This is a genomic window from Paenibacillus sp. J31R122 (assembly GCF_056269185.1).
In genome coordinates this window covers 1-57,671 of record NZ_JBWDNM010000014.1, presented here as the reverse complement: position 1 = coordinate 57,671, position 57,671 = coordinate 1, and the positions used below count along the sequence as shown (strand labels likewise).

The 57,671-nt window shown below is 44.0% G+C and carries 55 protein-coding genes and 3 pseudogenes; 47 read left to right on the top strand and 11 right to left on the bottom strand.

Annotation, left to right across the window (positions count from 1 at the left end):
- Window positions 1-64: 64 nt before the first annotated feature.
- The 4 genes and pseudogenes from AC0YN7_RS21765 (at window position 65) to AC0YN7_RS21750 (ending at window position 4,734) form a co-directional block, all read left to right on the top strand.
- A complete protein-coding gene (locus tag AC0YN7_RS21765) occupies window positions 65-229 on the top strand; it encodes a hypothetical protein (protein ID WP_475812135.1) in 165 nt (54 codons plus the stop codon).
- Window positions 230-383: 154 nt separating this feature from the next.
- Complete coding sequence (locus tag AC0YN7_RS21760; RefSeq protein ID WP_475812134.1) at window positions 384-1,358, top strand: CobW family GTP-binding protein; 975 nt, start codon at window positions 384-386, stop codon at window positions 1,356-1,358.
- Between the two features lie 135 nt (window positions 1,359-1,493).
- Window positions 1,494-2,030, top strand: a complete 537-nt coding sequence (locus AC0YN7_RS21755; protein WP_475812133.1) for a hypothetical protein — start codon at window positions 1,494-1,496, stop codon at window positions 2,028-2,030.
- A 134-nt stretch (window positions 2,031-2,164) separates the two neighbouring features.
- Window positions 2,165-4,734, top strand: a pseudogene (locus AC0YN7_RS21750) (bifunctional diguanylate cyclase/phosphodiesterase).
- 67 nt (window positions 4,735-4,801) lie between these two features.
- Here the strand turns inward: AC0YN7_RS21750 and AC0YN7_RS21745 are convergent.
- Entirely contained in the window at window positions 4,802-5,092 is a 291-nt protein-coding gene (locus AC0YN7_RS21745; protein WP_475812132.1) for a hypothetical protein, read from the bottom strand.
- A 296-nt stretch (window positions 5,093-5,388) separates the two neighbouring features.
- On the opposite strand from AC0YN7_RS21745, the gene AC0YN7_RS21740 reads away from it, so the two are divergent.
- The 8 genes and pseudogenes from AC0YN7_RS21740 to AC0YN7_RS21705 all read left to right on the top strand — a co-directional run bounded on the left by AC0YN7_RS21740 (window position 5,389) and on the right by AC0YN7_RS21705 (window position 17,641).
- On the top strand, window positions 5,389-6,213 hold the full coding sequence (locus tag AC0YN7_RS21740; protein WP_475812131.1) for a MerR family transcriptional regulator: 825 nt from the start codon (window positions 5,389-5,391) through the stop codon (window positions 6,211-6,213).
- Entirely contained in the window at window positions 6,197-8,020 is a 1,824-nt protein-coding gene (locus tag AC0YN7_RS21735) for an ABC transporter ATP-binding protein (RefSeq protein ID WP_475812130.1), read from the top strand. Before AC0YN7_RS21740 ends, AC0YN7_RS21735 begins: the two co-directional genes overlap by 17 nt.
- Window positions 8,021-8,247: 227 nt before the next feature.
- Window positions 8,248-9,759, top strand: a complete 1,512-nt coding sequence (locus tag AC0YN7_RS21730) for a copper amine oxidase N-terminal domain-containing protein (protein ID WP_475812129.1) — start codon at window positions 8,248-8,250, stop codon at window positions 9,757-9,759.
- A 130-nt stretch (window positions 9,760-9,889) separates the two neighbouring features.
- Complete coding sequence (locus AC0YN7_RS21725; RefSeq protein WP_475812275.1) at window positions 9,890-10,411, top strand: type 1 glutamine amidotransferase domain-containing protein; 522 nt, start codon at window positions 9,890-9,892, stop codon at window positions 10,409-10,411.
- Window positions 10,412-10,577: 166 nt separating this feature from the next.
- Window positions 10,578-11,009 carry a polyphosphate kinase 2 family protein gene (locus AC0YN7_RS21720; protein WP_475812128.1) on the top strand — a complete coding sequence of 144 codons (432 nt, stop codon included), beginning with the start codon at window positions 10,578-10,580 and terminating at the stop codon, window positions 11,007-11,009.
- 160 nt (window positions 11,010-11,169) lie between these two features.
- Window positions 11,170-11,601 (top strand): GreA/GreB family elongation factor, encoded by a 432-nt coding sequence (locus AC0YN7_RS21715; RefSeq protein ID WP_475812127.1) that lies wholly within the window; start codon window positions 11,170-11,172, stop codon window positions 11,599-11,601.
- A gap of 140 nt (window positions 11,602-11,741) precedes the next feature.
- Window positions 11,742-11,915 (top strand): annotated as a pseudogene (locus AC0YN7_RS21710) (amidase family protein); the annotation flags it as partial.
- A 533-nt stretch (window positions 11,916-12,448) separates the two neighbouring features.
- Entirely contained in the window at window positions 12,449-17,641 is a 5,193-nt protein-coding gene (locus AC0YN7_RS21705) for an S-layer homology domain-containing protein (protein WP_475812126.1), read from the top strand.
- 224 nt (window positions 17,642-17,865) lie between these two features.
- Here AC0YN7_RS21705 and AC0YN7_RS21700 read toward each other — a convergent pair whose 3' ends face one another.
- Both AC0YN7_RS21700 and AC0YN7_RS21695 read right to left on the bottom strand, forming a co-directional pair.
- Window positions 17,866-18,363: a transposase gene (locus AC0YN7_RS21700; protein WP_475812125.1), complete on the bottom strand. Its 498-nt coding sequence runs from the start codon at window positions 18,361-18,363 to the stop codon at window positions 17,866-17,868.
- A complete protein-coding gene (locus tag AC0YN7_RS21695; protein ID WP_475812124.1) occupies window positions 18,317-19,189 on the bottom strand; it encodes a transposase in 873 nt (290 codons plus the stop codon). The genes AC0YN7_RS21700 and AC0YN7_RS21695 overlap by 47 nt, the downstream gene beginning before the upstream one ends.
- Window positions 19,190-19,465: 276 nt before the next feature.
- On the opposite strand from AC0YN7_RS21695, the gene AC0YN7_RS21690 reads away from it, so the two are divergent.
- Entirely contained in the window at window positions 19,466-19,882 is a 417-nt protein-coding gene (locus AC0YN7_RS21690; protein ID WP_475812123.1) for a hypothetical protein, read from the top strand.
- The gene (locus AC0YN7_RS21685; RefSeq protein WP_475812122.1) at window positions 19,845-20,096 is read left to right on the top strand and encodes a type II toxin-antitoxin system HicA family toxin; all 252 of its coding nucleotides are present in this window, start codon (window positions 19,845-19,847) and stop codon (window positions 20,094-20,096) included. Before AC0YN7_RS21690 ends, AC0YN7_RS21685 begins: the two co-directional genes overlap by 38 nt.
- Window positions 20,097-20,428: 332 nt before the next feature.
- Here AC0YN7_RS21685 and AC0YN7_RS21680 read toward each other — a convergent pair whose 3' ends face one another.
- The 7 genes and pseudogenes from AC0YN7_RS21680 to AC0YN7_RS21650 all read right to left on the bottom strand — a co-directional run bounded on the left by AC0YN7_RS21680 (window position 20,429) and on the right by AC0YN7_RS21650 (window position 26,671).
- Window positions 20,429-21,037, bottom strand: coding sequence for a dihydrofolate reductase family protein (locus AC0YN7_RS21680; RefSeq protein WP_475812121.1), 609 nt, complete (start codon window positions 21,035-21,037; stop codon window positions 20,429-20,431).
- 75 nt (window positions 21,038-21,112) lie between these two features.
- Window positions 21,113-22,072: pseudogene (locus AC0YN7_RS21675) on the bottom strand (sigma-70 family RNA polymerase sigma factor); the annotation flags it as partial.
- Between the two features lie 450 nt (window positions 22,073-22,522).
- The gene (locus AC0YN7_RS21670; protein ID WP_475812120.1) at window positions 22,523-22,912 is read right to left on the bottom strand and encodes an ankyrin repeat domain-containing protein; all 390 of its coding nucleotides are present in this window, start codon (window positions 22,910-22,912) and stop codon (window positions 22,523-22,525) included.
- 24 nt (window positions 22,913-22,936) lie between these two features.
- The gene (locus AC0YN7_RS21665; RefSeq protein ID WP_475812119.1) at window positions 22,937-23,791 is read right to left on the bottom strand and encodes an ankyrin repeat domain-containing protein; all 855 of its coding nucleotides are present in this window, start codon (window positions 23,789-23,791) and stop codon (window positions 22,937-22,939) included.
- Between the two features lie 216 nt (window positions 23,792-24,007).
- Window positions 24,008-25,345 (bottom strand): FAD-dependent oxidoreductase, encoded by a 1,338-nt coding sequence (locus AC0YN7_RS21660; protein ID WP_475812118.1) that lies wholly within the window; start codon window positions 25,343-25,345, stop codon window positions 24,008-24,010.
- A gap of 377 nt (window positions 25,346-25,722) precedes the next feature.
- Entirely contained in the window at window positions 25,723-26,391 is a 669-nt protein-coding gene (locus AC0YN7_RS21655; protein ID WP_475812117.1) for a PspA/IM30 family protein, read from the bottom strand.
- A 64-nt stretch (window positions 26,392-26,455) separates the two neighbouring features.
- Window positions 26,456-26,671, bottom strand: a complete 216-nt coding sequence (locus AC0YN7_RS21650; RefSeq protein ID WP_475812116.1) for a PspC domain-containing protein — start codon at window positions 26,669-26,671, stop codon at window positions 26,456-26,458.
- A 363-nt stretch (window positions 26,672-27,034) separates the two neighbouring features.
- On the opposite strand from AC0YN7_RS21650, the gene AC0YN7_RS21645 reads away from it, so the two are divergent.
- The 32 genes from AC0YN7_RS21645 (at window position 27,035) to AC0YN7_RS21490 (ending at window position 55,730) form a co-directional block, all read left to right on the top strand.
- A complete protein-coding gene (locus AC0YN7_RS21645; RefSeq protein ID WP_475812115.1) occupies window positions 27,035-28,339 on the top strand; it encodes an MFS transporter in 1,305 nt (434 codons plus the stop codon).
- Between the two features lie 736 nt (window positions 28,340-29,075).
- A complete protein-coding gene (locus AC0YN7_RS21640; RefSeq protein WP_475812114.1) occupies window positions 29,076-29,738 on the top strand; it encodes a hypothetical protein in 663 nt (220 codons plus the stop codon).
- A gap of 372 nt (window positions 29,739-30,110) precedes the next feature.
- Entirely contained in the window at window positions 30,111-31,316 is a 1,206-nt protein-coding gene (locus tag AC0YN7_RS21635) for a LolA family protein (RefSeq protein ID WP_475812113.1), read from the top strand.
- Between the two features lie 149 nt (window positions 31,317-31,465).
- Window positions 31,466-32,653, top strand: a complete 1,188-nt coding sequence (gene alr / locus AC0YN7_RS21630) for an alanine racemase (protein ID WP_475812112.1) — start codon at window positions 31,466-31,468, stop codon at window positions 32,651-32,653.
- A gap of 225 nt (window positions 32,654-32,878) precedes the next feature.
- Window positions 32,879-33,160, top strand: a complete 282-nt coding sequence (locus AC0YN7_RS21625) for a CopG family ribbon-helix-helix protein (protein ID WP_475812111.1) — start codon at window positions 32,879-32,881, stop codon at window positions 33,158-33,160.
- 3 nt (window positions 33,161-33,163) lie between these two features.
- Window positions 33,164-33,514, top strand: coding sequence for a type II toxin-antitoxin system PemK/MazF family toxin (locus tag AC0YN7_RS21620; RefSeq protein ID WP_028609438.1), 351 nt, complete (start codon window positions 33,164-33,166; stop codon window positions 33,512-33,514).
- A gap of 255 nt (window positions 33,515-33,769) precedes the next feature.
- On the top strand, window positions 33,770-34,495 hold the full coding sequence (locus AC0YN7_RS21615; RefSeq protein WP_475812110.1) for an SAF domain-containing protein: 726 nt from the start codon (window positions 33,770-33,772) through the stop codon (window positions 34,493-34,495).
- Window positions 34,492-35,340, top strand: coding sequence for a hypothetical protein (locus AC0YN7_RS21610; protein ID WP_475812109.1), 849 nt, complete (start codon window positions 34,492-34,494; stop codon window positions 35,338-35,340). The genes AC0YN7_RS21615 and AC0YN7_RS21610 overlap by 4 nt, the downstream gene beginning before the upstream one ends.
- 44 nt (window positions 35,341-35,384) lie before the next feature.
- A complete protein-coding gene (locus AC0YN7_RS21605) occupies window positions 35,385-36,710 on the top strand; it encodes an ATPase, T2SS/T4P/T4SS family (RefSeq protein WP_475812108.1) in 1,326 nt (441 codons plus the stop codon).
- Window positions 36,703-37,638, top strand: a complete 936-nt coding sequence (locus AC0YN7_RS21600; protein WP_475812107.1) for a type II secretion system F family protein — start codon at window positions 36,703-36,705, stop codon at window positions 37,636-37,638. Before AC0YN7_RS21605 ends, AC0YN7_RS21600 begins: the two co-directional genes overlap by 8 nt.
- A gap of 13 nt (window positions 37,639-37,651) precedes the next feature.
- Window positions 37,652-38,545, top strand: coding sequence for a hypothetical protein (locus tag AC0YN7_RS21595; protein WP_475812106.1), 894 nt, complete (start codon window positions 37,652-37,654; stop codon window positions 38,543-38,545).
- 31 nt (window positions 38,546-38,576) lie between these two features.
- Entirely contained in the window at window positions 38,577-38,726 is a 150-nt protein-coding gene (locus tag AC0YN7_RS21590; protein ID WP_475812105.1) for a hypothetical protein, read from the top strand.
- Between the two features lie 52 nt (window positions 38,727-38,778).
- A complete protein-coding gene (locus AC0YN7_RS21585; protein WP_475812104.1) occupies window positions 38,779-38,925 on the top strand; it encodes a hypothetical protein in 147 nt (48 codons plus the stop codon).
- Window positions 38,922-39,347, top strand: coding sequence for a hypothetical protein (locus AC0YN7_RS21580; RefSeq protein WP_475812103.1), 426 nt, complete (start codon window positions 38,922-38,924; stop codon window positions 39,345-39,347). Before AC0YN7_RS21585 ends, AC0YN7_RS21580 begins: the two co-directional genes overlap by 4 nt.
- Before the next feature lie 21 nt (window positions 39,348-39,368).
- Window positions 39,369-39,854, top strand: coding sequence for a hypothetical protein (locus tag AC0YN7_RS21575; RefSeq protein ID WP_475812102.1), 486 nt, complete (start codon window positions 39,369-39,371; stop codon window positions 39,852-39,854).
- A gap of 65 nt (window positions 39,855-39,919) precedes the next feature.
- Entirely contained in the window at window positions 39,920-41,140 is a 1,221-nt protein-coding gene (locus AC0YN7_RS21570; RefSeq protein WP_475812101.1) for a M24 family metallopeptidase, read from the top strand.
- A gap of 21 nt (window positions 41,141-41,161) precedes the next feature.
- Window positions 41,162-41,641 (top strand): PH domain-containing protein, encoded by a 480-nt coding sequence (locus AC0YN7_RS21565; protein WP_475812100.1) that lies wholly within the window; start codon window positions 41,162-41,164, stop codon window positions 41,639-41,641.
- Complete coding sequence (locus tag AC0YN7_RS21560) at window positions 41,634-43,187, top strand: PH domain-containing protein (RefSeq protein WP_475812099.1); 1,554 nt, start codon at window positions 41,634-41,636, stop codon at window positions 43,185-43,187. The genes AC0YN7_RS21565 and AC0YN7_RS21560 overlap by 8 nt, the downstream gene beginning before the upstream one ends.
- A 165-nt stretch (window positions 43,188-43,352) precedes the next feature.
- Window positions 43,353-43,892 (top strand): RNA polymerase sigma factor SigY, encoded by a 540-nt coding sequence (gene sigY / locus AC0YN7_RS21555; protein ID WP_475812098.1) that lies wholly within the window; start codon window positions 43,353-43,355, stop codon window positions 43,890-43,892.
- On the top strand, window positions 43,879-44,217 hold the full coding sequence (locus tag AC0YN7_RS21550) for a YxlC family protein (protein ID WP_475812097.1): 339 nt from the start codon (window positions 43,879-43,881) through the stop codon (window positions 44,215-44,217). The genes sigY and AC0YN7_RS21550 overlap by 14 nt, the downstream gene beginning before the upstream one ends.
- Window positions 44,205-44,465 carry a sigmaY antisigma factor component gene (locus AC0YN7_RS21545; RefSeq protein WP_475812096.1) on the top strand — a complete coding sequence of 87 codons (261 nt, stop codon included), beginning with the start codon at window positions 44,205-44,207 and terminating at the stop codon, window positions 44,463-44,465. The genes AC0YN7_RS21550 and AC0YN7_RS21545 overlap by 13 nt, the downstream gene beginning before the upstream one ends.
- Before the next feature lie 28 nt (window positions 44,466-44,493).
- Window positions 44,494-44,700, top strand: coding sequence for a PLD nuclease N-terminal domain-containing protein (locus AC0YN7_RS21540; protein ID WP_475812095.1), 207 nt, complete (start codon window positions 44,494-44,496; stop codon window positions 44,698-44,700).
- On the top strand, window positions 44,700-45,650 hold the full coding sequence (locus AC0YN7_RS21535; RefSeq protein WP_475812094.1) for an ABC transporter ATP-binding protein: 951 nt from the start codon (window positions 44,700-44,702) through the stop codon (window positions 45,648-45,650). Before AC0YN7_RS21540 ends, AC0YN7_RS21535 begins: the two co-directional genes overlap by 1 nt.
- Window positions 45,647-46,495 (top strand): ABC transporter permease, encoded by an 849-nt coding sequence (locus tag AC0YN7_RS21530; protein WP_475812093.1) that lies wholly within the window; start codon window positions 45,647-45,649, stop codon window positions 46,493-46,495. Before AC0YN7_RS21535 ends, AC0YN7_RS21530 begins: the two co-directional genes overlap by 4 nt.
- 106 nt (window positions 46,496-46,601) lie before the next feature.
- Window positions 46,602-46,982 (top strand): ATPase, encoded by a 381-nt coding sequence (locus AC0YN7_RS21525; RefSeq protein WP_475812092.1) that lies wholly within the window; start codon window positions 46,602-46,604, stop codon window positions 46,980-46,982.
- Between the two features lie 305 nt (window positions 46,983-47,287).
- Window positions 47,288-47,575, top strand: coding sequence for an Asp-tRNA(Asn)/Glu-tRNA(Gln) amidotransferase subunit GatC (gatC, locus tag AC0YN7_RS21520; RefSeq protein ID WP_475812091.1), 288 nt, complete (start codon window positions 47,288-47,290; stop codon window positions 47,573-47,575).
- Window positions 47,576-47,610: 35 nt separating this feature from the next.
- Window positions 47,611-49,068: an Asp-tRNA(Asn)/Glu-tRNA(Gln) amidotransferase subunit GatA gene (gene gatA, locus AC0YN7_RS21515; protein WP_475812090.1), complete on the top strand. Its 1,458-nt coding sequence runs from the start codon at window positions 47,611-47,613 to the stop codon at window positions 49,066-49,068.
- A 34-nt stretch (window positions 49,069-49,102) separates the two neighbouring features.
- A complete protein-coding gene (gene gatB / locus AC0YN7_RS21510; protein WP_475812089.1) occupies window positions 49,103-50,542 on the top strand; it encodes an Asp-tRNA(Asn)/Glu-tRNA(Gln) amidotransferase subunit GatB in 1,440 nt (479 codons plus the stop codon).
- 139 nt (window positions 50,543-50,681) lie between these two features.
- On the top strand, window positions 50,682-51,386 hold the full coding sequence (locus tag AC0YN7_RS21505; RefSeq protein WP_475812088.1) for an MgtC/SapB family protein: 705 nt from the start codon (window positions 50,682-50,684) through the stop codon (window positions 51,384-51,386).
- Window positions 51,368-53,281, top strand: coding sequence for a DUF4097 family beta strand repeat-containing protein (locus tag AC0YN7_RS21500; RefSeq protein WP_475812087.1), 1,914 nt, complete (start codon window positions 51,368-51,370; stop codon window positions 53,279-53,281). Before AC0YN7_RS21505 ends, AC0YN7_RS21500 begins: the two co-directional genes overlap by 19 nt.
- 73 nt (window positions 53,282-53,354) lie before the next feature.
- Window positions 53,355-53,786, top strand: a complete 432-nt coding sequence (gene perR, locus AC0YN7_RS21495) for a peroxide-responsive transcriptional repressor PerR (protein WP_475812086.1) — start codon at window positions 53,355-53,357, stop codon at window positions 53,784-53,786.
- 216 nt (window positions 53,787-54,002) lie between these two features.
- On the top strand, window positions 54,003-55,730 hold the full coding sequence (locus tag AC0YN7_RS21490) for a glycosyl hydrolase family 18 protein (RefSeq protein WP_475812274.1): 1,728 nt from the start codon (window positions 54,003-54,005) through the stop codon (window positions 55,728-55,730).
- 168 nt (window positions 55,731-55,898) lie between these two features.
- On the opposite strand, the gene AC0YN7_RS21485 is transcribed toward AC0YN7_RS21490, so the two are convergent.
- Window positions 55,899-56,246: a YgzB family protein gene (locus tag AC0YN7_RS21485; RefSeq protein ID WP_475812273.1), complete on the bottom strand. Its 348-nt coding sequence runs from the start codon at window positions 56,244-56,246 to the stop codon at window positions 55,899-55,901.
- Between the two features lie 163 nt (window positions 56,247-56,409).
- On the opposite strand from AC0YN7_RS21485, the gene AC0YN7_RS21480 reads away from it, so the two are divergent.
- Window positions 56,410-57,285, top strand: coding sequence for a nucleotidyltransferase-like protein (locus AC0YN7_RS21480; protein WP_475812085.1), 876 nt, complete (start codon window positions 56,410-56,412; stop codon window positions 57,283-57,285).
- Window positions 57,286-57,671 lie beyond the last annotated feature (386 nt).

Below are 57,671 nucleotides of genomic sequence, written 5' to 3'. Positions count from 1 at the left end.
TCGCCTATACGCTTTTGTTCCTCCTACATAGGATACTGTACCTTAAGAAAAAGGAGATGAACAAATGAGCTATGGAGTAGCAGGAGTAGGCGCAGGAAACTGCGGTCCTTCTTATCCGGTTGCAGGCGCAAGCTGTGGTCCCGCAGTTGGCGGAGCATTTACAAGTCTAGGTATTATTTTGGTTCTTTTCATTCTGCTTGTAATTATATCCCGTTCGATTTGTTGGTAGTCGACGGAGCTTACTTGTAAATCAGCATTCATGCGTATCCACTAACTGAAAATTGATAAAACCTCCAGATGCCTGAGCTCTGGAGGTTTTGCACATTTACGATATAATAAATGGACTACTATTTATAAAATAAAATGTACAAGCAGGAGAATCCATGACGAACATTAGAGAACGAGGTATACCTATACATCTGCTGTCAGGCTTTCTAGGCAGCGGGAAGACAACACTGTTGACAAGAATGCTTGATTACTACAAAGCGCAAGGATTGAAGCCGGCAGTTATTATGAACGAGATCGGCGACATTAATTTGGACGGGCAGCTTGTTGGTGAAGAGGTGCCTATGGCAGAAATGCTGAGTGGTTGTATCTGCTGCACGATGCGCGGAGATCTGGGGATGGAGATTAATAATCTCATTGTAGAGCATAAGCCTGATGTCATTTTTATCGAGTCCACGGGTGCGGCAAATCCAATGGAAACGTTAGAAGGTGTAACGGAAGCGGCGATGTATAAATCCATTGATCTACGCTCCGTAATAACGGTAGTGGATGGACCAGAGTTGCTGGAGCGAAGCCGCAATGGCAAAGGACGTACCTTTAAGCTGATGCAGGAGCAAATTCGCTGCGGCACAATACTGCTTCTGAACAAGGCAGATAAACTGGATCCAGAGCAGCTCGTAGAAGCACAGCAACAGCTTCGGGAGTTGAATGAGCATGCAACGGTAATCGCGACGGTGCGCTGCGTCATCGACGACTGGAGCTGGCTAGATGGGGTGGGAAAGGCAGATCACCTTCCGAGCGATCATACAGAGCACAGTCATACGGCTTCTCATCACCATTCGCATGACCATGTTATGGTTGTTACCCACTATTTGAAGAAGGCTGTAAACAGCGAAGCTTTCGAGGCATTGCTGCAACGGCTGCCAAGCAATATTTACCGCGCGAAGGGGATCATAACCTTCGAGGATACAGCTAGCCGTTTTCTGTTTCAATATGCGTATAAGGAATCTGATTTTATTCGAATCGATCCACAGGGTCATGTGAATGATGTAGCTGTATTCATAGGGGAGCACTTCTCGAAGGAATGGCTGCTGCATGAGCTGGAGCTGCTGGAGAAAGCTGATGTTGTATAAGATGGAAGCCAATGGCAGTAGAATGTCGAAATTTGCTGCATCCATGTCTATTCGCGCATACGCATGGGCAAAATAATCCAGATGGGGTTATTTAAGCCTCGACATCACGATAGCGATAGAAGGGTGTGGAAGTTCATGATTAGAAAATGGTTTATCCCAGCTTTAGCGCTGGTTGTATTGTTCTCGGTAGCCCCGGTATGGGCGGCGAAATCTGTTGCTATGTTGCCTGATGATAAGCAGGATCAACAATTGAAGCAAGCAGATGGTGACGGCACACATGAGCATCAGCATCATAAGGGTCAAATGACACATAAGGATTTCGAAGCGTATCGTTTAAACAAGCTGAAGGAGCTGGCTGCTTATTTCGGTATTAGTACTGACGGTAAGTCCGCTGAGCAGCTGAAAAAGGAAGTTGAGGCCGCGAAAACGGCGAATAAGGATAAATGGGAAGCTTTTAAGGCAGAGCATCAAGCTAAGCGGCTTGAGCATTTGCGTAGGGTTGCCGAGAAGCATGGCATTAAGACGGAAGGTAAAACCTCCGAGCAATTGCGCGAGGATCTCTATAAGGTGCACGGAGGCAAAGGCAAGCGTCCGCAGCGTTTAGAGGATTCCAATCGACATGGGGAAGACAACGGCGGTAAGCAGCAGAAGGACAAGAAAAACCAAGTATAGACATATTATAATAGCAAGACCGTCCTAAGGTCATGACCAGGACGGTTTTTTTCGTAAGTTAAATGCATCAAAAGTAGTATTTTGTCGAATTAAATAGTTTTATTTACCTATTTTATGATTGTATTCAACTCAAAATGTCAAGTATACTAGAACAATATCATATAATGGAAAAAAACGTCGTTTTTCTGGTGTGTACATCTGCGAGGAGTGTTGATAGTGAAATGAGGAAGCTAAAGCTAAGCATTGCAAAGAAGTTAATAGGCTCACTTGGCCTGCTCATCATTCTATCATATGGCATCCTAGCATCAACTCAGTTAGTCAAACTCTACCATGCAAAACTGCGAGAAGTAGAGCTCTTCGTACAAACGCTGTCGATGGAATATAGCAACACTTTTTCGAAAGAGATGAATAACACGGTTGCTATGATCGATATGCTAGAGGCGACACTTGTTCAGATGAGAGAAGATAATATGCAGGATCGTGAGCAAGTAGTTGGCATACTGCAACGAGTGCTTAGTGACCATCCGGAGCTGTTAGGTGTATACACGTTATGGGAGCCCGACGCGTTTGACGGAAAAGACGCTTTATTCCGAAATAAAAATAGCTATAACGATGAGACCGGAAGGTTTATTCCCTATGTGGTACGTAAGAAAGGTACGATTCAAACGCTTGCGCTGGAGCATTATGAGGATGAGCGAGCAGGCAGCTATTATCAAATTCCAAAACGAACAAAAAAATTTTCATTAATCGAGCCCTATATTTATGAGCTGGACGGCAAGATGCTGCCAATGACATCTCTTGTGCTTCCGATATTGGATCAGCAGGGTAACTTTTTGGGCATAGTAGGGGCAGATATTTCGCTCGGCGCGGTACAGAAGCAGGTGGAGAAAGTGCAGCCCCTAGGCGGTTATACAAATATTATTACAAGCGGGAATAACTATTTGGCAAATGGGAGAAGTCCTAAGCTTGCGATGCAGCCTTATAAGGAGTTGGCCGATTCTGAACAGCTTGAAGTTATAAGGAGTGCTGAGCCAACTCTTCACTATACACGGGATACAGATGGGGCAGATGAGGTGTTGAGGCTTTTTTATCCAATAGCGATTAAAAATGAGCTGTGGCACATCGAAATGGTCATTCCGAAGAAAATGATGCTGACTGAGTTTTACGCAAGCTTAATGGAATCGCTTGTTATTATTGTCATGGCAATGATTATTCTGACGCTGATGATGGTGCTTCTCGTTAGGAAAATTATATTAAATAATATTTATAAGGTGGTCGACGCAACGTTTGAAATAGCAACAGGCAACATTGAGCAGAAGCTCAGCATTCAAACGAATGACGAGTTTGAGTATATGGCTGATCGTTTTAATGAAATGATCGATTACAGGAAGGAAGCGGAGCAGCTTATTGAATATCAGGCAACACATAATTTGCTGACTGGACTATCCAACCGAAATGCGTATCGTTGGTATATGGAAAATAGACTAAGCTCCGCTGAGCCGCTGGAGGGTCATATTGCCTTATTATTTATCAATTTGGATCGCTTTAAAAACATCAATGAAAAGCTTGATCTTACTTTAGGAGACGAGTTTTTGAAGCGGGTCGCGGAACGGATCGTGAGGATAGCAGGCTCTAAGAAGCAGGTATTTCAATTTGATGGCGACGAGTTTATAGTACTGCTCGAGAACGTCCGCCATGTAGATGACACTTTGACTTTGGCTGATAATATTTTGTCTGCTATCGCTGAGCCGATCAGTCTTAAGGAACGAGTTTTCTATAGTACGGCAAGCATTGGGATTAGTATTCAATATGAACGGACGTCAGTTACTGCTGAGCAGCTTGTGAAAGAATCTAATATTGCGGTTTACATAGCGAAGAAAGAACGTAATACCTATAAAATATACACGGCTGCGATGAATGATGTGCCGAAGAGGGAGCGCGAGCTTGAGGACAGCTTATTTGAAGCGCTTGAGCTGGGACAGTTTATTCTTCACTACCAGCCGAAGATTGATGTAGTTAGCGGCAAAATATTTGGAGTGGAAGCGCTGATCCGCTGGAAGCATCCAACCTTTGGCATGGTCTCTCCGCTTGATTTTATTCCGCTCGCTGAGAAGACCGGGTTTATTATTCCGTTAGGAGAGTGGGTACTATATACAGCTTGTAAGCAAATTCGCGAATGGGAGCGCATGGGACTGCCGCCGCTGTCAATGAGCGTGAATATGTCGATGATTCAATTTCAACAGAAGCAAATTGTACATACAATTAAGCAAATCGTCTCAAATGCTGGAGTTCGACCGCAGCAGATTGAATTGGAATTAACGGAATCCATCTTTATGGACAATCAGAAGCAAACGCTCAAAATTTTACATGAGCTTCAGCAAATGGGGTTTATGCTATCATTAGATGATTTTGGCACGGGGTACTCTTCTTTGAGCTATTTGCAAAATATCCCTCTGCATACATTGAAGCTGGATAAATCATTTATTAAGGATATTGTGACTGATTTCAAGAAGCAAATGTTTTTTAATCGGTCGTTGTTATTGCACACAACTTGTATTTAAAGGTAGTAACCGAAGGGGTTGAGACACAGGAGGAGCTTGATGTCATTTGTGAGCACAATTGCGATGCTGTTCAAGGCTATTTATATAGTCCTCCTGTGCCACCTGCACGACTTGTAGAGCTTATAATAGACAATAATAAATAGGATTATGAAGCCCGCTCCGGATTGGAGCGGGCTTTTGTCAATCCTGTATTCCGAACACCTGCAACAACTACATAGATGAAGACGCTGCTGCGGCTATAATGATAATAAAAATAATAGCATAAATACCGATTACGATAGCTGCCCATATTAAAGCGGCCTTAAAGTAATTTTTCTTCGTTGGATTTCCTTCGCCGAATGCCCATACGAACATCATAATAATGTTGACGATTGGGATAATCATAATGAGCGTAGTGAGCATCCATTCCTTAACAGAAATGACAGGTGCAACATTTTGATTCGGATTGTATCCGTAACCGGGTTGGCCGGATTGAAACGGGGGTTGTTGATAGTTCTCCAATTAATTCTCTCCTTTTGGGGTATGTATTTTATGGTTGTAACATAATGTTCACAAACTTATTATATAGAAATCAAAATTGTTTACAATCCCTAATTTGCTAAAAATCCCCTCTTTAATCAAAAATATTACATGGCTTGTCTACATTTATTCGTATTTTATAGTTTAATAGAATTATATTTTGTCGTTTTAATAGAAATTATGCTACATGAATTGCAGTCATAAATGTTCAAAAAGGCACTTGCGCTTGACGTTACGTCAAGTACTATACTGTGTTTAAAGGAGATGAGGGATTGCCTATGAATGACAATAAAGAAATGATCTATCCCATAGGTGCCTTCGCTAAGATGACGGCAGTTACAGAGCGGACATTACGTTACTATGACCGCAAAGGCTTGCTTAAGCCATCCAGTCGTAATGAGCAAGGGCACCGCTACTACACAGATAAAGATTTGATGCAGCTTCAGAAAATACTGACTTTAAAATATTTGGACTTCTCGCTAGATGATATCGCTGCTTATTTGCAAAATCCGGAGGAGGATCTGCAGCAATCATTAGCAGCTCAATATGAAATGCTGCAGCGAAAGCAGCAGCAGCTGGAGCGAGTTCTCGAAACGATCACACGTATGCAAAAAATTGTTGAAGGGGCTGGCAAGGTGGATAGCAATCTGATACTTGTGTTCATTCATAACATTCAACATGAAGAGCATCAGAAGCAGTACCTTGCAAAGCAGATGCCGACCTCGCTTGTAGATGCCATATTTATGGAAGGGATGTCCGCGGAGAAGCGGTTGGAAATGGAACGGCAATTGAATGTCATAGTTGTTCAATTAAAGGAGCATTACAAGCTAGGAAGACAGCCTTTGGATACGGACGTATTGGAGAGCGGGAAACAATTGCTCGACTTCCTTGAAGTGTTGATTGGTCCCATTCTAAAAGAACTTAATGAGCAGGAACTGGCTCAATTGGAAATACTTGAAAGCCCCTCCACACCCTTTGACCCTGTCTTGTTCCCTAATGCTTTCACTAAGGAAGAGGAAGCTTTCCTCACTGAAATGTTCGAACATTTGGAAGGTTTAAAAAAAGCATCCGAGGAGGCAAATTGCGATGAGCAACAAGAGTAAAGTACAGCAGCCAGCAGCATTTAGTCATGCTAGTTCATTTTTTAAACTTATAGCCAAGCATAAGCCGTCGACCTATATTATTGCTGGTGCTGTCGTTCTTGGAATTGGCGAGGTGCTGCTCTCCTTGCTTATCCCGTTGTTGACCATGAATATGGTGGATGAATTGTCCCAGTCCAGCTTGCAGGCAGCGACGATAATCGTGCTGGGTTCAGTCTTTCTGCTGCAGACCGCTATGTCTGGCTTTTCTGTATATACGATGTCTTATGTTGGACAATATGTGATAGGCGGATTGCGTCGTGAGCTATGGGAACGGGTGTTAAAGCTGCCTGTTCCGTTCTTCGACCGCAACCATTCCGGTGAAACGATGAGCCGTGTCACTAATGATACGAATGTCATCAAGGACTTTATTATTGGTCATGTTATTTCGTTTATTGGCGGTATTATTTCGATAATTGGCGGAGTGGTGCTATTAATAACGATTGATTGGAAAATGACACTGCTCATGCTTGTTGCAGTACCGGCAGCGCTGCTTGTTTTATGGCCTCTTGGGTCGAGGATGTTCAAGGTATCGAAGTCGATGCAGGATGAAACGGCTTTATTTCAAGGAGATCTTGGCAGGGTGCTTTCGGATATTCGTCTCGTTAAAGCCTCGCTCGCTGAACCCGTTGAACAAAAACAAGGAGAGCTGCGAATTTCTAAGCTGCTGCGATACGGACTTCAGGAAGCGAAGATTGTTTCTATTGTATCTCCCTTAATGATGAGTATTATGCTGCTCATTCTTGTTGTACTGATCGGTTACGGCGGTGTGAAGGTAGCGCAAGGCTCATTAACAGGCGGTGAGCTTGTCGCCATCATCTTATATATGTTCCAAATCGTCATGCCATTTACGCAGATGGCTTCATTTTTTACACAATTTCAGAAAGCGATGGGCGCGTCGGAGCGGATTCAAGAGCTGCTTAGTGAGCCGCAGGAGCTAGAGGGGCAGGATATTAACGAGCAGGATAAAGTACTGCATAGGTATGATCCGAAGCAGGAAAGTGAATCGCTTGCGGTTAACAATAGAACTGGTATGAAGAAATCCCTTGTATTTAATGAAGTAAGCTTTGGTTATACAGAGGATCGGCCGCTGCTTCATTCGGTCTCATTCCAGGCAGCACCTGGACAAATGACCGCATTTGTAGGGCCGAGCGGAACGGGCAAGACGACGCTCTTCTCGTTGATTGAACGTTTCTACCATCCTGGCGCAGGTGAAATTTTATATGGAGATCAATCGATTGCCAGTTTGTCATTAAAGGAATGGCGCAGTAATATCGCTTATGTTTCTCAGGATAGCCCCATGATGGCAGGAACGATCCGTCATAATTTAACCTATGGATTGGACAGCTGGGATGAGAATAGTATGAAACAAGCGGTGGATCAGGCAAACTTAACAGCATTCGTTGAATCATTGCCGGATGGCTATGAAACTGAAGTTGGTGAAAGAGGTGTAAAGCTCTCTGGTGGACAGCGTCAGCGGCTTGCGATTGCAAGGGCTATATTGCGCAATCCGGATATTTTATTATTGGATGAAGCAACGGCACATTTGGATAGCGATTCGGAACATCATGTTCAGGAAGCGCTCCAAGGGTTAATGGAAGCTAGAACAACGCTAGTTATTGCTCATAGGCTGTCGACAATACGCAGCGCGGATAAGATTATCGTTTTGGAGAAAGGCGAAGTATCTGGTCAGGGCACACATGCGGAGCTTCTTGAAAACCACATCTTATACAGCAAACTCGTTCAGCAGCAGTTTAGTATTGATAATTAAAGACATCTCGTGATGAAATACGATATTCTCCATTAAGTATTCCGAGAATCACTAAACCGCCGCAACCTTTTTGAAAAACCGCCGTCTATCTCTTTGTATCATTTTTTCTATAAAATGGATATAGGCGGTGTGTGATGGAACCTACTCAACGGGATGCTCACGTGAGCAAGAGTTACCTTCTTTTTAAGCTGCTTCTTATTGCAGCAATTTCTTTCGGAGGATTGTCAATGACAGTCACTGAGACAGCCAAAGCGGAGGATGCGCTTGCAGCCATGAAGATTACTGACAGCAAGCAAGCTATTGAACGTGCGAAACAATTGAATCTCTTGCCACAAACGAAAGCTGTCATTACGGCGACCAAGGAAACAAAGCCGGTTGAAGCATGGACCGTTAGCTACAGTGTGGGCAAGAATAATGAAAAAGAGACCATTAAAGAAAGCGGCGCTATTCTATTAGATGCAGCTTCAGGTGAGCTTTTACGCTTCTATGAGAATGTAAATGTTAATAATACAAGTTGCCCCGACCCATGCGAAGTCATTGGTTCAGAAGAAGCTTTATCGGAGGCTTATTCAGAGGCGATTATAACGGCAACCGACTTCTTAGAAAATCATAGTTGGAAAATAAAAGTAGACACCGAATGGAAACGTAACGATTATCCCGGCTCAGAATATTATCATTATAGAAATTACGGATATTCTCCTGTAATCGTATTTAATCGAACACATAATGGCACACGCTACGCAAATGACGTGATATCGTTTGTAATAAACCCATGGGATGGGACAATAAGCAGCTACTATTTTAGCTGGTCAAAAACTAACTTTGTTATGCCTAAGGACATCATAAGTTCGGCTGAAGCAGGCCGCATTTTGTTTGCTGCAATCGAACCGACTCTCCTTGAATCCATAGATCTTCGTGATCCAGAGAAATCTAAGCTTATTTATTCGACTAATGGCGGTTATACATTGAATGCACAGGGTAAATTCTCCGGTGGGCAAGAGCTGCAAACTCCAGCTCCTCCTGCAAACACAAAAGCTAAATATCCTATTAAATATGCTAAGCATCGACTCCTATCCTTATACGAGCTAGAGCTTATTTATTCGGACACCGAGCCCGGCAAGGCTGAACCATTCTATCACTTGAATATCAAAGCAGGAGTTCCTTTATATTATTATGAACCGCACCCATACATTGATGCGAACGATGGAAGCTGGATCAATTTTCTTCACGACCCACTTCCCGTCAAGCTTCCAGCCGCAAGCGACTGGTTAATTGATTTGGCGGCTCCTCCTAAAGAAATAAATTATAAAGCAGCTGTCGTCTGGGACAATGAGCTCGTTGAATTAGAGAATGCCCCTATTATTAGTAATGGAACGACACTCGTCCCATTTCGAGAACTCTTGAAAAAGCTTGGTGCAACTATCGGCTACGATCATGCGAAGCGGAAAGTTACAGCTAGCAAAGGCGATGTCACCATAGAGCTAACCGTTGATTCGAAAACCGCGTATATCAATGGCAAAGCAAATACCCTCATTGAGCCTGCCCGCATAACCAAAGGCAGAACCTATATACCAGCGCGGGTTATACTTGAAGCTTTCGGGGCAAAAGTAGATTGGAACTCCGAATCAAGGCTTGTCATTATAAGGACGGATTCTACGTTGCCGAAGCTAACAGAGCTACAACTAGACCGGTTTCGGCTGCATGCTCAAATGCAATGGGAAGAGAAACATTGGAAATAGTTGAACTTTGTACTCCTAGTAATTCCTCTGCTAATTAGAAAGAAATCAGTCATCAGCTTCAAATGGTGTCAAAGTGGGTATAGTAACTTATGGTTAAAATACCGAGAGGAGCGTGCTTTACATGACACAAATTAAAAAGGTAGCTTTTCTGCTGGCTGATGGCTTTGAAGATTCCGAAATGAAGAACCCCTATGATGAAATGGTGAAAAACGGACATGATGCCGTTATTATTGGTCTGAAAGGCCATGAGGAATTAAAGGGTAAGAATGGGTCAATTAATTATACGACGCATTTGGCTATCGATGAGGCGAATGCGGAGGATTATGCAGCGGTTATTATTCCTGGGGGGAAATCTCCTTCACAATTAATGAATAACGCTGATGTGCAAGCTTTTGTACAGAAAGCTGATCAAGAAGGAATTACGATCTCAGCTATATGCCATGGTCCTCAAATTTTGGAAGCTGCTGGACTGCTCAAGGGTCGTACGTTAACGGCATATCCAGCACTTGCTGTTGATATTCAAGCAGCAGGCGGACATTTTGTAGATAAGGAAGTCGTTGTTGATCTTAATTTGGTAACGTCTCGGACACCTGAGGATGAGCCAGCCTTTATACGAGAAACGTTGGTTAAGCTCGGCGTAAACGCTTGGTAATAAAGGATTTGAATATAACCCCTCATTTATCGGTTCGATGAATGAGGGGTTTAATAGGTGAAGTATCCTAACGGTAGGCTGTGAAAGGAATGTCCAATCGATTCGCGCTTTCCCCTAACGAAAAAGTGGATTTATCAAGTATGAACCCAGCAGATACTACGAGGACGTGCTTATTACTAGAGTACATAGGACAGTGTCCGATAAAGAGGCGAAGCAGAGATTCAAGCATATTAATCATTTCGAATCGTTGCTCACGGATAATCATGTGAAGATCGTCAAGATTTTTCTACATATATCTAAGGAGTTTCAGCTTGAGAAGCTTAAAAGCCGTATAGAGGATCCGAGTAAAAACTGGAAGTTCGATCCTTCTGACTTAGAGAAACGCAAGTCTTGGAAGCTGTATCAGAGCTACTATGAGAAGTTATTTAAAAATTGCAGCACTCATGCTCCATGGTATGTCGTACCGTCCGATCATAGATGGTATCGCAATTATGCGGTTCTCAGTATTGCCGTTAAAGCACTGAGAAGCATGCATTTGAAGGAACCGGAGGCTAATTTAGAGCTGAAGCCATTTTTGGATGTCATAAATAACCTTTAATGAACTAAATTATAGCTGGACATATATTTTAGGTTTGGTAATATTGATCTTAAGGCCTCTGACTCAGAGGCCTATATTTATTAGGAGGAGAATAGCATGAACAAGACCATTGGTTGTCTTTACAGAGTTAGTATTGTTCGTATAGGGGGAGAGGTCTACTATGAACCGTAGTATTGATGCTTCTGCACTAAAAGAGCAATTGGTGCAGCAGATAGTCCTATTAGACGACGAGAAGAGTCGGTTTCTCGACACCTATTTTACTAGACAAGAAAAAGAGCGTTCAGAAATGGACCACTTTCTTTCAACGTATACAAAGTATATTGAGAAGCTGCTCAACGCAACAGACGACGAGCTTCACGCTACTGTACTTATTGGTAGTAGTATTACAGTCAATTATTTAGAGCACCAATTTATAGATACTCTTACTATTGTACTGCCTAATGATGCTGACCCGGATGAGAATCTGATCTCCTTTCTGTCACCGGTTGGGAAACAGATGCTGATGGCATCTAAGGATGTGGTTATATCGGTAAATACCCCTTCGGGGGCGATGCAGGTGCGAATAGAGGAAATTCAACATACTGTGACTTAAGAGAGTTAAATAATAATAAATCCAAGACTAGTCCTTATCATTATGACAGGGGCTAGTTTTTTGTGCTTATTCATGTTTAGAACATGTCCAGTGGTCTAATAATCTACAATGTTTTTAAAAGCAGTGACAGACTTGAAGACAGTCCATATTCAGGATTCCCGGCGATTATCGTTCCAGCGGGATTCAAAGCAAAAGGCTTACCTGTAGGAATCGAATTCCTAGATCACTCTTTCGAGGAAGCAACACTTATCAAGCTTAGCTATGCTTATGAGCAAGGAACGTACAACCGTAAATCGCCTGTTTTAACACAGTAATAGCTGAGTGATTATGCTGAAGAGGCTGTCTAAAGTCAAATGACTTTTGGACAGTCTTTTTTATTGGTTAAGGTAGGAATACTTATCTACATAACCTAATACGCAATATATGTACATACGATAATCTTACGAAAATAAAGGATTAAACACTCTAGCATGAGGGTTATAAAATGTGATTTTGATTGGAGGTTCGTTCTTGCTTTTTCTATCAAATGATCAATATGTGAATAGTTGCAACCATGAGGAGTTGATAAAAAAATTACAATTTATGTGATTCCTCTTTAAAGGAATTTGGAAAAATTATGTCGAATATTTTTAGAATATTGATGATAATTTAGGAGGAAGAGAACCATTACTTTGCTTAAAGCACTATTTTGTCTTCAAATGGTTTAGTTTTCAATTTGAAGAAATTAAGTTGAGTCTTCAAAAAGGAATAACGTTTGTTTAATAAGCATGTTGTAGGCGGGGGGGGGGGGAGGTGCTAATTCTGTTGTATGATTTGATTCAAAAAACTTAAATGTGGGGTTGAATATATGGATAATAATATTCATTTTTTTCGTAAGCCAGCCATAGCTTTTTTATGTTTCATTCTTTTTTCCGCACAAGTAATTTGGCTTTCGCCTTCCACTCTTGCTGCTGGAATAGGCTCAAATACGATTATTTTCAAAACAAATGTCAATCCTAATGCGACTATCGTTACGGATGGAGAAGGAGGGTCAGATAACATAGCAGGCATCTCGATAGAGTTTTCGGCTAAAGATACATCGGTTCCAAGTAAATATTTAAAATTATCCTATGAGGAACCTTATGGTACAGGTGCACTTGGAGCTGGTTACGCTGGAAGTGAATCTCAGAGTATATGGTTTATTAAGAGCAGTGTTCCAACCGAAAATTTCTCGCTGCAGTCTATTCGTTTGGATGATATTGGCGGTGGAGATGTGAAAATAGGAGCATTCAACGACGGTAATCAGGTTGGCGAATGGATTGATTTAACTGTTAATATTCCCCCATCGTCACATACTTTTAATCGTGCTAATGGTTTAACAACGAGTTTTGATAACATCGATGAAGTTCGTATTTTGCCACAAGGAACGGATATGTGGATTGCTGTTAATAACGTTCAAATCAATGATCCGGTTATAGTGCCAGCACCAGCGATTACGGGTAATCCTAGTAACGTAACGATTAGCACAGGTGGCAGCACAAGCTTTTCAGTTTCTGCATCTAATGCAAGCTCGTATCAATGGCAGGTCAATACAGGCTCAGGTTATGTGAATCTCAGCAATTCAGCTTCGTACAGCGGTGTCACAACATCAACGTTGACGATAACGGGTGCAACAGCGGGGATGAACGGATATTTGTACCGTGCAATTGCAACGGGGGTTACGGCTCCTGCGGCAACCTCGAATGGTGCTTCGTTAACGGTTATTGTCCCTGTAACAAACTTTGCAAATACAAGCAAGACAGGCAGCTCCGCGACATTTACATGGAGCGCGGCGAGCGGAGCAACGAGCTTGATGATCGAGCAATCGCCAGCAGGAGCCAATACATGGACAACAGCGACAACCGGAGTGATAGCAACGAATGCGACAAGCGCAATAGTATCCGGCTTGTCTGCAGCAACGGGCTATGACTTCCGTCTCGTAGTAACGGGCGGAGTGAATGCCGGTAACTCGAACGCAGTATCGGTTACTACAAACCCTATAGCACTTACTAGCTTTGCTAATACAAGCAAAACAGGTAACTCCGCGACATTTACATGGAGCGCGGCGAGCGGAGCAACGAGCTTGGTGATCGAGCAATCGCCAGCAGGAGCCAATACATGGACAACAGCGACTACCGGAGCGATAGCAACGAATGCGACAAGCGCAACCGTATCCGACTTGTCTGCAGCAACTGGCTATGATTTCCGTCTCGTAGTAACGGGCGGAGTGAATGCGGGTAACTCCAATGCAGTATCGGTTACTACAAATCCTATAGCACTCACTAGCTTTGCGAATACAAGCAAAACAGGCAACTCCGCGACATTTACATGGAGCGCGGCGAGCGGAGCAACGAGCTTGGTGATCGAGCAGTCGCCAGCAGGAGCCAATACATGGACAACAGCGACTACCGGAGCGATAGCAACGAATGCGACAAGCGCAACCGTATCCGGCTTGTCTGCAGCAACGGGCTATGATTTCCGTCTCGTAGTAACGGGCGGAGCAAATGCGGGTAACTCCAATGCAGTATCAGTTACTACAAATCCTATAGCACTCACTAGCTTTGCAAATACAAGCAAGACAGGCAGCTCCGCGACATTTACATGGAGCGCGGCGAGCGGAGCAACGAGCTTGGTGATCGAGCAATCGCCAGCAGGAGCCAATACATGGACAACAGCGACAACCGGAGTGATAGCAACGAGTGCGACAAGCGCAACCGTATCCGGCTTGTCTGCAGCAACGGGCTATGATTTCCGTCTCGTAGTAACGGGCGGAGCGAATGCTGGTAACTCGAATGCAGTAACGGCTACTACAAATCCCATTGCTCTAACAGATTTTGCGAATACAAGCAAAACAGGCACCTCCGCGACATTTACATGGAGCGCGGCGAGCGGAGCAACGGGCGTGGTAATCGAGCAGTCGCCAACAGGAGCCAATACATGGACAACAGCGACAACCGGAGTGATAGCAACGAGTGCGACAACCGCAACCGTATCCGGTTTGTCTGCAGCAACGGGCTATGACTTCCGTCTCGTAGTAACGGGCGGAGTGAATGCCGGTAACTCGAACGCAGTATCGGTTACTACAAACCCTATAGCACTTACTAGCTTTGCTAATACAAGCAAAACAGGTAACTCCGCGACATTTACATGGAGCGCGGCGAGCGGAGCAACGAGCTTGGTGATCGAGCAATCGCCAGCAGGAGCCAATACATGGACAACAGCGACTACCGGAGCGATAGCAACGAATGCGACAAGCGCAACCGTATCCGACTTGTCTGCAGCAACTGGCTATGATTTCCGTCTCGTAGTAACGGGCGGAGTGAATGCGGGTAACTCCAATGCAGTATCGGTTACTACAAATCCTATAGCACTCACTAGCTTTGCGAATACAAGCAAAACAGGCAACTCCGCGACATTTACATGGAGCGCGGCGAGCGGAGCAACGAGCTTGGTGATCGAGCAGTCGCCAGCAGGAGCCAATACATGGACAACAGCGACTACCGGAGCGATAGCCACGAATGCGACAAGCGCAACCGTATCCGGCTTGTCTGCAGCAACGGGCTATGATTTCCGTCTCGTAGTAACGGGCGGAGCGAATGCTGGTAACTCGAATGAAGTAACAGTTACTACAAATCCTATAGCGCTCACTAGCTTTGCGAATACAAGCAAGACAGGCACCTCCGCGACATTTACTTGGAGCGCGGCGAGCGGAGCCACAGGCGTGGTGATTGAGCAGTCGCCAACAGGAGCCAATACATGGACAACAGCGACTACCGGAGCGATAGCAACGAGTGCGACGACCGCAACAGTATCGGGCTTGTCGGCAGCAACGGGCTATGACTTCCGTCTTGTAGTAACGGGCGGAGCGAATGCGGGCAACTCAAACGCAGTATCGGTTACTACAAATCCTATAGCGCTCACTAACTTTGCGAATACAAGCAAGACAGGCACCTCCGCGACATTTACATGGAGCGCAGCGAGCGGAGCAACGGGCGTGGTAATCGAGCAGTCGCCAACAGGAGCCAATACATGGACAACAGCGACAACCGGAGTGATAGCAACGAGTGCGACAACCGCAACAGTATCGGGCTTGGCGGCAGCAACGAGCTATGATTTCCGTCTCGTAGTAACGGGCGGAGCGAATGCGGGCAACTCAAACGCAGTATCGGTTACTACAAATCCTATAGCGCTCACTAGCTTTGCGAATACAAGCAAAACAGGCACCTCCGTGACATTTACATGGAGCGCGGCGAGCGGAGCCACAGGCGTGGTGATTGAGCAGTCGCCAACAGGAGCCAATACATGGACAACAGCGACTACCGGAGCGATAGCAACGAATGCGACAACCGCAACAGTATCGGGCTTGTCGGCGGCAACGGGCTATGATTTCCGTCTCGTGGTAACGGGTGGAGCGAATGCGGGCAACTCAAACGCAGTATCGGTTACTACGAATCCTATAGCGCTCACTAGCTTTGCAAATACAAGCAAATCGGGCAACTCCGCGACATTTACATGGAGCGCTGCGAGCGGAGCAACGAGCTTATTGATCGAGCAATCGCCAGCAGGAGCCAATACATGGATAACAGCGACAACCGGAGCGATAGCAACGAATGCGACAAGCGCAATAGTATCCGGCTTGTCTGCAGCAACAGGTTATGATTTCCGTCTCGTAGTAACGGGCGGAGCGAATGCGGGCAATTCGAACATAGTTACACTTACAACAAATTTACCAATTGAACCGTCACTACCCTCAACACCGAGTACTTCAGAAACAGGCGTTGATATTATTATTAACGGAAAGGTGGAAAGCACGGGAACCGCTATAACAGCTATTGTAAATGATCAAAAGGTCATAACCATAAAAGTTGATCCTCAAAAGCTTGAAAAAAGGCTAGAGGCAGAAGGTCAGCATGCCATAATCACAATTCCTCTAAAAACTAATTCTGATGTTTTTAACGTTGAGTTTAATGGGCAGATGATTATGAACCTAAAGGATAAGGAAGTAATAATAGTCATTCAAAATGAAAACTTCTCTTATACATTACCTGCATCACAAATTAATATAAAAGAAATTTCTGATCAGTTTGGAAAGACTGTAGCGCTTCAAGATATTAAAATAAAAATTGCGATTGCTGAGCCGCTAGAGGGTACATTAAAGGTAGTTGAGAGCGCAGCGATTAAAGGAAAGTTTTCAATTGTTGCTCCGTCTCTTAATTTTTCAGTTCATGTAGCCTTTGGAGGAAAAACGATTGAATTGTCTAAGTTCGACGCCTATATTGAAAGAACAATTGCCCTTCCAACTGGTGTCGATCCCAATAAAATTACTACTGGCATTGTGGTTGAAGCGGATGGTTCGGTTCGCCATGTTCCGACTAGAGTTGTTGTAATTAAAAACAAGTATTATGCACAAGTGAGGAGCTTAACGAACAGCACTTACAGCATAGTTTGGCATCCGATTGCATTTAAAGATGTTGAACAGCATTGGGCTAAGGAAGCTGTAAACGAAATGGGTTCACGTATGATTATCAGTGGTGACGGTAATGATTTGTACAACCCGGATCAAGATATTACTCGAGCGGAATTTGCAGCTATCATGGTTAGGGGACTAGGGCTCAAGCTGGATCTGGGCTTATCTCCATTCTCTGATGTGAATTCTGCAGATTGGTATAGCAGCTATATTCAAACGGCGAATGAAAATGGTCTAGTCAAAGGGTTTGCAGATGGTACATTCCACCCGACGGACAAGATTACAAGAGAACAAGCAATGGCGATCATTGCGAAAGCCATGAAGACAACAGGTCTCAAAGGTAAGCTTTCATCATCAGCTTCAGAAGGTTCACTGGTTTCATTTTCAGATGTAAGCAGCGTATCAGATTGGGCTAAAGATGCAATCATGGATTGCTTGCAAGCGGGCATTATTACAGGCAGAAGTGAAACAAAGCTGGCACCTAAAGATCATATTACAAGAGCAGAGGTGGCTGCTATTGTCCAAAGGCTCCTTATAAAGTCCGAATTGATCTAGTTTTTGTTCAGAGCTGGAATTTAATGAACTTTATGACACGAGGGAGCCTAAATAGCAATGTCATTAAGTTAAGCTCAAAGACAAGAACGGGAATAAAAATGGAATCCGAAACGGCATGGGAAAAAGCCCTGTGCCGTTTCTTTTTTGGTGCAAGCAAGGAAAAATGCGTACAGCAAACAAAGCGGATCGAAGACCCGCTTAAAAAAGTGTTCATGTGAACGGAATTATGCTACCCTGTAGACGAAGCTAACAGCTGATTTCCAGCGTATTTTGCGCGTATTCTCCTGCCCGGGGCGAATGGGTCGAATCGGCAAAATGTTTTTGCGAATCAGCGCTTCAACATCGGGCGGGGGTTCATCATCCCTTGAGCGCAGGAAATGTCTACAAACGTGAACGGCGACCGTGAAGTTGACTTGGTAGGAGTGCCGTTTATCCATTTGTGAAATGACGACGTGCGAGGTCATCATTTCAGCGAAATTGTACATGATCATTCTTGCGAAAATCTCTTGGATGATGGACGCTTGCTTCTTTGCGTGAAAATTTGTAAGACCGACGGTGTATTTTAAGGCCTGGAAAGAGGTTTCAATGCCCCATCGCATGTGATAAATGGACTTGAGTTCATCGGGCGGGAAATCAGCGGCAGAAAGATTCGTTATGACGGTTTCATAAGCGCCATTAGGCAGGACGAAACGAACAATCCGAAAGGAAATCGGATAAAACAAGTTCTCTTGCCGATCCAAAAAAATCAAATGTAGACGTGGAAGGGACGAACCTGTAAATCTCGGGATGGGCCTTGACCTCTTTGGTTTGTTTTTTTGTGAGTGTCAGATGAACGTCAATATCAAACGCTCCGCCAGAGGGCAAACGCAAGCCCGAAAGAATGCCATTGGAATCCAGATCCTTTACCCGTATGATGTAGTTCCACCCTTTGCGTTCAAGATGCGCGAAATTGTTGTAGCTTTCATAACCCCGATCGGCAATCACAATGGTTTTGCCCTTGATGGGGGAACGGTCAACCATAGCCGCCAGCGCCCTTCCCTCGTTGCACAACCTTCGTGACTGAACAAGGGCATCCACGTAAAGTCTGTTGCACAAGTCATAGGCTGCGTTCAAATGCAAAAGGTTATAGCCTTTCGTGTTCGGTTGACTTTGAAAATAGGTGTCCGTGTCCGTAGAATCAGTTGAGATATGCAAATCCGAACCGTCAACGGCAAGTAATCGATACCCTCGGTAGTCCTTGATATCCGTATACGATTGTGTAAATTCGTGAAACAAGAATTCCACAGCAGACGGCATGATTTTATTCCTCTGTTGGACAAAAGCAGAAGTGGTTGCTGTGTTTACGTCATAGCCCTGCGATTCCAAGAGTTCCTTATATAGGCTGTTGCCACCCATTGAGATCAGGAGTTGCATAACCGTTTCAAAGGGCAGCTTTTTCTTTCGGGTAAAATCTTTCTCAGGGTTTTTGACATAAGGTGCTGGTGCGGCTGACATTTCTCGTATGAGGGATGTCAGCGTCTCTTTTAGCGAATTCGCATACTCTTTCATTGGCGTAACCTCCTCATTTTTCAAGGGACTTCGCTACACACTTCCATTTGCTTGTCAAGTCCTATTTTTCTATTTCGTGCAAAAAAAAGAGCGGGCTATCTTTTCGATAAACTGCTCTTGTTCTTGATTTTTGGCCCTGCGCCTTAACTTAATGACATTGACCTCAAGCGGTGTCTTTTTTACGATTAAAGAGAATGTTTTCATAAGATTTTGAGTACACTACATAGTGTACATTATGTACATATTCTTGTAGAATGGAGGTTAGGAGGGATGATTATGCAAACTGTTTTGAATGCAACAGACGTTAGAGCTAATTTTGGTGGATTTATAGATACCATCGTGAGAGAGAAGCCTCAAGCGATTAAAAGGAACAGAGATGTTATCATGGCATTCTCTAAACAACAAATGAAGGAATTGTTGTCCGTATATGAATTGACATTTGAGTATGAACAGGATGAAGATGGCAGATACGTTGGATCAATAGAACAAATAGAGGATATTGTTGCTGATGGTGAGACACTCGAAGAGCTTAGAAGTGAATTGGCACGTCACTTAGTTGAATATGCTGTAGACTATGAGAATAATTATGCACAATATTACAATACACCTAACAGACATAAACATTCCCCTTACGTCTTGCGTGTCTTGTTAGAGGATGATGTTGACTCGGTCGCAAGGATGTTCCATGCCTAGTTGGAGTGATTTAGAAAGCTTTTTAAGACGCGATGGTTGGGTTATGACACGGCAAACTGGCAGAGATAAAATTTATCAAAAGACTCTACCTGATGGAGAAGTATTGCGATCAGCAGTATCGAAAGGTACGGGTGAGATCGGTAAAGGGTTATTTAATAGGATACTAAAACAGCAGTTGCGCGTAGATAAAGCATATTTTAATTCGAGAAAATAGTATTTTGATCACGGGGAGTTCCTAGGGTGACATCAAAACTGTGACTACACCCGTAGAAGCCTGTGTGGCGTGATCTTTGGACAGGGGTTCAAATCCCCTCGCCTCCACCAACCTTACTAAAAACGAACACGATATACTTACTTGGTGGATTTGCAGTAACGAATTGGTTCAACTAATGAAAAGACAGTTAGGCGTTCAAGCTTAACTGTCTTTTCATTTTTGGGACGTATGGAACTACTGTGTTGAATCAATTATAGTATAGGTTGACGGTCCATTGCACATTATCAACTGGGCAGCTGTTTGTGTTGACAGTAATGATCTGCCGGGTTGAGCTAAGCTTTAGCGGGTCTGTAGGTTACCAAGAGTGAACCAACCTTAAGTGTTTTGACGTCCACGAGATGGAATTCCTTCTGCTCATTAAGATTGTCAAACAAATGCTCACCTACGTTGACCACAACCGGGTGCATGACTATCTGATATTCGTCAATAAGATTTGCGTTTGCAAGTGATCGCACGAGCGTTGGACTACCGAAAATAACAATGTCGCCACCGTCACCATTTTTTAGGTCCTTAATTTGCTCTTCTATATTACTGCCGGTCAATTGTTTTGGTGCTTCAAATTCTCCCCATTTTAGCTTGTCGAGCGGGCGGGCGCTTGTTACAACTAGTTTGTGGGCGTTGTTTATCTTATCACCCAGGCTTGAACCTCCATCGTCCCGTTTGGACCCTCGAATAGTCGGCCACTTTCTAGAGAGGTCTTCGTAGGTTCCGCGGCCAAGCAAAATGGTATCAGCTGTCTCGAAAATATTTAATAGAAACTGAGAACCTTCCTCAATGCCAGCGCTATTTCTCCAGACCGCCCAGTTGGTTTTGTCCTCGCTTGGGTCGCCAGTGACAACTCCATTAATAGTACTGTGAATGAATAGAATGATTTTACGCATGAACTATCGTCCTTTCTATCTTTGATAATCGTAATTTTGTTTCTCATTTATTTAGACGAAATTAGATTACGATATTCATCGGTGTATTTGTGCAGGAAGCCCAAATCGGGAAAATAATTTTGTATTAATGAAATTTTGGACGTGGTATATTTGCTTGTCCTTTATCTCAATAATGTGAATACCCCAGGGTACCAAGTAGGAGTCTTCACCGCTTGGCACATACTGTGCGAAAGCAGGATAACCCCCATTCGCCGTAATCGGCAAAAAACGGGATCCCTCACAATGCCAGCGTGTAAGCGCAAAAAACTTGAACAAATCGTCTTTGCCGCGTACCCACATTGCGAAAGGCGGCATTGACAGACGGCCTTCCTCATGAAACAACGCTACCAGCGCATTGATATCAAATTGTTCGAAGGCTTCTACATACCGTGATAGCAGCTCACGATCAGGTTCGACATCCATCATGCTAAACTCGTTAGAATGAAGTTTCGCTCGGTCCATCGTTTCTCTGGCTCTTTGCAGGGCGCTGTTAACCGCTGCCGGCGATATTCCTAAAGTTTCTGCGATCTGTTTGGAGGACCATTCGAATACATCCTTCAAAATAAGAACCGCACGTTGACGGGGGGGTAAGATCTGTAAGAGTGTAATAAAACAGAGTTCAAGGGTATCTTTGCGAATGAAAATATCTTCCGGACTCCCCGAGAAATCAGGGGCAGGCCAAATCCAAGTTGAGTCGGGAAACTTTTCGCGGAGTTCGACGATAGGTACCGCTGGGTCGGATAGGTCAACGGGACGCGTGCGGCGTTTGGCTTGTCTTAGCTTGTCCAGGCATAAGTTTGATGCAATACGATAAACCCATGTTTTGAATGAGGAATCCTGCCTGAATGAATGCCAACTTTGCCAAACACGAATAAAGGTTTCCTGAACAGCATCGTCTGCGTCATCGATGGATCCTAGCATTCTGTAACAGAACGATGTTAACTCAGGCTTTAAGTTCTCAAATAACTGAAGCTCTAATGCTGTTTCGTTCATCTTGGCCTCCTTTTGACGGGCGAAACACCCTTTTCACACACGCCACAGAACCGATCGTCTCCATTTAATAAGCCACTTATTCGTCTTTAATAAAATGAGAAAGCACTACCTGAATAATGGGGGGGGGGAGGGACATCCTCACGCATCTCTGAATATAACGGTAGCTTCGTTTACAGAGTAGCATAACTCGGTTCCCATGAACATTTTTTAAGAGGATATTCCATCCGCTTTGTTTGCTGTACGCTTTTTCCTTGCTTGCACAAAAAAACAAACGGCACAGGGCTTTTTCCCATGCCGTTTCGGATTCCATTTTTCCCGCTGGTGTCTCTGGGCTTAACTTAATGACATTGGCCTAAATAGGGCTCCCTTTATAAACGAGATTTCAGTATTATCTGATTTACTAGAAGTAATTGTGGAGCCTCTATTAAAAGTTTGAAAAACAAAGAATATTACTTATTGTTCTAACAACTCAAGTACTAGCAATGCCTCAGCACCACCTACTTTGGCGTGGCTGATCAAAGGAATGCCGTGAGGACCAAGAGCGTTTTTTAGCCTTGGATTGTCTGCAAGCATAGATTTTACAACTTCAGTTTTTCCTAACATTACAGCAGTAAATAAATCTATGCGAGCTCCATTTTCTAAAAGGAAAAGTGCGATGTCTTTTCTCCCCATGTGCGCAGCTGCACCGAGGGCTGTTTCCCAATCTCCCCCTCCCCAATCCCAAGCTGCATTTAAAAGCCCTGGTTCTTGTTCGAGAAGCTCCTTAACACGTTCCAAGTCACCGTGAGCGTTACCAACAAAATCTTTTATTAACTCAGGTTGAATCGCTTGTTTGTCTTGCATGGATACTCTCCTTTAAATGGTCTTTTATTTTAATAGAGTGGCTGACTCTTGGTGTTCTCTAATCATTGCAATTTCGCGAGGCGTTTCTCCTTTATCGGTTTTAGCTGTTTGGTCGGCTCCTGCCTTTAATAACATTTTTATGATAGATTCTCGACCGAAATAAGCAGCAACGTGGAGAGGGGCGAATCCTACGCGCCATTTCCCCTCACACTTTATGTTTATATCTGCTCCATGATGAATAAGCAGTTTTACAATGTGTTCATGGTTCCCGGCTACAGCCGCATGGATAGCCATATTGTTTAAGTTGCCATCTTTACTTCTAGCATTTATATCTGCACCTTGGCCTAGCAGCACTTTCACTGTTTCTTCGTTACCAAAATGAGAGGCCAAACCTAAAGGAGTAAAGCCATCTGTACTGTAGCTCGCGATCAGCTCCGGTGATTCAGCAAGCAAGTCTTTTACCCTTTGCTTGTTGCCGACAGCGGATGCTTCGAATATGTTTAGTTCGACGCCACTATTTAACAGTAATTCTTTTATCTCTTGTGATTGGTAATAAGCGGCCATCAATATAGCAGTTTCTCCATGAGTGTTTTTTGCGTTAACAAGATTCAAATCTTCTTTTATTAAACCAGCGACCTTTTCAATGTTATTTATTTTCACCGCTTCAATCATTTCATCTCGCAATTGTTGAACATGATCAGAGAGTAATTTGGCTTTTTTAAGCATTTCTTCGGAAGCTTGAATACCCATATTAATAAAATACGAGACCGCTCTTGAACGGTTTGACTCAAGTCCTGAATCAACAAGTAAATCTACTGCCTTTAATGAAATCTCATCTAACCTAATTGAAACAACGATACTTTGCTTTTTGTTCGACATTGCCATCTCCATTTGTCACTTTGTAATTTTTATTACAAAATTAAGATACCATTTTTTTCTTGGGAATTCAACCTAATTATGGATAGTTTAGCTCAATAGCCAAGCCTAGGGGAGCACTAGCGGCGCAACAAAAAAATCCGCATAAGGAGCCCAAAAGGTCCATTGTGCGGATTTCTAGTTGAATGGTTGATTCTTATAAGGTGACTCGGGGAATTGTCACAAAGCTTGTAAACCAGCTTGGTTAAGCAAATTCCATGGTTTATTGTAATGAGGCTGGAAGAAGAAGTCGACATAGCTGAGCTCATCCATCGTCATTCGGTTTTGAATACAAACCGAAAGTGTATTAATCGACTGGGTCAGATCGACCTTAGATAATACTTGCGCTCCTAGGATACGTCCCGTTTCCGCTTCGTAAACAACCTTAAGCGTTACAGGCTCATAAGTTGGCATAAACTCTGGACGGTAATTATCTAAGATTGTGACTTTTTTCACATTCATACCAACTGCAAGAGCAGCCGTTTCTGTCATCCCTGTCGATGCGATGTTATAGTCGTATATTTTGATGCCCGATGTACCCTGTGTACCCAAATATTTTGTAGTTGGCGTTATCAGGTTTTTCGCAACGAGACTTCCCATTCGGACGGCATTTGTAGCTAGAGGGATATAGGCATGTTCGCCTGTCGGATTATAATGGACAGCACAGCTGTCTCCTGCTGCGAAAATATCCGGATCACTCGTACGCATATAATCGTCGACGATGATGGCTCCATTTGGCAGCATATCTACCTTTCCCTTCAGAAGATCTGTGTTCGGACGGAAGCCGATGCACAGGACGACCATATCGGTTTCATATTGTCCGGCAGTCGTTATGACAGTTGTAACCTTACCATGCTCATCACCAGTGAATGACGTTACCGTCTGGTCAAGTGCAAGCTGAACACCCCGTTCTACAAGAGCTTGCTCGGTTAAGTCAGTAAACTCCTTGTCTAAATATTTATAAAGTATTCGATCCATATTATCGATTAATGTAACGTCCTTGCCTAACATTTCAAATGCTTCTACCAGTTCGATACCGATGTATCCTGCACCAATAACAGCAATTCGCTGAGCATTTTTCGCTTTTTCGATAATGGTTTGTGCGTGATTATAGTTTTTGCAGAGGAGGACATTGTCTAGATTGATGCCATCCATCTGTGGAATAATTGGCCACGAGCCTGTTGTTACGACAAGCTTATCATAGCTATGCGTGAATTGTTCGCCAGTAGTTAAGTTCCGTGCTTGCAGCGTCTTGGCCTTCGTATCGACATTCATCACATCATGGCGCATAAGCGTTGTTACACCGAGATCGGCTAGCTGCTTTGGCGATGCATAGAATAATTCCTCGGCGTTTTTAACGACACCTCCTACATGAAGCGCGATTCCACACGAAAGGAAGGAGATATTGTCATTCCGTTCAAAAACAGTCATTTGGGCGTCCGGATATAAGCGAGCTATTCCAGTAATGGCAGCAGTGCCAGCATGCGTACATCCAATAACAGCAATTTTTGTTTTCATCGTATTTCCTCCTTATGATGTAGTGGGGCGAAGCAGTTTGAATTAATATCTCGCCCTACTAGGTGAAATAATTCACAAACATATATTTGCTGTGATTTATTTCACAATGTTGTCTTGCTAGTATCATATTCGTTTCTTCCGAATATGACAATGAACAAGTTGTGACTTTTTTCACAATTAATCTTTCCACATTTAATTCTCTTATTGAGCGATGGGGAGGGATAACGGTAAATGCTTCGTTGGAAATTGAAATGATGATTCGATAAATGTTTCGTCGGAGTAGATTTGGTACTAACAATTGCTGAATTATAAAAGGGTGATACAGAATTTTTGTCCTGTATCACCCTGATTTTATGTTATTCAATCACTATCCTAAATTAATTGTTGGATTGCTTCTGCAACAGTCGTTTCAATTCTTCATCCACACGTGCACTACGTTGCTCTTGCTGCTGCTCGAAGCCTTGTCCACTGGCATATACTCCGTATGAGCTTTTGGCAAGCTCGCGCTCTGCTTCCCATTCCATTACCTTTTGTTCGATACGCTCGAAGCCTTGTATGGCCGAACTCCCATAGGGGGAATAGGAAGGACAATCACTGGATGCTCCTGCTGTCTGCCGTACTCGAGTAATGAGCTCCGTACGTTTTCCCTGCAACCGGACTCTCTCTTCTTTCAATGACTCTACGCGATCCGTAAGGTCAATCGTCGCTTGCTCAGCCATGTGATGAAGTCTCGATGTCTCTTCGGCTTGCTCCAGATAGAGAAGTTTCGCTTCAAGTGCTATACGTGCTTCAGCTTCGCGTCCTTCCACTGCTGCTTGTTCAGCTTTTCCTTCATAATAGGCTGATTGTCCGTGCAATTCACCCAGCTTTGATTGGAGCATACGTGTCTGGACTTGCTGCTGTGCAATAGCACGTTCGACCTTGGAAATTTCCTCGTCCAGATCTCTCAAGTAATGGTTAAGCATCATAACCGGATTTTCAATCTTATCAAGCACCTCATTTGCTGCTGCCTTTGTCATGCTAACTACTCGTTGTAAAATTCCCATATTTCATCTCTCCTTAAATGTTTGTGAAGCAGCACGCTGCTCTGTGTGCATTCGCTTATTTGAATTAGTAGTGATCAACAAATCTAAAGTCGTTACTTGAATCCTTAGGGATAAACAGCGTTGCAATAAAGTAAGCCAATATGACTCCTCCAAAGCTGAAGAGCGCTGCTATGACAACTAGAAGTCTGACAATAGTGGGATCAATGCCTAGCCATTGTCCGAGGCCCCCGCAAAGACCTGTAATTTTGCTATCCGTCGTTGATCGAAACAATTTTTTCATATCCAATCATCCTTTCGTGTTGCTCATCTATGTCTTAATTGTATAGTGTGTTTGTCAGTTTCGTAACGGTCCTTGGACCATTAGCTGTGCTAGCCTTTAGGCGGGGGGCAACTGCGACGGACGACGGGGTTAGAACCCGAATAGTTTTGGTTCCAAGCAGCTTCGTGGATGAGTGGACGATAGTACCCGAAAACATCGGAGCACAGGTGCTAGGCGTGACAAGGTATAAATATTATAATATTGGTTGGTGTACCTGTTCGAAGTTCCTGGTGGAATTTTATGATGAGAAGGATATGGTTGTAAGACAGCATTACAAGGGCTGGTTGACACTTATAAACAGGGATGAAGGGGGATTTCATATAGATGTCGAAGGATAGTAGTGATCTTGTTTCCTCAAAGACGCAACCGGCTAAGTTGCAGCGTTACATAGATTCACCAAGGGAGCAACAACGGCTTTATCGACGCACGTTAGTCATTATTGTTATTTCACAAATTTTCGGAGGAGCGGGTCTTGCGGCAGGGATTACTGTTGGAGCTTTGCTTGCGCAAGATATGCTTGGCACAGAGGGCGTTACAGGCGTTCCGGCTGCCTTGTTTACTTTAGGTTCTGCGGTTGCAGCATTTCTGGTAGGGCGGCTTTCAGAGCGATATGGACGAAGAATAGGTTTAGCGTCAGGATTTCTTGCAGGTGGTATCGGGGCGATAGGAGTTGTAGTTGCAGCAGTTACTGGTCATATTGTGCTTCTTTTTGCTTCATTGTTTATCTATGGTGCCGGTACAGCGACCAACTTGCAAGCACGTTATGCAGGTACCGATATGGCTACTTCTACCAAGCGAGCAACTGCAATCAGCATCGCATTAGTTTCCACTACACTCGGCGCTGTTGCAGGACCCAATTTGGTTAGTGTCATGGGAAGATTTGCCGTTTCTATTGGAGTTCCAGAGCTAGCGGGGCCATTCATTTTGGCAGCTGCGGCATTCATAATTGCTGGTTTGGTGCTGATGGCCTTGCTTCGCCCTGATCCTCTCATCATAGCAAAAGCACTTGCGGCGATACAGAAATCAAATGAAAAAAATCCAGAAGACTCGAACTCCAAAACACTAGCTATTAACAAAAGAGGGGTAGTTGTTGGAGCTACAATCATGGTCTTAACTCAAATCGTTATGGTGGCCATTATGACGATGACACCGATACATATGAGTCATCATGGACATAGCTTAGGTGACGTAGGATTGGTCATTGGTATTCATGTTGGCGCCATGTATCTCCCTTCTCTTATAACGGGTATACTCGTTGACAAAGTAGGAAGAACTGCAATGGCAATTGCTTCAGGTGTCACGCTGCTTGCTGCAGGTATTCTTGCCTCAGCCGCACCTGCTGATTCAATGCCGCTGCTCATCATCGCTCTCGCTTTGCTTGGGTTAGGATGGAACTTTGGTTTGATTAGCGGTACAACGCTCATTGTGGATGCGACGACTCCATCTGCTCGTGCAAGAACACAAGGAACGGTTGATGTTACCATTGCTTTGGCTGGAGCATCGAGTGGTGCGATGGCTGGGATTGTCGTAGCGCATTCAAGCTTTACCGTACTTTCCCTTGCCGGAGGAGTACTTGCGCTTCTGTTTTTACCCGTCTTGTTCTGGTCTCGAAGAACCTCGATTAAATAGCTGGCGGTAATCATGAGTTAACGGCAAATGTCATGATTCATAGCTTTTACTCTGAGCTCTTTCACATTCCATTTGGAATCTGAAAGAGTTTTTTCATCGTATTCTCTCCTTGCTGATGTTTATTTTGTAGACAGCGTTGAATAAAGCTTGTCATGCTTATCAAACTAGTCCGCATAATTGGATAACCATGCTTTGAGGGCTTCTCTGGCGTATCAAAACCATTGTTCCAAGTTTGGTCATACATCGGTAGAAGATCATTCTTTTAATTATCCAATAGCTTTAATTATGTAATTATATATGTTTTTGGAACTGTAACTACCGCTCCAAACGTTAGAAAACGTCTTAAACCCTACAACTTTGAAGCACTACAAATAGCGGGCAGGCTTAAGCGATTCGAAAATCATCACGGCGTTTCTGTGGGCGCTGCTGTTCACGGCCTTCTCCCTCTGGTGCGCGAAGTTGTCGACAGGGCTCCTATTCAAACGCGGATTTCGTTTGCGGACCGGCGGACAGAAGCACGGTGCGGTTGATGTGGATTATAAATGAAAGATAGTAATTGAAGATGATAAAATAAGTTTAATAATCCTTATATAAATTAGTACAAAAGTACTTATTTCTAAACTTTCTCTAAAAAGTATTAAGTTTTACCTTTAATGTATGATATCATTTTTGGGAATTAAACCCTCCTATTCCAGGTGGGTGAAAGTGAAAATATAGAGACGTGGAGGAAATTATTTTGAAAAAGCTGTTTGTTATCGTTCTTACCGTATTTGCCGTCATTGTTACAGGGTGCTCCCAAAACCAAAACGATTCAACCAATGAACCTACTGAAGCTGTCGACACTTCCGCTTCTCCTGAGGCTGCGGCTGACACAAAGGCCTCTCCTTCTCCGGAAACCTCGGCGGAAGAAACTACGACGCCAGAAGGAACAATCGCGCTCAAAGAGCAAAGCGTTATGTCCGGCCATGCTACGATCCGCATTCCTGAACAATTCGTAATCATGTCTGATGACATGAAGCAAATCAAATATCCTTCGGGAAACGCTCCGAAAGAAGTCTTTACGAATGAAGAAGGCAATATTAATGTTGCTTTGAGCGAGACGGGCAGTCCGTTGAAAGAAGAAGAGCTTGAAGAGTTTAAGGATCAGATGGTCGCGACGTATCAACCAATCGCAAAAGAGTGGATAGAGGATGGCATTGCTGACATTAATGGAAAGAAAGCAGGGTATCTCTCTTTTGTAGTTACTGTTGAAGGAGATAACGCTAGTGTTTACAATTATATGGTATTTACCGTCGTTGACGACCAGTTGATCATCGTTAGCTTCAACTGCTTGCAAGAGCAATTGGACGAATGGAAGGCGACAGGCGACGAGATCATCCAATCTTTTAAAATAGCTTAATCAAAATTAAAGGGGCTGTCCCAATAGAGTAACCCAGAGTCGGACAGTCCCATAAAATGTAAAAAAAGAACCTTCAACACTACTATAAAGTGGAGCTGAAGGTTCTTTTTTAATCCTATATTACGTAACAAGTGGGAGCTGGAATTTCCAAAAACGACTTTTGAGACAGTCCCATTTTAAATATTTTCAAGAAGGCAACAGCCCGAATGGTACGATTGTACAAATTCCGCGAAGGACACGGCATCTCGGTTTTCAATCACCCCTGCGTGAAATTAAAAATTTGGTCAAGCCATTGCCAGTCCGCATAATTGGTCAAGTCCCCTCATAGACATGTTATCAGATGGAAAAACATTGTGCAGAGGGGATGATTACATGCGTCGCATCACATGGACCGCGGCAATTTTATTATGTTTTGCATTAGTAATGAGTGCTTGCGGTACGAAGGACGCCGAGTCCGTAGTTAAGGATCTCGACAAGTTTGTAAACAGTATGGAAAGCTATCAAGGAAGCGGGACAATGACGCTGCATACCAGTCAACAGCCGCTCGAGTACAAGGTGGAAGTATCCTATCAGAAGCCGACATTCTATCGCATAAAGTTGACGAACGAAGAGAAGGACATTACGCAAATCGTGCTTCGTAATGACGACGGCGTATTCGTACTAACACCGAAGCTGAATAAAGTATTCCGCTTCCAAAGCGATTGGCCGCAAAATCAAGGACAGGTTTATTTGTATCAAACGCTTGTGCAAAGTATTTTGGTAGATGGATCGCGTCATTTTGCGGTGGATGAGAATGCTTACGTATTTGATGTAATGGCCAACTATAACAATGGATCGCTTGCTCGCCAGAAAATATGGCTTAATAAATCCGATTATAAGCCGGTTCATGTAGAGGTCAGTGACACGAATGCAGCCTTGATGGTGGAAGTGAAGTTCGATTCCTTTGAATTCGGACCTAAATTTGATAAAACCGTATTTGAAACAGAAGCGAATATGAAAGCTCAGCCTTCCGGTACGACAGAAGAACCTACAATGACAACGCCTGAGAAGATCGGAAGCGGTTCTACAACAGGAGATGCTGACAATGAGGTTGATGCTCCTGACGATAACGCAAATGTGAAAAGTGATAAAGCCGAGGGCGGCGCTGCCGTAGACGGCGATGACCAAGCTATTAATGAAGATGAAGAAGATGCCAATGTTGACGAAGATGCAGCAGCGGGTGCTGACGATGAACCTAACGCTTCAATTTCAGTTATGCTGCCATCACACACGCCGGTTGGTGTGAATTATCAAGATTCGATAGACATTGTGTTTGGCGGAAACCCAGGCGTAATGACAAGGTATGCAGGTGATTATAGCTACACGCTCATTCAAACGCAGCCAAATGATCTAGCGGCAACGTTTGTGCCAGGCTATATGGTTGATTTAGGCTTCACAGTAGGTGAGCTTAGCGGCGAAGAGCAGCAGACACTAACTTGGACTTATGAAGGCAATCAATTCCGTTTAACAAGCGCGAACCTTCCAGATTCAGAATTGATTAAAATAGCACAGTCCGTTCAGGGCGAAGCAGGAAAATAATACGATTATAAATTTTTATTTCCAAGACGTACTAGCCAATTCTGGGGTTCATTTCATTGACAGTCTTAGCAGCAACGTATAACATTATTGCTATTGATGTTTGCTGCTCGGATTGTAATGGCTAACCAGATGAGGAGAAGGTGAAAGGCTTGGATTCGTTTTATCGCCCTACTAAGGCTGAATTATCATTGGATGCATTAAAAAATAATTTGCAAGCTTTCCGTAACGTGATTCCGACAGACTGCCGTCTTATGGCTTCGGTTAAAGCAAATGCCTATGGACATGGAGCAGTAGAGATCGCGCGTGAAGCTGAGCGCTTTGGTGTTGATTACTTAGGAGTGGCTTTTCTTGATGAAGCGCTGCAATTGCGGAATGCTGGAATTCGAACTCCTATTCTCGTACTCGGATTTGTACCCGCTGATGCACTCGCGCTAGCTAGAGACCGGAATATTACAATAAGCTTGTTTAGAGAAGATATTATGGAAGCAGCTGGAAAGCTGCCAGTAGACGCGAGCGGCCGAAAGCTTAAGGTGCATGTGAAGCTTGATTCCGGCATGGGACGGCTTGGTGTACTTGGCAAAGAAGCCGCAATATCGTTTATTGAGAAAGCTTTGAAGGTCTCTCAGCTCGAGGTGGAAGGGTTATTCACTCACTATGCAAGGGCTGATGAGGCTGACAAAAGCTATACAAAGCTTCAGTACGACAGATTTCGGGAAGTACTCGAATACGTCGAGCAGCAGGGACTGCCGATTCCAATCATACATGCCGCGAATAGCGCGGCTGGGATTGATACGCCGGAATGGGCGGTCGGCATGCTCCGTCTCGGAATTAGCATGTACGGCTTATATCCGTCAGTTGAAGTTAATCAACAGAGCATTGAGCTAGAGCCGGTGATGACGCTCAAAACCGAAGTAGTTATGGTCAAAACAGCTCCCGCTGACTGGGGCATCAGCTATGGTTCCCGCTATGTAACGAAAGGCGAAGAACGAATCGGAACGCTTCCAATCGGATATGCCGACGGCTTTAGCCGTATGCTTACAGGCAAAGCGCATGGGCTTGTGCGCGGTATTAAATTACCTATTCTCGGTGCCATTTGTATGGACCAATGCATGATTGCTCTTGACGGTGCAGTATTAGGAGGGGAATCGTTGCCGGTAGCTCCAGGTGAAGAGGTTGTATTAATCGGACGCCAGGGAGGCGCGGTCATTACGGTCGACGAGGTTGCACAGCAACTGGGTACCCTCAACTATGAAGTCATTTGCATGCTTGCGGCTCGTGTGCCTCGTGTGTATATAAGTGATGGTCAAATTATAGATGTGTGCAACCCATTAGCATAATTCGGATTAACATGGCAGTTTTTACAACTGACATTTTTTTATGAATGAAGAGGATTTTCGCTAAAGATCACGAATTAATATGTCAGTTGATCTGTGGAAGTTATACATGAAAGCATACAGCATAATTGATATACGATGATCATAGATATGTTGAAGTATAGCGAAGGCAATATATTGTCATAATGTGTATTAAGGTTTTGGAAAAGTTTTGGGGGTGCGAGTTCGGTGGCCAATGTGCAAAATACCAAGAGGATCATGATCAGCCTACCAGATCATTTGCTGGAGGAGGTCGACGGGATTGTCGCCAAGGAAAACTCCAATCGCAGCGAATTTATTAGGCAAGCCATGAAGCTCTATCTTGTGGAGCGCAAAAAACGTCAGATCCGTGAATCCATGCAGCGCGGGTATATGGAGATGGCGAAAATTAACTTGAACATGGCCTCGGAAGCTTTTCAAGCGGAGGAAGAAGCAGACCATATGCTAGGCCGTCTTGTAAGCGGGGTGTAGAGCTTGATTGTAAAACGCGGAGATGTGTTTTTTGCGGATTTATCACCCGTCGTTGGATCAGAGCAGGGCGGTGTACGCCCGGTTCTTGTCATTCAGAATGATATAGGAAATCGATTCAGCCCAACCGTTATTGTGGCTGCCATTACAGCACAAATTCAGAAAGCTAAGCTGCCTACACACGTTGAGATGGATGCGGCTGCACATGGATTTGACCGTGATTCCGTTGTGCTTCTGGAGCAGATACGAACGATTGATAAGCAGCGGTTAACCGATAAAATTACGCATTTGGACGATGAAACTATGCGTAAGGTTGATGATGCTTTGTTAATTAGTGTGGGATTAATTGATTTTTAAATAAAGAAGTGAGCCATGCGGTATGAAGAAGGAGATAACCTTCGTGCTGAATGGCTTCTTTTTTAAGCGTAAGAACTGGATATTTATACATTTAAGAAAATAAAGATAGACAGAATTACAAGTAATTTGCTATTATGTACTCAATTGGTTGTTTTAACTACATATAAGAGCATTATTATGCGAAGAACGCACGCAGTATAGCCATAGGAGGCTGCTGATGTGCGTTCTTTTTTTTGTGCTCTGAGAGGAGAGAAAATGAACAGAAGAAGGAACATATTCATAAGCATACTCGCCGCATTGATGTCGGCATGCCTTGTGTATGGGATGTATCAGCTACAGCGATTACAAATTGAACAGCAGGATACAGTTGCTGTACTCGTGCCAAAACGATTTATCGCAGCAGGGGAGAGACTAAGCCAGAAGGATTTGGAATTCAAGAGAGTACCGCATACCGTATTTGTCCCAGAAATGCTCATTGACGCAGCCTTTGCTGTAGGCAAGGAAACCGTCATACCTATTGGCAAGGGGGAGCCATTGCTCGATTGGAAGGTGGAACGTTATTATTTACAGCCGAAGCGTTCGGAATCAACATTCCAAATTCCAAAGGAGTATATTCGCAGCATTTCGAATGGAATAAGAGCAGGAGATAAGGTTCTGCTGTATGCGTCGGGAGACTCAGCTCCTTCGGAGCGTCTCTTTGAAGAGGCGGTTCGTGTAGCTTCTGTTAAAACATCAGGAAACGTCGAAATTGACAATGTAGAAAATCCAAATTTACTATCTCTGGCTGATGGAAATAAGGAGCAGATGTATGCCTCGCGCCGTGAAGCAAACGGAATGATCGATTACTTGAACTTAAACTTATCGGAGGAACAATGGCTGCAAATTGACAGGTTGTGCAAGAGCGGCAGTTTAAAGCTAGTTGTGGCATACAGCCCAGAATCACTCGACTTGTCGATTGACGAGGAGGTCGATAGACCATGAATAGATCTACTGCACCGCTGGCCGCTTTTATCGGTACAACGCCTAATATTGGTACAACCGCAGCAGCTTTTGCTACAGCTTATCGAATGGCTGAAGCGAGCGGGAAATCGATCGGATATTTATGTCTTAATTTAAAAAGCGCGAAAATACATCGCTATATTGGGGTCGACGAGCCACTGGTTACGTTGGACAAGCTGCGTCCGGAGCTTCGCTCACAGACACTGTCACCAGAGAAGCTGCGCAGGGCTGCTTATTCGGTACCGCAGCAAACGAATTTACAAGTGCTTTTCGGTAACTTGCTTCGGGATCAAGCGGAGTTTTTCACACCGGAGGAAGCGGATCATCTTATTACAGTTGCAGAGCAAGCTTTTGCATTTGTTGTTCTAGATGTAGGTGCGTATTGGGACAATGCGGCAACCATTTGCTCCATTAGAAGAGCGAGCTCACGTATTCTGGTTACTACCTCAGCGCTATCTCATTTTCAAGAGGACGGCAAGCGCTGGATTGGACAAGTATCTCCGCTCTTCGAGGTTGCGGCAAATCAATATGATTCTATTCTATTAAAAGGTCCATGGAGGAGTGGTGGTTATCAAATGAAGCATATATGCAAAGAACTGGGAACAACAGCACTCGGGCAGTTTCAACACAGTCACCCTATATTTAGTCAGTTGGATAGCGGTACGTATGCGGAGTGGCTTAGTACCGACATCGAGGGCAAGAAAGCAATGCGCGAGCCAGCACAGGTTTTGATGCGGCGACACGGAGTACGAAGCATGGCCACCCCCATTCCCATACAGCCTTGGTACCGCAAGCTGCTTACGCATCGGAACGGTACGATATCGTGATGCCAGCCAATAATCGGTTTTCACCTACGGATTTTGCTGCACAGATGCAATCAGAACGCTTATTACTGGATGGCGAGAGTGAATCTTCTTATGGGGAATTAGCAGCGGGTGAGCATTTTAGCCGGTTAGCAGATGATATTAGAACCTATTTAAGCGCGCCGCATGGGCTGACTGAGGTTGAACGAAGGCAATATAACGAGACATTAAATCGAGCCGTATTAGGCTTCAAGCAAGAGAGGGAGCAGGTGCTTGCGGTAATTACGGATCGATTAATTCGTTTGCGTATCCATGGAATTGCAAGCATGCAGCACCCCTATCAGACGCTGGCTGAGGCATTATTTGCTGAAGTAATCGGACTCAATGTATTGGAGCTAGTACTCGCGAATAAGGAAGGTTTAGAGGAGATCCAAGTAGTCGGTACGGCAATTTTCATAGTGAAGGAGGGAGTTGCGGCTTCTTCGCCTTATAAGTTCGACAGCATTAGAGAGGTAGAGCGAGTTCAGCAAAATTTAGTGCTCTATAATAATGACCGTATTAATCCGCGCAAGAGATGGGCAGAAGTCATGCTTCAAGACGGGTCTCGCGTTACGATGACAGGCTTTGGTTTTACGGCTTTGCCTACGTTGACGATACGATTTTATACGGTACACAGCTTTAGCTTAGAGACTTTGTGCAAATCCGCGTACAGAACGATGAATGATCGACTGAAACAGCTGTTGAAGGCGGTGTTAGCCGCAAAATTCAATATCGTCATTATCGGGCCTACCAATTCAGGTAAAACAAATTTAATGAAAGCGATCATCGCTGAGCTGCCTGATGAAGAGCGAATTATAACAATCGAGGGCAGATTTGAGATGATGCTTGGACGTGATTTTCCAAGTAAAAATATTATTGAGTACGAAACGGACGAGGAAGATAGTTATCATCGAGCGGACCAAGCCTTTAAGCTCGCGCTTAGGCAATCGCCCGAGCGAATCATTCATGCTGAAATTCGTGATCTCGACGCTAATATTTATGTTCGGGCCTGTACGCGTGGGCACTCCGGAAGTATGACAACCGTACATGCCAATAGACTGGAGGATGTACCGGAAGCGATAACCGATATGTGTATGTTGGACGGACGAGGAATGAATGCTGAGCGGCTAACGAAACGAATTACTGAGTACGTGACTGAGGTTGGTATTGAAATGCGCAATCTGAATGGACGAAGAGTAGTGAGCCGGATTGGTGAGCTTTACTGGGAGGGAGGGCAGGCACTTGTGCGAGACTGGGTTAAGTTTGATGAGCAATTGAGTGATTGGATCTATCCATCAAAGCCGTCAGCTCGGGCATTAGCCCGAATGCAGATCATTGGTGATGCTTATGAATAAGCTTTCTATCGCAGCGGCCGCGATATTGCTTTCTTGTTTGATTTTTATCGCTTTGTACAATCTATTTGCCGCTTGGTCGAAGGAACAGCATATGAGAAGCAGATTGACTTACGCAGCTAGAACGGGCTGGCGTTATCGGTTTGCGATGCGTTTTAATCGTCAAGAGTGGCTCGTTCGACACTTGTCTGACTTATTAGAGACGCTGCAAATGAAAGCAAAGCCCGGCATGCTTGTGCTGCTATCGTTTCTGCTGTTAATGGCGGGGATCGCATTTGGAGGAATTTTTTTTCAAAGTATGAAAGGGACACTGCTCTTTGGTGGCTTGCTTGGTTCCTTGCCTTACACGCTCTTAAGATCGCTGCTTGTTCAGCGCAGGATGCAGACGCAAATGGATTTCTTGCCTGCAGTAGAGCTGTTCTATCAATGCTACCTCGTTACTGGAGAACGACAGGTTCGAATTGCCCTGCAACGCACGGTAGAGGAACGGAGACTGTTAGGGCCGATGCAAACGGTGTTGGAGCAGTTGTATCGCAACCTGTCAGTACGGGGTGATGATGAGGCAAGCTTGCGGCTGCTCGCCGCTTCCTTGGGACATGTCTGGGCCGATTATTTTGTGAATATTTTGCGAGTCGCGCTTGTGGAAGGAGTAACTATATCAGACAGCTTGAAGGAGCTCATTTCGGATATGCGCAAAGCAAGAAGGGCTAATGAGCAGGAGCGGAATCGACTTCTTGAGATTAGAATCGCTAACTTCTCTCCCTTGTTATTCCTAGCATTGTTTATAGGCATTAACCTTAGATATAACAGGGACAATTCATACCACTATTATATGGTTGATCCTCAAGGAAGAGATATGCTGTTAAATTCGTTGGTTCTTATTTTTGTTTCCTTCCTCATGGGGCTCTGGCTGTCACGCAAAAAAATGTGAAGGAGGATGTTCCTTGCATCAATGGACAGAAATGATAATAGGGTATGCCGTATTGATCGGACAATATGTGTTTGGAGCCATTGCGATTTTCGCCGTTCTACAATTGCTGCCGAGGCGGCCTGCTCGGTGGAAGCATCTTGCTATGCTCAGCTGGCGAACTCGATTAGTGCCGGAAGAATGGCTGCGTTTGCTGCGTATATCAAGGACAAGGCCGTCTTTCGTGGAACGTGAACTGCTACTTGCCGGCTGCGGCATAACAGTGGATGCTGCTTGGTATGTTTTGGTTAGAAGGCTGGCGATGGCAACAGGCATAAGTGTAACGCTGCTCACGGTTGCGCTAAATAAGAGGATAAGTCCGCATATTCCATTATCTATGGTCATGCTGGCATTACTAATTTTCATGTTATTTGTATATATCGATTTAATCTGGCTGCGTTCGATTAGAAAAGCCCGCTCTTTTAGGATGACGAAAGAAATTTTTGTTGTCAGCAGTCAACTGATGTATTTGTCTGATTCATCTCTTCATATTCACGCGAAGCTGATGCGATGCGTACCCTTTACGCGGGCGATGAGGGGAGATATGGAGAAGCTGCTTGCGGAATGGTATCACGATGCAGGAGCTGCGCTGCAGCGATTCAAGCAACGAATCGGCACGGATGAAGCACTTAGCTTTGTCGAGACGATTGATGCGCTACGGCTGCATGAAAGCGAGCAATACTATGAGCTATTGCGTGCAAGGATTGGAGATTATAAAGAAAAGCTTGAGCTGGCTAAAGAAAGTCGCAAGGAATCAACCTCTTACATCTTGTTTACTATCGCGGGTATACCGATTCTATACACCTTTCAAGTATTTATATATCCATGGGTGAGAGAGGGCCAGAAGCTATTTCAGTCGTTGGGACAATAGATAAGTTAATTAATTGAAAGGTGGTGATAGGATGCGTAATATTTTGATGACGGTTATGTTGTTGGTCGTTGTGGTTGTGTTGTTTAATTCCATTATTGCTAAGGATACGACAGGAACAAGAAGCCAAATCGAATCACAAGGAACGGCAGCTAATACGAAAATAGGTTTATTGCTTCCATAATGAAAAAGGAAGGTTGTTTTAGACATTATTGTAGAGCTTGGGGGTACAGACTGTGAGGGGGATACTTATCTCAATGCTGCTGCTTATAACGGTGCTGCTCCTTTATCAGATGGTTGCTGAGGGTGAAACAGGGATGAAAAACCAGTCGCATCGGGCCGGCGGGGCAGTTAGCGATCACATCCGAGGAATGAGTCCATGAAGCAGATCTTATTATTTGTATTATTTGCCGGTTTGTTATGTTGGATGATGTTCTCTCCTATTTATAAACATGTGGTCATTGTTAGGCAGGCCGTACTGCAGCAGGAGGTCGATTATTTACTCGAAGTCGGTGCCAGCGGGAGCTATGGCTATATCAGTAGTACAATGGTAGAGCAGTCAAGACAGCGAATGTCCCGCTTTGGGATGAAGCCGGAGGACATCATCTTCGAACTATCGACAACAAGCGGTGTAGATGCCTCTAATTCAAGTGCGCCAGTGCTTCGTGGAGCAGGTATCTCACTTATGATGAGCTATCCCTATGAAAATCTGTTTGAAATCGATCGGTTAATCGGTTTATCCCCACCGCTGCCAGGTGATCGCATGCGGGCATATGGAATGAAAATGAGTGAATATGTGCCTTAGGCGCAGGAGGATAACGAGTCGATGTACAAGCTATTATTGTTCGTAGTCATGATGTCGGTATGGATATCCATTCATCTTATGCAGGTGGAGGAGGAGCTTGCTATGCAAACCTTATTCGAAGGCAAACACGCGATTAATCGCGCAGCTCACGCTGCAGCGCAGCAGCTTGATCCAGTGGCTCTTGGCAACGGCGTGCTGCAATTATCACCGGATGCTGCTGCCGAAGCAGCAGCCCGGTATTTGCAAGCTAATTTGTATTTGGATACCAATGGAGCTCCTCTGGCTGGGTCCTTTCTTCGGGAGCCGGTGGAGGTGGTTGTATTCGAGGTTGTGAATGCCGACCGTTCGTTTCCCTACACGTATCGAAATGATACTTACAATTATGAGGTTATTTTAGAACGGCCGGGGGTCATTCTTATTGCGCATATTGTATATCCACGAGCGTTTCAAGTGCTTGAACCGATAGAATGGTATATTAAGGGGGCGGCTGAACTCGTTATAGGTTGACTGGGAATTGGATAATTGGTGTAATAAGAGGAGGGAATTAGTATATAGGAGTTGATAAAGAGATTATGGATATTACAGCAGACATTCCTGAGCAACTAATTGAACAGAGAATAAGACGTTTGCAGGAAATAATGTTAACTGAGCATATTGACGCATTCCTCATTACTCAAAATGTTGATTTATATTATTTGGCTGGTTCCATGCAAACGGGGTACTTATTCATTCCTAGTATCGGAGATGCTACGTTTTATGTTCGCCGCAGCGTTGAACGAGCAAAGCGGGAAACTGCTGTTCGAGTCACGGAGCTTGGTCCGTTTAGAAATTTCCTTCAAACATTGAGTAATGATTATGCCAGCTTATTTCAAAGCGGAGCTAAGCTGCGAATTGCTGCTGATCTTGACGTGCTTCCGGCACAGTCCTATCTAAAGCTTTCTGAGCTGCTTGGTGCTTTAGGCCGTTGCGAGCTTATTGATGGTTCATTACTTATTCGCAAGCAGCGGGCAATTAAGTCGTCTTGGGAAATAAGTCGAATCGAATCAGCTGCGAGAGTCGTTGCTGAAGCATTGGATGAATCGCTGAATATGCTGCGAGAAGGCGTGACGGAGCTGGCTTGGATGGCACGAGTTGAATACGAATTACGTATTCGTGGTCATATCGGCCTAATGCGCATGCGCGGCTACAACCAAGAAATTACGACGGGCATGGTCATTTCAGGTGCGGCTGCTGCTGTCCCCTCCTATTTTGACGGTCCTGCCGGAGGGCTTGGCCTTGGAGCGGCATCACCGCAAAGCGTTAGTAGATCAGTCATACAGAGGAATGAACCGATATTAATCGATATAGGGTGTTGTATAGACGGGTACGTTATTGATCAGACCAGGACGGCTGTTATAGGAGAGCTGTCTCCAACACTATCGAAAGCTTACAAAGTGTCGGAGTCGCTAATTGTTGCGACTGAGCAGCTCATGATGCCTGGCACGCTCTGCTCCACTTTATATAAAAATGCTCTTGCAAGATGTGCCGAAGAAGAGCTATCGGAGCATTTTATGGGCTTTGGCGCGGATCAAGCTAAGTTTCTTGGCCATGGTATCGGTCTGGAAATTGATGAGTGGCCCGTGTTGGCGAAAGGATTTGATATACCGCTAGAACCAGGCATGGTCATTGCAGTCGAGCCGAAATTTACGTTTCCAGGGCAAGGCGTTGTCGGCATAGAGAATAGCTATTTAATTACAGAGCAAGGGGCAAGGGCACTGACTCTGTCAAAGGCAGAGCTTATTGTATTGTCATAGTTAGTAAGGGGAGAAGACAAGATGATTAGGCAGTTAACAAAGCAGCTGCATCGTGATTATATTAAGGTTTATCGAATTAGCGGCCTTATTTCAAATGGGGTATTTCTTGCTCTCATTATCGCTTATTTTATAATTGCGATGGTGCAGGATTGGACACTTTTACCTGGCTGGATAAGTTTATTGGTTTTTGGTTTCTCGTTCGTTTTGTTCACATGGACGATACCGGAAACGAAATACAAAAGATTTCACTATGAGTTGTTTGATGATGAGCTGGAAATACAATCTGGATTAATCTTTATAAGCAATGTGCTAGTTCCAATGGTTCGCGTTCAGCACGTTGAGCTGGAAAGCGGTCCCTTAATGCGCAAATATGATCTGGCTAGCGTGTCAGTCGTAACAGCTGCGACTACACATACAATCAGCGGTCTGAAGCAAGAAGAGGCGCAGAAGCTGAAGCTGAGAATCGGTATACTTGCTAAGGTGGATGATCAGGATGAATGAACGGCGTCAGCTTCATCCTGTATACATTTTATTCGGATTGCTGCATACGATCCAAGGATTTCTTCCTATAATACTAATAGCGCTTGTTAAAGGTGTAGGATGGTCGGAATTGCACTGGTATTGGTTTGCCGGTGCTGGAGCATTGGCAGTAGTTATTGTCACAGGCAATTTTCTGGAATGGAGGCGGTTTGGGTTTTGGTTGGAGGAAGACCGAATCGTCATTCGCAAAGGGTTGCTGTTTAGAGATGAGAAGACTATATACTTCACCCGAATCCATTCTGTTAACGTGGAGCAACCGCTAATACAACGACTGCTAGGAGTAGCACAGGTGAAAATCGAGACTCCTGGAGGCAACAAGAAGGCCGAAGGTATATTGCCGGCGCTTTCGTTGAAGGAGGCTAATAATCTTAGAGTAATACTTAGAGGAAAAGCCGAGACAAAGCTAAGTTTAGATGAATCTCTTCAAATTGAAAGTGATTCTGAGGCTGTCAGGAAACCCGAGCTTAAACATGAGACCAGGTCAGACGCTGCTGCACATTATGCTGCCGAATTACAGTCACATGCTGGAGAAATGAAGTCTTCAATCGTTCAGCGTCAAAAAGACCCCTCATTTCAATTAGATACCGCACAGCTTCTTAAGGCTGCTGCAACCTCCATGAATTTCGGTTTAGTAGTAGCGTTTATCGCTGGTTTGTATTCTATTGCAAATGATTTTATCGAGCAAATGCTTCCCGATCATTTTTATGAATCAGTGGTTGAGGACTCCGTGAGCCTCGCGTCCAGCTATCTTATCGTTATAGTCTTAATCATGATTGGCCTTATGTTTGCATGGCTGCTTTCAATCATATTATACATACTAAAGTACAGTGGTTTTGCAGCAAGTAGGGACGGTAAGCAAATCTCCGTTTCATATGGCTTGCTTGAGAAGAAGACGCATTTGTTCGATCCGAAAAAAGTGCAAGCTGTCATTATTAATGAGGGTTTGCTGCGTCAAATATTCGGTTATGCTCAGATCCAGCTTCAAGTCATCTCCTCGGACAAGAAGGAGCAGCTTATGCTGCATCCCTATTTGAAGCGATCAGATATCCAAACGGTTCTTGATGACTTTGTTCCGCAGCTGAAGCTGCCTTCCAGGGACAGTCTTGTAGGTGCTCCTAAGCGCGCATTGCTTTATTACGTAAGAATCGAGCTGCTGCTTACACTAGCGGCATGTATTTCGGTGATCGCGATTTTTAAAGGCGATGGTTTATGGTCGCTGATGCTGATACCTCTTATCCTATGGTGGAGAAGGAGCTGCTATAAGGCAGCTGGGGTTAAGCTGGAGGACGGTCAACTAGCTCTGCAACGACGAACACTATCTAGAACCACTTATTTAATACGTCGTCCACAGATGGTTACGATGAGGGTGAAACGCTCCGTTGGCCAGCAGCGCAAACAGCTGTTGACGCTATCGGTCCATGCGATGGGCAGTCCGTATGATTATTGCGTTTCTTGTCTGGATGAAGCTGATGTAGAGCCTATTTGGAAATGGTACAGCCGGAGTTGACAATATAATATACATTTCATACTAAAACAAACTGCAGAAGTCCAATATTCTTCTGCAGTTTGTTTATTTTGAGCAATAGAAAAATATTTTTTTAAGAATGAACGAAAGAAGATCGTTAAACGTCAAAGCTATAACAGACAAATTTAAAAGGAGGCATATGCGCTCGTGCATGACGAGTTGAAGCTAATCAAGCAAGCAGTCCGTGGAGATACACGAGCGCTCTCAGAGCTGCTGCGGCATAATTATCCTTTCCTATATCAATATGTATTGAAGGTAACCATGAACAAGAGCCGCGCTGAGGATATTACACAGGAAACGATGTTAAAGGCAATCGAAAAAATAACGACATTTCAAGCAAGGTCTAAATTTTCTACTTGGCTGATTACGATTGCTTCAAGATTAGTAGTTGATCAGCTCAGGAAAAATGAACGAGAGCAGAAATGGCTGCAGGAGGAGCAGGAGCAGTCACTGCGTGCATTGCGTTATGACACGCTGCATCGGATGGATGAATGGCCGGAAGCGCTTCAAGCGTTAGGTCAGCTTACAAGCGATAATCGAATACCGATATTGCTGAAGTATTATTACGGATACTCACAAGAAGAAATATCGACTATGCTCGATATTCCGGTTGGAACAATAAAGTCGAGGCTGCATAACGGGCTTAAGCAGCTGCGGAAGGAGCTAACGAATCTTGAAGAAGCATAAATCCGATGATATCGACCAGCAGTGGTTTGATGAACAGCTTAACGCAGCGGTAAATCAATTTGATGCTGCTCATGCGCCGCTCTTACCGGAGCTGCATAATATCGAACAGCTCGTGCAACTGCACAAAAATGAACTAAAGAGAAAGCTATGGAAAGAGCTGTTGTTATTTTGGCTGATAGCATGCTTCATCTTCGGGTCAATGATGTGGATGCTGGAACGTGACTGGGTATGGTTCGCTATTTTACAGTCAATTATCGCTATAGGCGGGATCGGCTTTGTCAGTATGACGTTTGGTAAGAGGATGGAACGCAAATGGAACAACTAAACACGTTGCCCGTTTGGTTCTGGATACTGCTCGTGTCTGTATTAATTACACAATCAACTTGGCTGTTTATTGATGCGCGCAAGCGAGATAGCATGCCATGGTTTTGGGGGATTTGGGGGCTAATTCAAGTTCCGATGCCGCTTCTCTTTTATTTCATATTTGTTTGGAGCGGGTGGTTTCAGCGGGGTCGACGAGGCCGCAAGGATCATAAAGATCATCAAGATCATCAAGATCGCCAAGATTACTAGTAATAAACATTGAAATGGGGGCGCTCAAATGAATGAGAGTTTTGATGTCTCACAATTGCTGTCTATTATTTTGCCTATTATCATTATTCAGTTCATCTTAATGATAATAGCACTTGTACTTTGCGCCAAAGCGGAGAGAACAAGGGGACCGAAGTGGATGTGGGTTCTTATTATTGTGTTTGGAAATCTGTTTGGTTCCATCGTATTTTTTATAATTGGAAGGACGAATGACTGATGACGAAGCTACTTCAGGTTAGAGGCTTAACCAAAACGTTCGGAACGGTGCAGGCGGTGGCGGGTATTGATTTTGATATCGAGCAAGGTCATTGCGTAGCGCTGCTAGGCCCGAACGGTGCAGGTAAAACAACAACCATTCGAATGATTACAGGACTGCTGAAGCAGACAATGGGGCGGATGGATTTTCACGGCGTAGAGGTAGCGGGAAATCAACGAAGTATAATCGGATATTTGCCGCAATCACCAACGTTCTACAATTGGATGACGGGTTTTGAATATGTGGTTTATGCAGGAAAGCTATGCGGGCTTCAATCGGTTGTCGCGAAGACTCGAGCTAAGGAGCTGCTAGATAGAGTCGGACTCAAAGATGCGGCCAAGAGAAAAATTGGTACGTATTCAGGCGGCATGAAGCAGCGTCTAGGATTGGCGCAGGCACTTGTACATGGGCCGAAGTTGCTCGTTATGGATGAGCCTGTATCCGCGCTTGATCCGCTTGGCAGGCGGGAGGTGCTGGACATTCTTCGTGAGCTTAAGCAAGAAACAACCGTACTATTCTCAACCCATGTACTCCACGATGCGGAAGAGCTTTGTGATGACGTAATCATTATTAGAAATGGGCAAGTAGCTCTCCAAGGTAATATTTCGACTATTCGAAACGAGCATCGAAAGCCGATTATTGAGCTTCAAATAGAAAAGGATAGCCATTCTGAAGGGTGGTTGGCATCTTTTACAGAGCTTATCCGTACAGCAGCACCTAAGTCTAAGTTAACTGCATTATTTACAAGTGTAGAGCAACGGTCAGGAATCAGCCGTTTTACAGTAACCGAGGTAGATGGGGCAAGACAATTTTTACTGGATGAGATAGCAGAGAAACAGGTAAAGATAAGCCGCTTGGAAATGGGCCACTTTTCCTTAGAGGATTTATTTATGAAGGTGGTGAACGAATGAGCAGCCGGGCTACAGAACTTACCGTGAACGATTCATGGCGAAATTTTCATCCTACATCGAGCTTATCTAGATGGTTAGTCATGGTTCAGAAGGAGCTGCTTGAGCAAGCACGCAGCTATAAGCTGCTGTGGGTGCCGCTTGTGTTTATAATATTAGGCATTATGCAGCCGGTGTCTACGCATCTCATGCCACTTATCTTGGAGCAAGCGGGCAGTCTTCCGGAAGGAACCGTTATTGAAATTCCAAAGGCGGAAGCAACAGCAGTACTCGCTCAAACGTTGAGTCAATTTGGGACGATTGGTTTGCTTGTTCTTGCACTAGTGGGTATGGGCGCAGTATCTGGAGAGCGTAATAGCGGCGCGGCATCATTGATTTTAGTTAAACCTATATCTTCTTGGACATTTATTAGCTCAAAGTGGACAGCTATGCTGTTGTTATCCTGGGGCTCCTTATTAGCGGGATACTTAGCCTCCTGGTATTATACCGATATGCTATTTGGAGAAGTGTCTGTTGATAAAATATTCAGCAGCTTTCTTGTATACGGTTTATGGCTAACGATTGTCGTATCTCTTACAGTCATGTTTAGCACCATGCTGCGAAGTCCGGCTGGCGCTGCCTTTTCTGCAATTGGCGGAGCTTTTATTCTATCGATTCTAGCAAGTCTGTTTCCGAAGCAGCTTGGCTGGAGTCCAGGAGCGTTGAGCGGATTTTCCTATCAACTATTAACAAGTGAAGTTACCAATATTAGCAGCTTTATATGGGCAATTGCAGCTGCAATATTATTCATTTTCGCAGCATTGGCAGTATCTGTATGGTTGCTGCTCCGAAGCAAGGCTGTTGATTAGAAATAAATAGCTATGAAAGTCTTCTCTCTCTATTGGACACCGCTACTATTTTTTAGTAGGATAGTAGATGTAAGAATCAGCGGCTAAGAAACAGGAGTTGAAGACGATGCTACAGCTAGGCACAAAGGTCGTCATTGTGGCTGACCAATATGAACAAAACCTTCCCGTAGGGGAATATGGCTATATAATTGCTTACGACCGTAACGCAGACAATGTATTTGATTACGTGCTGCGCGTGCCGAAGGCTAATCGAAACTTCCTTATACCTGACGAGGATGTGGAGCTTGAAGAGGTGCTTATTCAGGATGAGGTTGACCGCGTTGAGCGGGAAGCGCTTATTGATTTTGCATTGGCCACTCATAATGAAGAACTGTTCAAGCGTATCATGAATGGCGATGAAGAAGTGCCAGAGGAGGATACTTCCAGCAAGGAAGCGATCAGTCAGAAGGACTTCATCCGCCAGGTTAATCTAAAGGCTTGGATCTAAGCAATAGGATTTAGAACAGACTATTCAGCAGGTCAGTTAGATGACTGCTCGGATAGTCTTTTTTTATTGAAGAAGTCGTTTATCGTATACATTGATGTTCGCCATATATGTAAGCTATAATAGGAAGAATGATTATTGGTCATACACAAGCGTAAACGGCTGTCGCCGTCCTCTGGCGGTAATAGCTCGTTTCGCAGTGAAATATAGGCATTGGTATAAGTGTGAAACTTATACCTTCCTATATTTAAATAAAGCTGATGAAGTGATTATTGCTTCATATCACTTTTAGGGAGGACGATACACCGATGAGCATAACGCCTAAGGACGTTGATCATGTAGCTAATCTGGCACGGCTAGAGCTTACTGATAAGGAGAAAGAACAGTTTACAGAGCAGCTCAATGCTATTTTAAAATATGCGGAGAAGCTGGATGGACTTGATACCGAAAATGTCGAGCCGACCAGTCATGTGCTGCCGATTACAAATGTGATGCGAGCAGATGAACAGCGCCCGTCACTGCCAATCGAGAAGGTGCTTCTGAATGCGCCTGATGAAGAAGACGGACAAATAAAAGTACCAGCGGTGCTTGAATAATAAGAATGGGTTTTAATTGAAGGGAGGAACTACTGTTGGCACTGTTTGATTTACGCCTGCAGGATGTACATAACAAGCTTAACAACAAGGAGCTTTCTGTTTCCGAGCTAGTTAGCGCATCATATGCAAGAATTGCAGAAACTGAGCCTGCTATTCAGGCTTTTATAACATTGAATGAAGATAACGCACGCCAGCAAGCTTCCGAACTGGACAAACAGTTGCAGGAGGGCGGCGAACGCGGTCTGCTGTTTGGACTACCAGCGGGAATTAAGGATAACATTGTGACTGATGGGCTGCTCACAACTTGCGCCAGCCAATTTCTAAGCAATTATAACCCGATATATGACTCGACTGTAGTTCGTAAATTGAAGGCTGCTCAATCTGTTACTATTGGTAAACTAAATATGGACGAGTTCGCGATGGGCGGTTCGAATGAAAATTCAAGCTACTATCCGACACGCAACCCATGGAATACAGAATATGTACCTGGTGGTTCAAGCGGCGGCTCGGCAGCCTCAGTTGCAGCGGGACAAGTTTACTTCTCGCTTGGCTCCGATACTGGCGGCTCTATACGTCAACCAGCAGCCTACTGTGGAATCGTTGGATTGAAGCCTACATATGGCCTTGTTTCGCGTTTTGGCTTGGTTGCCTTTGCATCTTCCTTGGATCAAATCGGTCCGCTTTCGAAAAATGTTGAAGATTCCGCTTATGTACTTCAAGCGATTGCTGGCTATGATTCAAGCGACTCCACATCAGCAAATGTAGAAATTCCTGATTACACATCAGCTCTTACAGGAGATGTGAAGGGATTGCGTATTGGCGTTCCGAAGGAATATATCGGAGCTGGTGTTGATCCTCGCGTGAAGGAAGCTGTGCTGAAGGCATTGGCAGTCTATGAATCGCTTGGCGCAACATGGGAAGAAGTATCGTTGCCGCATACGGAATATGCGATTGCGACGTACTACTTGCTTGCTTCATCGGAGGCTTCGTCAAATCTTGCTCGTTTCGACGGTGTGCGTTATGGTGTTCGCGCGGACGATCCAGCCAATCTAATTGATTTATACCGCAAATCGCGCAGCCAAGGCTTTGGCGATGAAGTAAAACGCAGAATTATGCTTGGTACGTACGCGCTAAGCTCAGGCTACTACGATGCTTATTACTTGAAAGCGCAGAAAGTACGTACGCTTATCAAGCAGGACTTTGATGACGTATTTAATAAATATGATCTCATTATGGGGCCTACGGCACCAACACCGGCTTTCCGCATTGGAGAGCAGGTTGGAGATCCGCTCACGATGTATATGAATGATATTTGTACGGTACCGGTAAGTTTAGCGGGTATTCCAGCAATAAGCATTCCATGCGGTACAGCTGACGGCTTGCCAATAGGTTTGCAAATTATCGGTAAGGCGTTCGACGAGTCGACGGTGCTGCGCGCCGCTCATGCGTTCGAGCAGAACACCGAACACCATAAGCAACGTCCGCAGCTATAAGCGGTTATATACGTTTACGAAGGGATCGATACGAATGTCTGAACCGAATAAATACGAGACGGTGATCGGACTGGAAGTCCACGTTGAGCTGCATACAAATAGTAAAATATTTTGCGGCTGCTCGACTGCTTTCGGTGCCCCACCGAATACACATACTTGTCCGATATGTCTTGGACACCCCGGCGTTTTGCCGGTATTGAACCGTCAGGCGGTTGAATACGCGATGAAAGCGGCGATGGCTATTAACTGCGAGATCGCGGATATAAGCAAGTTCGACCGTAAAAACTATTTTTACCCGGATTCACCTAAAGCGTACCAAATTTCGCAATTCGATCAACCTATCGGCGAAAATGGTTGGATCGATATTGAAGTGAATGGCGTGACAAAACGTATCGGTATTACTAGGTTGCATCTTGAAGAGGATGCGGGCAAGCTGACGCATGTTGATGGTGGATATGCTTCTCTTGTCGACTTCAACCGTGTCGGCACGCCGCTTATCGAAATCGTATCCGAACCGGATATTCGTACGCCAGAGGAAGCTAAAGCTTATTTGGAGAAAATTAAGGCTATTATGCAATATTGCGATGTTTCTGATGTGAAGATGGAAGAAGGAAGCTTGCGCTGCGATGCGAACATAAGCCTTCGTCCATATGAGCAGAAGGAATTCGGAACCCGTGCGGAGTTGAAAAATATGAACTCCTTCCGCGGTGTTCAGCGCGGTTTGGAATATGAGCAATTCCGTCAGGCTGAAATATTGGATAGCGGTGGAGAGGTCGTTCAAGAGACACGTCGTTTCGATGATGCGCTGGGCAAATCCTTCTCGATGCGCGGCAAGGAAGAAGCGCATGACTATCGTTACTTCCCGGATCCAGACCTCGTTCGCTTAAATATCAGCAACGAATGGAAAGAAAGCATTCGCGCTACAATTCCAGAACTTCCAGACGCGCGCAAAGCGCGTTATACAGCAGATTACAGCCTACCTTCTTACGATGCTGAGGTTATTACATCCTCGAAGAAGCTTGCTGACTTCTTTGAGGAAAGTCTTCATTATACGAAGGATGCCAAAGCGGTATCGAATTGGATTATGGGCGACTTGTTAGGCTACTTGAATGCCAATAGTCTAGAACTAACAGACGTGAAGATCACTGGTCAAGGTCTCGGTGAGATGATAGGATTGTTGGATAAAGGGGTAATCAGTAGTAAGATTGCAAAAACCGTGTTTAAATCGATGATCGAGTCAGGCAAGCTTCCACAGCAGATCGTTGAGGAGCAAGGCCTTGTTCAAATTAGCGATGAAGGCGCAATTCAATCGATTGTAAATCAAATTGTCGAGGCAAATCCGCAATCCGTCGAAGATTACAGAGCAGGTAAAGAAAAGGCGATTGGCTTCCTTGTCGGTCAAATTATGAAAGAAACCAAAGGGAAAGCTAATCCTGCACTTGTTAATAAGCTGCTTTTAGAGCGCTTGAAATAAGTGTCGCTTTATGCAGAAGACGCGGTTCATCGATATGATGAGCCGCGTCTTTTATTACCCGGGGCTGTATAGCTGTATATGCTGCAAGAGCATACAATTATGTTACAATAACCAGTAGAGAAAGGTCGGGATTGAAAGGATGAATTCGTTTGACAATCCATGGTACATCAGTGAACTGCACATCGCGCTTCGACTAGTTCTTGCTTTGTTATTGGGTGGACTTATTGGATTCGAACGAGAGCAGAACAATCACGCAGCAGGCTTACGAACGAACATACTTGTATGTTTAGGCTCTTGCTTGCTTATGCTTCTCTCCATGTATGGCTTCTCAGCATTCGTGGATGAACCTAATGTAAGGGTTGACCCCGCGCGTCTTGCGGCTGCGGTCATTACCGGCATAGGATTTCTAGGTGCAGGTACTATTCTATTTACTGGGAAGTCCATTACGGGTCTAACAACGGCAGCATCTTTGTGGGTTGTTTCCGCAATAGGTCTAGCGGTTGGAGCTGGTTTTTATTTCGCAGCCGGAACAGCGACTGTGATGGTGCTGATTACCTTATGGGCATTCAATAAGCTGGAGAAACGTTATATTAGCACGAAAAAAGATCATCTTTTAAAAATAAAGGCCTATGATTTAACGCAAACCTTACTCAAAATAAACGCTTTAATGTTGGAGAAAAAGGTTGGCATCAAAAAAATGGTGTTGGAGGAGGCAGATGATGAGGGAGATGGAAAACAGATCATTCTTCATTTATATGTAACACTGCCGAAATCCAATGCTTTGCTCTTGTTATTAGAACAAATCAAGCATTTGGAGGGCGTACGTTGGGTAAGCTCGGAATAAAACGGAGAAAAAGCAGACTACTTGTCGTGTTATTTGCCTTTTTAATGCCGGGCACCGGGCATATCTATACGGAACAGTATCCAAAGGGCTTACTGTTGATGGCGGCATATTTACTAGATATTACTGCGATGGTGCGTCTAGCGGATTCAGACGGCGGCAGGCATTTGCTGCTAATCGTTTATCTTGGGATATTGCTGCCCGTTTTTTATTTCATCAGCGTATTTGATTCACTTCAAGGTTTGGAACGAGACGATGCTAAGCCATCTATTCTTGGGGTTAGGCATGGAATCTTATTGTTATCAGCTGGAATAGCTATGCTTATACTAGTAAAGCCGCCAGATGCCATTTTAACGTGGATGAATGAATTGGCAGAGCTTTGTGTAGGCCCATTACTAATGATAGCTGCCATAATATTGCTGCTTCACTCTCGGAAAGGGTCGTGGTCAATGTTTAAGCTAGGACGATTTACTGCTGCGGCACTCATCCTTACAGTCGGCGTGTTACTGTTGTGGGATCAGATTAAAGGTCGTAACGATATTGCGCTGCTCGGGCAATGGTGGCCAGTCCTATTTATATTGTTAGGAATTGAAACGATTTTGTACGGTATCAAATTCCGGCAAAATGAGAAGAGACTTCGTCTTGATGTCGCAGGCGGCATCATAGCTGTCATTATTGCAGTAACCGCATATACTGTTACCCAGTATGCAGATGTTCCGTTTCGATGGCTTGATCAATTTAATGTAGATTTGAGCGGGACGTCGGAGTTTGGAGAAGAGAAAGGATTTCGTTACGACAAAGCGGTCGTTAAGCTTCCATTGGAAGAGAGCGTATCCCTCATTCGTATTGTAAATCCAAATGGTGATGTGAAGGTCCAATCAGCCGATGTTCAGGAGATAGAACTTCAAACAGCAGTTTGGGTTGATTTAACGGATAAAGAGGAAGCTGATTCTGTTGCTGAGCAATCTATGGTAAAGGTAATACCCGGATTAGAAGTAACGCTTGAAGCAAAGGGAGAGGCTTACGGTGCAAATGGCAGTAGGAAGCCTAAAATGAACATGATAGTAACGATTCCGCTTTCAATGTCTGATCAAGTGCAGGTCGATGAGGAACCTATTGAAACAACGGCGCCGCCTCTTGACGATGAGCTTGCAGCTGATTTGCCGACGTCTGTGGCACTACTGGATGAGCAGGTTGATACCGTGCTGCCTATAGAGACAGCGGATGAGGTACAGACGGATATACCTGACATCACTAATGAAGCAGATCGTGAACCTATACCAGCTGTTAAAATGAAGGTTGAGTCAGGCAATGGTTCAATTGAGGTTGCTGGTTTGACATTACCAGGCGGATTGGAGATTCGTAGTAACAGCGGTCTCATAACCGTTCGGAATATAAGTGGTCCAATTAACATTAAAGGCAATAACGGAGCTATAAATGTGCAATTCATTAGTGGTGACAGCAGCCTAGATACGAAGAACGGCACAATTAATGCTTCAGACATTGGAGGTAAGTTATATGCGAATACGTTAAACGGCAGCTTGGAATTAAAGGAAATCGGGGGAAGTATCGAAGCCGAAACGAAAAATGGTAAAATCAAAATTGACGGTGCGGCAGCCTCGGTTAAAGCTGATACTTTAAACGGAAATATAGAGCTAAATAGCAGCAAAGTCGGAGGAGATTGGGATTTAGACAGCACAATAGGAGAAATCAAGCTTTCAATTCCAGAAGAAGGCAGTTACAGTATTTATGGATCGGTAACATTCGGTATTATTACGACCGATCTGCCTCTCGAGGTTAGCAAGAAAACAATAAGAGGCACGATGGGTGAAGGTATTTACCGCATTCAAATTAATGCAACGAATAGCATAACAATCAACAGTTATAGGTCTTTATGAACTACGCTTTCATTGACAAAATCTTAAATAAGAACGTACAATAGTTGTAATTACATTGAAAGGCGTGAGGGGAATGGGAGCCAGCGTTAATTTGGCGTTAGAACAACTGAAGATGAATGGCGTCCGTATGACCCCGCAACGACACGCCATACTAAGTTACTTAATGGACTCGATGTCGCATCCGACAGCAGATGAAATATATAAAGCGCTCTCTCCAATTTATCCAAGTATTAGCGTAGCTACTATATATAATAATTTGCGATTATTTGTTGAAGCTGGCTTAGTTCGTGAGCTAACCTATGGCGATGACTCAAGTCGTTTTGATTCAGATTTATCTGATCATTATCATGCAATTTGCAAAAAATGCGGGCAAATCGTTGATTTCGAATATCCTCCATTGCTTGAAGTGGAAAAAACAGCATCCCGTGTGACAGGGTTTGTAGTTGAAGGTCACCGTATGGAGATATATGGATTATGTTCGACGTGCAACGTAACAACGAAGTAAATATTTAAGCGACGGATGAACGTGCTGGGAGGCGGTAATACGCTAAACTGCACGTTTTTTATTAAAATAGAACAATTTATAAGATTTCATTTATAAATGTGCTTATGTATCTCCGCGAAACAACTGCTTTTGTCACGAGGACGGAGACAGCCATTAACGCCTGGATATATTCAGATTGATACGCTTATTTAACAGGAGAGTGATGACTTGGAAACGATGTACAGCCGAGCACCGCGCCAGAAACGCAACCGGGGTGTTAGGGGTGTTGTGTTCTTATTTATTTTAGCAGCAATAGTCACGGTTGTTGGCTATGTTTATTACATGAATTACATCCCGAATGATTCAAATGTTGAACCGAATTATAAGGCTGAAATACCGATTATGCTCCATGGAGTTGAAGCTGATCTAGGGGCTATCATAGAAAATAATGAAGTAAAGCTGCCGTTAACAGTGCTTACTAAAGTTCTAGGTGAGGACAAGCCTATTCGATATGAGAAGGAGTCCGGATCGATTATTATTACAACCGCGAATAAAGTGCTTCATTTGAAGACGGACTCACTAACAGCAACTATCAACCAGAAGCCATATGATTTGACTGTAGCTGCCGAGTTATCGAACGATACCGTTTATATTCCTGCAGAGCCGCTTGAACAATTATACGGCTTAAAGGTTGAATATGTAGAAGGAAGCGGGATTGTTACACTGCTGCATGCAGGAGATACAATTCAACTTGCTGAGGCGATTCACGAGAAGGGTACTGCCATACGAACGGAGCCTACAATTCGCGCGCCATATATAGAGAAGCTTCCGCAAAAGGATGTCATTCGGATATGGGAAGATCAAGATGGATGGTTACTTGTGCAAAGCGCGAATGGACATGTTGGATATGTGAAAAAGACCAATGTAAAACTTACTGCCATTGAGCAAATACCTGAACCAGTCCGTGAGCCTGCGTTTACCGCTTGGAAAATATTAGGAAGTAAAATCAATTTAACTTGGGAAGCCGTTTATCAAAAAAATCCGGATACGTCCAAAATTGGTCTAATGCAGGGCGTTAATGTAGTTAGTCCTACATGGTTTGAGCTTGCTGACGATAAAGGAACGATAAAAGGAAATGCAAATGCTGCCTATGTAAAATGGGCTCATCAGCAGGGCATGCAAGTTTGGGCGCTTTTCAATAATGATTTTGAACCAGATAGAACAACGAAGGCGTTAGCGACTGTTGAGACACGTTTTTCTATGATCCAGCAGCTGCTTGCATTTGCGGAAATATACGATTTACAGGGTATCAACATTGACTTCGAAAATGTGCACACGTCAGACAAAGAGAATTTTGTGCAGTTTATACGTGAATTAACACCATTGCTGCATGAGCAAGGTCTTGTCGTATCGGTAGATGTAACGCCAAAGTCAGCAAGTGAAATGTGGTCATTATTTTTGGATAGGGCTGCATTAGGCAGTATTGTTGACTATATGATGCTGATGGCCTATGACGAGCATTGGGCTTCTAGTCCAAAGTCAGGGTCTGTTGCTTCTCTGCCATGGGTAGAGAAGTCGATTACACGAATTCTAGAGGAAGATAAAGTACCTGCAAATAAGCTATTGCTTAGTATGCCTCTGTATACGCGGATATGGACCGAGAAGAAAGGTGATGACGGAAAAGTTGCTGTTTCTTCTAAAGCGGTAGGTATGGATCGGGTGAAGGAGATTATTGCTGCTAAGAAGCTGAAGCCAGTGTTTGATGAAGCGGCAGGTCAGAACTATGTTGAATATACAGAGGGCGGAGCGCTGCAACGGATATGGATTGAGGATGATCTATCTATGCAAGCTCGTGTAGCACTTGCACGCAAGTACGATTTGGCAGGTGTAGCTACCTGGCAGCGTGCATTCCAAACAGCCTCTATTTGGAAGACTATTGATGAAGCAATACAGAAACGGCCATAATTTCATTCCTTTTTCTCATGATATAAAAAGACAGCCCCTTTCATTCAATCGAATGTGAATGGGAGCTGTCTTTTTTTATGTAGGATGAAATAATGTGTTTAACGATAGTTCTGAATATAAAGAGGAGGTGCATCAATCTTTTATGATGCACCTCTTCTTTATATGTTTTTAGGATTGTTCAGATGGGCTATGTGTAGCCTGTGAGGGGTCTAGCGTGAGTAATGTTTTGCAATACATGCAGCGATCGGTTTTGCCGAGCATTTTAGTTGGACGGTTGCATTCAGGGCATTCGAGCATCGTGGCACTTGTCGACATCATGCCTGCCCAGAAGTATACAGCGACACTGATGAGTAATGAGATCATTCCAATAACCATGAAGATGGCAGCGATAATTTTACCGGCCTGTCCAAAAAATACGATGCCGGCCGTGCCGAGTATCATGACACCCATACCTACTAGAGTGAAAATAAGCCCCCATAGACGGAATTCATTAATTTTAGCTGTTTTAAAAAAGATTTTGTTCATGCGTTCAAACCCTTCCCCTGACAATTGACTTATAAATGAAACTCTTTTTCTACGAGTGAAAGCAGGAAATTGCGTTCTCCTTGTCGAAAAAGGATTAAGTCTGTAGATTATCATTATAGCCTAATAAAAAACGATTAGCTATATGGAGGAACTCGTGGAACCTATAAAAAAATACTTCGTTGACAGCTATCGGTCACAACCAGATGTAGTTGGAATAGCTGTAATTGAAAATCCATATTCTTATAACCCTTTGATTGATGGTTTAGATTTACTAGTCCTTGTTATAGTAGAGAAGGATCGTCCTTATAATGAAATGGAACATGTACAATTCGATGGCAAGCGTGTTCTTATTCGGATGATTGATCCAAATAGCTTGGATGCATGGGTATCTGGTGGTGAAAATCGCAATATTATTGCGTGGCTGGTAAATGGAGAGATTTTGTTGGATCGAGACAACTATCTAAGCAATGTGCGTGACCGCTTGCTGATTTTCCCGGATCTCATGCGGAAGCAAAAACAGTTCACCGAGTTTACTGGTTTCTTGAGAACTTATTTGCTAGCAAAGCAGGATTTGCTTGATGGGAATTTATTAGATGCCTACAGCCATGTTCTAACAGCACTCCATCATTGGGCGCATATTGTACTAATAGAAGAAGGACGTCATCCGGAACTGACAGTATGGAAACAATTGCGGAGGGTTCATCCAGGTATATATAAACTTTATGAAGAGCTGACCGTTAGTCCGGAAACATTAAAGCAGCGTGTGGAGCTTGTCATGCTAGGATGCGAGTTCTCAGTGATGACTAAGATGAAGGATTGCTGTTCTATCCTCTTTGATATTTTAAAAACCCGTGAGGAGCCATGGAGTATCGCAGAGCTGCAGAATCATTCTTCCATTGAAGTATTGCATATTGATCTGTCGTTAGTTCTTCAGAAGCTGGTGATGCGCGCGTATATCCGAGAAGTGGCAGTCATGAAGGAAACTGAGGAGCTCGGTTCATTAGAGCTTCGTTATATGATGGCTAACTAATAATATGTTGGTGTTAATATATAAGTAGAAGCGCTCAGACTACATTCACATTGAATGGAAATTGAGCGCTTCTTAAATTATATAAAGGAATTTAAAAAAGATTCTTGACTTAAGATGTTGCACCGTGATATATTAGTTCTCGCCGCTTTTGCAGGACACATAATTAACTGAAACGACAAACTGAAAAAAATGTCGAATCACGAAAAAAAGTACTTGCATTTAAATAGGCGAGTGTGGTATATTATAAAAGTCGCCGATGAGACAAACGACGACAAACGAAAGAAAAGATTGCTCTTTGAAAACTGAACAACGAGTATTAAACTGCCCTAACGATCCTAACGGATCATTAGAAAAAGCGATAAAAAGTAATGAGCAAGTCAAACACC

What these genes read in the sequence shown, in the direction of transcription:
- AC0YN7_RS21590 (WP_475812105.1), top strand. Translation starts at nt 38,577, where the DNA reads ATGCGTAATATTTTGATGACGGTTATGTTGTTGGTCGTTGTGGTTGTG.
- AC0YN7_RS21760 (WP_475812134.1), top strand. Translation starts at nt 384, where the DNA reads ATGACGAACATTAGAGAACGAGGTATACCTATACATCTGCTGTCAGGC.
- AC0YN7_RS21765 (WP_475812135.1), top strand. Translation starts at nt 65, where the DNA reads ATGAGCTATGGAGTAGCAGGAGTAGGCGCAGGAAACTGCGGTCCTTCT.
- AC0YN7_RS21560 (WP_475812099.1), top strand. Translation starts at nt 41,634, where the DNA reads ATGAATGAACGGCGTCAGCTTCATCCTGTATACATTTTATTCGGATTG.
- AC0YN7_RS21505 (WP_475812088.1), top strand. Translation starts at nt 50,682, where the DNA reads ATGAATTCGTTTGACAATCCATGGTACATCAGTGAACTGCACATCGCG.
- AC0YN7_RS21575 (WP_475812102.1), top strand. Translation starts at nt 39,369, where the DNA reads ATGTACAAGCTATTATTGTTCGTAGTCATGATGTCGGTATGGATATCC.
- AC0YN7_RS21660 (WP_475812118.1), bottom strand. Translation starts at nt 25,345, where the DNA reads ATGAAAACAAAAATTGCTGTTATTGGATGTACGCATGCTGGCACTGCT.
- AC0YN7_RS21535 (WP_475812094.1), top strand. Translation starts at nt 44,700, where the DNA reads ATGACGAAGCTACTTCAGGTTAGAGGCTTAACCAAAACGTTCGGAACG.
- AC0YN7_RS21525 (WP_475812092.1), top strand. Translation starts at nt 46,602, where the DNA reads ATGCTACAGCTAGGCACAAAGGTCGTCATTGTGGCTGACCAATATGAA.
- AC0YN7_RS21730 (WP_475812129.1), top strand. Translation starts at nt 8,248, where the DNA reads ATGACAGTCACTGAGACAGCCAAAGCGGAGGATGCGCTTGCAGCCATG.
- AC0YN7_RS21565 (WP_475812100.1), top strand. Translation starts at nt 41,162, where the DNA reads ATGATTAGGCAGTTAACAAAGCAGCTGCATCGTGATTATATTAAGGTT.
- AC0YN7_RS21490 (WP_475812274.1), top strand. Translation starts at nt 54,003, where the DNA reads ATGTACAGCCGAGCACCGCGCCAGAAACGCAACCGGGGTGTTAGGGGT.
- AC0YN7_RS21605 (WP_475812108.1), top strand. Translation starts at nt 35,385, where the DNA reads ATGCAATCAGAACGCTTATTACTGGATGGCGAGAGTGAATCTTCTTAT.
- AC0YN7_RS21755 (WP_475812133.1), top strand. Translation starts at nt 1,494, where the DNA reads ATGATTAGAAAATGGTTTATCCCAGCTTTAGCGCTGGTTGTATTGTTC.
- AC0YN7_RS21635 (WP_475812113.1), top strand. Translation starts at nt 30,111, where the DNA reads ATGCGTCGCATCACATGGACCGCGGCAATTTTATTATGTTTTGCATTA.
- AC0YN7_RS21685 (WP_475812122.1), top strand. Translation starts at nt 19,845, where the DNA reads ATGATGTTGACTCGGTCGCAAGGATGTTCCATGCCTAGTTGGAGTGAT.
- perR (WP_475812086.1), top strand. Translation starts at nt 53,355, where the DNA reads ATGGGAGCCAGCGTTAATTTGGCGTTAGAACAACTGAAGATGAATGGC.
- AC0YN7_RS21690 (WP_475812123.1), top strand. Translation starts at nt 19,466, where the DNA reads ATGCAAACTGTTTTGAATGCAACAGACGTTAGAGCTAATTTTGGTGGA.
- AC0YN7_RS21665 (WP_475812119.1), bottom strand. Translation starts at nt 23,791, where the DNA reads ATGTCGAACAAAAAGCAAAGTATCGTTGTTTCAATTAGGTTAGATGAG.
- AC0YN7_RS21695 (WP_475812124.1), bottom strand. Translation starts at nt 19,189, where the DNA reads ATGAAAGAGTATGCGAATTCGCTAAAAGAGACGCTGACATCCCTCATA.
- AC0YN7_RS21610 (WP_475812109.1), top strand. Translation starts at nt 34,492, where the DNA reads ATGAATAGATCTACTGCACCGCTGGCCGCTTTTATCGGTACAACGCCT.
- gatB (WP_475812089.1), top strand. Translation starts at nt 49,103, where the DNA reads ATGTCTGAACCGAATAAATACGAGACGGTGATCGGACTGGAAGTCCAC.
- AC0YN7_RS21600 (WP_475812107.1), top strand. Translation starts at nt 36,703, where the DNA reads ATGAATAAGCTTTCTATCGCAGCGGCCGCGATATTGCTTTCTTGTTTG.
- AC0YN7_RS21655 (WP_475812117.1), bottom strand. Translation starts at nt 26,391, where the DNA reads ATGGGAATTTTACAACGAGTAGTTAGCATGACAAAGGCAGCAGCAAAT.
- AC0YN7_RS21705 (WP_475812126.1), top strand. Translation starts at nt 12,449, where the DNA reads ATGGATAATAATATTCATTTTTTTCGTAAGCCAGCCATAGCTTTTTTA.
- AC0YN7_RS21650 (WP_475812116.1), bottom strand. Translation starts at nt 26,671, where the DNA reads ATGAAAAAATTGTTTCGATCAACGACGGATAGCAAAATTACAGGTCTT.
- AC0YN7_RS21530 (WP_475812093.1), top strand. Translation starts at nt 45,647, where the DNA reads ATGAGCAGCCGGGCTACAGAACTTACCGTGAACGATTCATGGCGAAAT.
- AC0YN7_RS21540 (WP_475812095.1), top strand. Translation starts at nt 44,494, where the DNA reads ATGAATGAGAGTTTTGATGTCTCACAATTGCTGTCTATTATTTTGCCT.
- gatC (WP_475812091.1), top strand. Translation starts at nt 47,288, where the DNA reads ATGAGCATAACGCCTAAGGACGTTGATCATGTAGCTAATCTGGCACGG.
- AC0YN7_RS21545 (WP_475812096.1), top strand. Translation starts at nt 44,205, where the DNA reads ATGGAACAACTAAACACGTTGCCCGTTTGGTTCTGGATACTGCTCGTG.
- AC0YN7_RS21645 (WP_475812115.1), top strand. Translation starts at nt 27,035, where the DNA reads ATGTCGAAGGATAGTAGTGATCTTGTTTCCTCAAAGACGCAACCGGCT.
- AC0YN7_RS21580 (WP_475812103.1), top strand. Translation starts at nt 38,922, where the DNA reads ATGAAGCAGATCTTATTATTTGTATTATTTGCCGGTTTGTTATGTTGG.
- AC0YN7_RS21735 (WP_475812130.1), top strand. Translation starts at nt 6,197, where the DNA reads ATGAGCAACAAGAGTAAAGTACAGCAGCCAGCAGCATTTAGTCATGCT.
- AC0YN7_RS21715 (WP_475812127.1), top strand. Translation starts at nt 11,170, where the DNA reads ATGAACCGTAGTATTGATGCTTCTGCACTAAAAGAGCAATTGGTGCAG.
- AC0YN7_RS21615 (WP_475812110.1), top strand. Translation starts at nt 33,770, where the DNA reads ATGAACAGAAGAAGGAACATATTCATAAGCATACTCGCCGCATTGATG.
- AC0YN7_RS21740 (WP_475812131.1), top strand. Translation starts at nt 5,389, where the DNA reads ATGAATGACAATAAAGAAATGATCTATCCCATAGGTGCCTTCGCTAAG.
- AC0YN7_RS21680 (WP_475812121.1), bottom strand. Translation starts at nt 21,037, where the DNA reads ATGCGTAAAATCATTCTATTCATTCACAGTACTATTAATGGAGTTGTC.
- AC0YN7_RS21670 (WP_475812120.1), bottom strand. Translation starts at nt 22,912, where the DNA reads ATGCAAGACAAACAAGCGATTCAACCTGAGTTAATAAAAGATTTTGTT.
- AC0YN7_RS21570 (WP_475812101.1), top strand. Translation starts at nt 39,920, where the DNA reads ATGGATATTACAGCAGACATTCCTGAGCAACTAATTGAACAGAGAATA.